At 46.4% G+C, this 57,671-nt stretch carries 40 protein-coding genes and 2 pseudogenes (1 of these 42 running past the window's edge); 36 read left to right on the forward strand and 6 right to left on the reverse strand.

The annotated features are described in order from the left end of the window. The 5 genes from DC345_RS31850 to DC345_RS25010 form a co-directional block, all read left to right on the forward strand. Window positions 1–172: beta-xylosidase family glycoside hydrolase (locus DC345_RS31850; RefSeq protein WP_472924296.1), on the forward strand; the 172-nt coding region annotated here is incomplete at its 5' end. A 340-nt stretch (window positions 173–512) separates the two neighbouring features. Continuing rightward, window positions 513–2,045: a glycoside hydrolase family 43 protein gene (locus DC345_RS24995; RefSeq protein ID WP_113055506.1), complete on the forward strand. Its 1,533-nt coding sequence runs from the start codon at window positions 513–515 to the stop codon at window positions 2,043–2,045. Window positions 2,046–2,192: 147 nt separating this feature from the next. Continuing rightward, window positions 2,193–3,887, forward strand: a complete 1,695-nt coding sequence (locus DC345_RS25000; protein ID WP_258530795.1) for an extracellular solute-binding protein — start codon at window positions 2,193–2,195, stop codon at window positions 3,885–3,887. A gap of 39 nt (window positions 3,888–3,926) precedes the next feature. Next, entirely contained in the window at window positions 3,927–5,690 is a 1,764-nt protein-coding gene (locus DC345_RS25005; protein WP_309304349.1) for a sensor histidine kinase, read from the forward strand. Further along, entirely contained in the window at window positions 5,683–7,305 is a 1,623-nt protein-coding gene (locus DC345_RS25010; RefSeq protein ID WP_113055508.1) for a response regulator, read from the forward strand. Before DC345_RS25005 ends, DC345_RS25010 begins: the two co-directional genes overlap by 8 nt. 181 nt (window positions 7,306–7,486) lie before the next feature. Here DC345_RS25010 and DC345_RS25015 read toward each other — a convergent pair whose 3' ends face one another. Next, window positions 7,487–8,242: a helix-turn-helix domain-containing protein gene (locus DC345_RS25015; RefSeq protein WP_146752159.1), complete on the reverse strand. Its 756-nt coding sequence runs from the start codon at window positions 8,240–8,242 to the stop codon at window positions 7,487–7,489. A 284-nt stretch (window positions 8,243–8,526) separates the two neighbouring features. Between DC345_RS25015 and DC345_RS25020 the strand changes: the two genes are divergently transcribed. From DC345_RS25020 to DC345_RS25065, 10 genes are all read left to right on the forward strand, one after another. Next, entirely contained in the window at window positions 8,527–9,885 is a 1,359-nt protein-coding gene (locus DC345_RS25020) for an extracellular solute-binding protein (protein WP_113055510.1), read from the forward strand. A 105-nt stretch (window positions 9,886–9,990) separates the two neighbouring features. Then, window positions 9,991–12,888 carry an extracellular solute-binding protein gene (locus DC345_RS25025; RefSeq protein WP_113055511.1) on the forward strand — a complete coding sequence of 966 codons (2,898 nt, stop codon included), beginning with the start codon at window positions 9,991–9,993 and terminating at the stop codon, window positions 12,886–12,888. A gap of 73 nt (window positions 12,889–12,961) precedes the next feature. Then, window positions 12,962–13,864: a carbohydrate ABC transporter permease gene (locus tag DC345_RS25030; protein ID WP_258530798.1), complete on the forward strand. Its 903-nt coding sequence runs from the start codon at window positions 12,962–12,964 to the stop codon at window positions 13,862–13,864. A 2-nt stretch (window positions 13,865–13,866) separates the two neighbouring features. Continuing rightward, a complete protein-coding gene (locus DC345_RS25035) occupies window positions 13,867–14,742 on the forward strand; it encodes a carbohydrate ABC transporter permease (RefSeq protein ID WP_076288847.1) in 876 nt (291 codons plus the stop codon). A 15-nt stretch (window positions 14,743–14,757) separates the two neighbouring features. Next, entirely contained in the window at window positions 14,758–16,221 is a 1,464-nt protein-coding gene (locus DC345_RS25040; RefSeq protein ID WP_258530796.1) for an NHL repeat-containing protein, read from the forward strand. Beyond that, window positions 16,205–16,840, forward strand: coding sequence for a Yip1 family protein (locus DC345_RS25045; protein WP_113055513.1), 636 nt, complete (start codon window positions 16,205–16,207; stop codon window positions 16,838–16,840). The genes DC345_RS25040 and DC345_RS25045 overlap by 17 nt, the downstream gene beginning before the upstream one ends. Before the next feature lie 16 nt (window positions 16,841–16,856). Then, the gene (locus DC345_RS25050; RefSeq protein ID WP_181586726.1) at window positions 16,857–19,436 is read left to right on the forward strand and encodes a DUF5696 domain-containing protein; all 2,580 of its coding nucleotides are present in this window, start codon (window positions 16,857–16,859) and stop codon (window positions 19,434–19,436) included. Between the two features lie 53 nt (window positions 19,437–19,489). Further along, entirely contained in the window at window positions 19,490–20,335 is an 846-nt protein-coding gene (locus DC345_RS25055; protein WP_113055514.1) for a carbohydrate ABC transporter permease, read from the forward strand. 17 nt (window positions 20,336–20,352) lie between these two features. After that, entirely contained in the window at window positions 20,353–21,297 is a 945-nt protein-coding gene (locus DC345_RS25060) for a carbohydrate ABC transporter permease (RefSeq protein ID WP_113055515.1), read from the forward strand. Window positions 21,298–21,504: 207 nt separating this feature from the next. Continuing rightward, entirely contained in the window at window positions 21,505–23,202 is a 1,698-nt protein-coding gene (locus tag DC345_RS25065; protein WP_258530799.1) for an RICIN domain-containing protein, read from the forward strand. A gap of 128 nt (window positions 23,203–23,330) precedes the next feature. Here the strand turns inward: DC345_RS25065 and DC345_RS25070 are convergent, their stop codons facing one another. Then, window positions 23,331–24,473 carry a family 8 glycosyl hydrolase gene (locus DC345_RS25070; RefSeq protein WP_113055517.1) on the reverse strand — a complete coding sequence of 381 codons (1,143 nt, stop codon included), beginning with the start codon at window positions 24,471–24,473 and terminating at the stop codon, window positions 23,331–23,333. Window positions 24,474–24,704: 231 nt separating this feature from the next. Here DC345_RS25070 and DC345_RS25075 point away from each other — a divergent pair, with 231 nt between their 5' ends. The 3 genes from DC345_RS25075 (at window position 24,705) to DC345_RS25085 (ending at window position 28,488) form a co-directional block, all read left to right on the forward strand. Beyond that, window positions 24,705–25,997 (forward strand): SGNH/GDSL hydrolase family protein, encoded by a 1,293-nt coding sequence (locus DC345_RS25075; protein WP_113055518.1) that lies wholly within the window; start codon window positions 24,705–24,707, stop codon window positions 25,995–25,997. Window positions 25,998–26,058: 61 nt separating this feature from the next. Beyond that, on the forward strand, window positions 26,059–26,826 hold the full coding sequence (locus tag DC345_RS25080; protein WP_113055519.1) for an alpha/beta hydrolase: 768 nt from the start codon (window positions 26,059–26,061) through the stop codon (window positions 26,824–26,826). 117 nt (window positions 26,827–26,943) lie between these two features. Continuing rightward, the gene (locus DC345_RS25085; RefSeq protein ID WP_113055520.1) at window positions 26,944–28,488 is read left to right on the forward strand and encodes a carboxylesterase/lipase family protein; all 1,545 of its coding nucleotides are present in this window, start codon (window positions 26,944–26,946) and stop codon (window positions 28,486–28,488) included. Between the two features lie 66 nt (window positions 28,489–28,554). Here the strand turns inward: DC345_RS25085 and DC345_RS25090 are convergent. After that, window positions 28,555–28,869 (reverse strand): annotated as a pseudogene (locus DC345_RS25090) (SDR family NAD(P)-dependent oxidoreductase). A 217-nt stretch (window positions 28,870–29,086) separates the two neighbouring features. On the opposite strand from DC345_RS25090, the gene DC345_RS25095 reads away from it, so the two are divergent. The 6 genes and pseudogenes from DC345_RS25095 to DC345_RS25120 all read left to right on the forward strand — a co-directional run bounded on the left by DC345_RS25095 (window position 29,087) and on the right by DC345_RS25120 (window position 39,401). Beyond that, the gene (locus tag DC345_RS25095) at window positions 29,087–31,408 is read left to right on the forward strand and encodes a helix-turn-helix domain-containing protein (protein WP_113055521.1); all 2,322 of its coding nucleotides are present in this window, start codon (window positions 29,087–29,089) and stop codon (window positions 31,406–31,408) included. A 255-nt stretch (window positions 31,409–31,663) separates the two neighbouring features. Beyond that, window positions 31,664–32,596, forward strand: coding sequence for an ABC transporter permease (locus DC345_RS25100; RefSeq protein ID WP_258530800.1), 933 nt, complete (start codon window positions 31,664–31,666; stop codon window positions 32,594–32,596). 26 nt (window positions 32,597–32,622) lie between these two features. Continuing rightward, window positions 32,623–33,549, forward strand: a complete 927-nt coding sequence (locus tag DC345_RS25105) for a carbohydrate ABC transporter permease (RefSeq protein WP_113055522.1) — start codon at window positions 32,623–32,625, stop codon at window positions 33,547–33,549. A gap of 82 nt (window positions 33,550–33,631) precedes the next feature. Continuing rightward, window positions 33,632–35,233: an ABC transporter substrate-binding protein gene (locus DC345_RS25110; protein ID WP_397333751.1), complete on the forward strand. Its 1,602-nt coding sequence runs from the start codon at window positions 33,632–33,634 to the stop codon at window positions 35,231–35,233. Window positions 35,234–35,478: 245 nt separating this feature from the next. After that, a complete protein-coding gene (locus tag DC345_RS25115) occupies window positions 35,479–37,725 on the forward strand; it encodes a glycoside hydrolase family 95 protein (RefSeq protein WP_113055524.1) in 2,247 nt (748 codons plus the stop codon). Window positions 37,726–37,979: 254 nt separating this feature from the next. Next, window positions 37,980–39,401 (forward strand): annotated as a pseudogene (locus DC345_RS25120) (family 43 glycosylhydrolase). A 77-nt stretch (window positions 39,402–39,478) separates the two neighbouring features. On the opposite strand, the gene DC345_RS25125 reads toward DC345_RS25120, so the two are convergent. After that, complete coding sequence (locus tag DC345_RS25125) at window positions 39,479–40,435, reverse strand: helix-turn-helix domain-containing protein (protein ID WP_113055525.1); 957 nt, start codon at window positions 40,433–40,435, stop codon at window positions 39,479–39,481. Window positions 40,436–40,604: 169 nt separating this feature from the next. Here DC345_RS25125 and DC345_RS25130 point away from each other — a divergent pair, with 169 nt between their 5' ends. The 7 genes from DC345_RS25130 (at window position 40,605) to DC345_RS25155 (ending at window position 50,659) form a co-directional block, all read left to right on the forward strand. Next, window positions 40,605–41,480, forward strand: coding sequence for a fumarylacetoacetate hydrolase family protein (locus DC345_RS25130; RefSeq protein ID WP_113055526.1), 876 nt, complete (start codon window positions 40,605–40,607; stop codon window positions 41,478–41,480). Window positions 41,481–41,501: 21 nt separating this feature from the next. Then, window positions 41,502–42,968, forward strand: a complete 1,467-nt coding sequence (gene gucD / locus DC345_RS25135; RefSeq protein ID WP_113055527.1) for an alpha-ketoglutaric semialdehyde dehydrogenase GucD — start codon at window positions 41,502–41,504, stop codon at window positions 42,966–42,968. 17 nt (window positions 42,969–42,985) lie between these two features. Beyond that, complete coding sequence (locus DC345_RS25140) at window positions 42,986–44,962, forward strand: YjhG/YagF family D-xylonate dehydratase (protein WP_113055528.1); 1,977 nt, start codon at window positions 42,986–42,988, stop codon at window positions 44,960–44,962. A 72-nt stretch (window positions 44,963–45,034) separates the two neighbouring features. Then, window positions 45,035–46,648, forward strand: coding sequence for a glycoside hydrolase family 43 protein (locus DC345_RS25145; protein ID WP_113055529.1), 1,614 nt, complete (start codon window positions 45,035–45,037; stop codon window positions 46,646–46,648). A gap of 670 nt (window positions 46,649–47,318) precedes the next feature. Continuing rightward, window positions 47,319–47,465, forward strand: coding sequence for a hypothetical protein (locus DC345_RS31855; protein WP_179132638.1), 147 nt, complete (start codon window positions 47,319–47,321; stop codon window positions 47,463–47,465). A gap of 133 nt (window positions 47,466–47,598) precedes the next feature. Next, window positions 47,599–48,162: a GNAT family N-acetyltransferase gene (locus tag DC345_RS25150; RefSeq protein WP_113055530.1), complete on the forward strand. Its 564-nt coding sequence runs from the start codon at window positions 47,599–47,601 to the stop codon at window positions 48,160–48,162. A gap of 565 nt (window positions 48,163–48,727) precedes the next feature. Continuing rightward, window positions 48,728–50,659: a fructose-1,6-bisphosphatase gene (locus DC345_RS25155; protein ID WP_113055531.1), complete on the forward strand. Its 1,932-nt coding sequence runs from the start codon at window positions 48,728–48,730 to the stop codon at window positions 50,657–50,659. Between the two features lie 186 nt (window positions 50,660–50,845). Here DC345_RS25155 and DC345_RS25160 read toward each other — a convergent pair whose 3' ends face one another. Further along, on the reverse strand, window positions 50,846–51,769 hold the full coding sequence (locus DC345_RS25160) for a helix-turn-helix transcriptional regulator (protein WP_113055532.1): 924 nt from the start codon (window positions 51,767–51,769) through the stop codon (window positions 50,846–50,848). A gap of 111 nt (window positions 51,770–51,880) precedes the next feature. On the opposite strand from DC345_RS25160, the gene DC345_RS25165 reads away from it, so the two are divergent. The 4 genes from DC345_RS25165 to DC345_RS32365 all read left to right on the forward strand — a co-directional run bounded on the left by DC345_RS25165 (window position 51,881) and on the right by DC345_RS32365 (window position 55,602). Then, window positions 51,881–52,462, forward strand: a complete 582-nt coding sequence (locus tag DC345_RS25165) for an LOG family protein (RefSeq protein WP_113055533.1) — start codon at window positions 51,881–51,883, stop codon at window positions 52,460–52,462. A 495-nt stretch (window positions 52,463–52,957) separates the two neighbouring features. Next, window positions 52,958–53,557, forward strand: coding sequence for a DUF2239 family protein (locus DC345_RS25170; RefSeq protein WP_113055534.1), 600 nt, complete (start codon window positions 52,958–52,960; stop codon window positions 53,555–53,557). A 64-nt stretch (window positions 53,558–53,621) separates the two neighbouring features. Beyond that, window positions 53,622–54,518, forward strand: coding sequence for an alpha/beta fold hydrolase (locus DC345_RS25175; RefSeq protein WP_113055535.1), 897 nt, complete (start codon window positions 53,622–53,624; stop codon window positions 54,516–54,518). A 244-nt stretch (window positions 54,519–54,762) separates the two neighbouring features. Next, window positions 54,763–55,602: a methyl-accepting chemotaxis protein gene (locus DC345_RS32365; protein WP_309304350.1), complete on the forward strand. Its 840-nt coding sequence runs from the start codon at window positions 54,763–54,765 to the stop codon at window positions 55,600–55,602. A 392-nt stretch (window positions 55,603–55,994) separates the two neighbouring features. On the opposite strand, the gene DC345_RS25185 is transcribed toward DC345_RS32365, so the two are convergent. Further along, window positions 55,995–57,017: an alpha/beta fold hydrolase gene (locus tag DC345_RS25185; protein WP_113055536.1), complete on the reverse strand. Its 1,023-nt coding sequence runs from the start codon at window positions 57,015–57,017 to the stop codon at window positions 55,995–55,997. 141 nt (window positions 57,018–57,158) lie between these two features. Between DC345_RS25185 and DC345_RS25190 the strand changes: the two genes are divergently transcribed. Continuing rightward, window positions 57,159–57,671, forward strand: partial view of a LysR family transcriptional regulator gene (locus DC345_RS25190; protein WP_113055537.1) — the 5' portion only. Its footprint extends 393 nt past the window's final position; 513 of the gene's 906 nt are visible here — the first part of the coding sequence; its start codon is at window positions 57,159–57,161; its stop codon lies off the right edge, out of view.

Consider the following 57,671-nt stretch of genomic DNA (forward strand, 5'->3'; position numbering starts at 1 on the left):
GGATGGAGAGAACTGGACAGTCTTGGGTTCAGGCTCGGCAAGAGCATTATCCCCAGAGGATTTTGTACACAAAATGTGCTTTACCGGAGCAGTGGTCGGACTCTATGCTACCGGCAATGGTAAGGTAAGTAGCACACCTGCCCATTTTGAGTGGTTCGAGTATGAGATCTAGCCAACGAGGCACCATTCAAGGGGTCATCTAAGGGCACTTTTCACATCGCTGCAGCGGTGAATCTGAGTACATTTGAAAGCTAGCGCTCGTGGCTGGCATCTCTCTTCAACAACATCTATGCATTTGTCATTTTATAATAACCTTCTTGCCACTATCACTTTGGCATGGAGGTTATTGTGTATTGCAAAATATACTTGAAGCTTTTATTAAGGAAGAAAGCGGTTTATTTATCCTGTCGCTTACCTATTAAAACATGTAAAATGGGGGTGACTGATCAGTCATCTTATACATTTGCTTTTGACTTTACAATAACCTAAACAAAGTGAGGTGTAATTACAGCATGTATCACAATCCAATTATATGGGCTGATTACCCGGATCTTGATGTCATTCGCGTAGAAGATACCTATTACATGGTCAGTACAACAATGCACATGATGCCGGGTTGCGTCATCCTGCGTTCGTACGATCTGATCCATTGGGAAGTGGCAACCTATGTATATGACAGACTGGATGATACCCCAGCCCAAAGACTGGAAGATGGCACGCACATCTATGGTAAAGGCATGTGGGCAGCTTCACTTCGGTATCATCAAGGGATGTTCTACGTGATCTTTGTAGCCAATGATACGCGAAAAACGTATTTATACACGTCTGCATCCATTTCGGGGCCATGGGACAAACGCATCGTTGAGGGCTTTTATCATGATTGCTCCCTATTCTTTGACGATGATGATCGGGCATATTTGGTACATGGTAATGCCGAGATTCATCTGGTAGAGTTAAAGGCTGATCTATCAGGACCCAAACCGGGAGGGGCACAGCGTTTAATCGTGAAGGAGCGAAATCCTTACCATCTTGGTTACGAAGGTGCCCATTTCTACAAGGTTAATGGGAAGTATTATGTGTTCTTGATTCACATTTCCAAAGAGGTGGGACGAAGAACCCAGGCTTACTACATGGCGGATACGCTAGATGGTGAATTTGTCGGTGGGGAAGTATTTAACGATGATATGGGATATTTCAATTCAGGTGTTGCTCAAGGCGGTATAGTCGATACCCTGGGTGGGAACTGGTATGCCGTGTTATTTCAGGATCATGGTGCAGTAGGGCGTATTCCTGTAATCGTTCCCATGAATTTTAAAGACGGAATTCCCGTTTTTGCAAGCAACGCACCAAGAACAATAGATATTCCTAGCACAAGACCAGAATATCGTTACAGCCCGCTGGTAGGCAGTGACGATTTTGAGTATCACATCGGCGTGGACAGCAGAGTTCGTCTTCGTGATTTATGGCAATGGAACCACACGCCCCATGATGAGCTGTGGTCTGTAACCGAGAAGCATGGAGTGTACCGGATTCGGACCGGCCAGCTTAGCCCGAACCTTATTTATGCGGTGAACACATTGACCCAGCGCGCGATGGGGCCCGCTTGTAAGGTAAACGTCACCCTGGACGGCAGCGGTTTAAACGATGGTGATTATGCAGGGCTATGTTTCCTAATAGGCACATATGGCCTGATCGCGCTAACGAGAGAGCAGGGAGAGTTCTACCTTGTCATGCAGGCACGGGAAAGTCAGGATTCCAGCATATTCGGCAATTTGATCGATGAGGAGCCTGCGAAGGAGCATGCGCGGATTCGCGTAGCCGGACCAGTCGTTACACTCCAGGCATCAGGCCATTTCGTGAACAATCAGGATGAGTGTTCTTTTGCCTATCTCGATGGCACGGAGTGGAAGCCACTCGGCATTTCCCACAAGATGTTCTACAAATTGGATCATTTCATGGGTTGCCGGATTGGCTTATTCTTGTATTCAACCCAGGTCATTGGAGGAACGGCTGATTTTTCGAATTTCAAATACGATATCATTTAGTCAGCTTACAACACGATGGTTATGGATAAAGTCGCCTGATGGCGGCTTTTTGTACTCATATCGCCCAAGTTTGTTATACAATAATAGGATTCGAGATGATCCAACAAAATGGAGAACTCATTCCAGAAGAACTGGGGGCATGTCGCAGTGAATGAGAGATGGATTTACAGAGCAAGATGGACCTTAATTCTCCTCCTTTTGGTGTCCGTAGCTGCAGGCCTTTCGCAAGGAATTACAGTGCAACCGCAGTCTGTACCTGTGGGGCAGCAGGGACAGAATCCTGGAGAAGATGGGAAATATGTACCACCGATAAAGGTCACTTTTGTCATGGAAACCGGGGAGGATCTGCTGCAAATGATTGATCAGTTACCGGGTGAAAGTTTAGAGGATAATCGCTGGACCCACTTGTATGAAGAAGAATTGGGCATTCAGATTCATTATGACTGGATCGCAACGGGTGATGTATATAATCAGAAGCTGGGCGTATCTCTCGCGGCAGGCCGTTTTCCGGATGTTGTCAAAGTAAATCCATATCAACTCAGGCAATTAAGCAATGCGGGATTGATTGAAGACCTGACAGAAGTGTACCAGACGCATGCCTCTCCGCTTACGAAAAAAATATTGGAGGCTGAGGGAAGAGGTGCATTCGATGCGGCCACAATTGACGGCAGACTGATGGCGATCCCGGAATCGTCTTCTGCCATCGAAACAGCACAATACCTGTGGATCAGAAGTGATTGGCTGGAAAAAATGGACCTGCTGCCACCTGAAACGATGGAAGATGTTCTGCAGATATCTAAAGCGTTTACAAAAGGAGACCCCGATGGAAACGGGAAGCAGGATACCTATGGACTTGCAATGACGAGTTATTTGTGGGACCCCGTTATGGGTGTATCTGGATTCATGGCCGGTTACGGAGCTTACCCGAACATATGGATTAAGGATAAGGAGGGCAATCTGGCTTACGGTGGCATACAACCGGAGGTAAGAAAAGCACTGAAGGTGTTACAGACATTATACCTTGAAGGCCAGCTTGATCCCGAATTTGCCTACAAAAACGGAAGCAAGGAGTATCGCCTGATTCAGGACGGTAAAATTGGCATGCTCTATGGTGAACAGTGGACCCCATTCATGCTTCAGACCACGCGCGACAGGGACCCGAATGCGGAATGGCAAGCTTATCCCCTTGTGGCTGAGTCGGGAAGAGGCATATTGGTGCCGCTCCGTTCCAATACAGGACAATACTTCGCAGTAAGGAAAGGATTTGCACATCCTGAGGTCGTCGTAAAGCTTATGAATCTGCATTTGGATAAAAACTGGGGTGAGCAAGCCGAGTATGAAACGTACTACAATGACGATTCACGCGCCGTGTGGATGCTTTCGCCGGTAACCCCTTTTCCAGGTATGAAAAACATGAATGCTTACAGAGACATTCGTGATGCCAGAAAGAGAGGGGATTTCTCGAGCCTGGAGAACGAAGCCCTTGCGATCCACAAACGAATTGTTGCTTTTGAGTCAGAGGGCTTAAAAAGTGGATGGGGTTGGAAACAGACTTATGGATCCTTGGGAGCCTTTAGTATTGCCGATGCCTATGACCGGAATGGACAACTTCTATATGACGAGTATACCGGCGGAATAACCGAAACTATGGTTGATCGACAGCTTATTCTTCGAGACCTTCAGCTTGAAGCATACATGAATATCATTCTTGGTTCACCCATCGAAGAATTCGATCAGTTCGTGAACGATTGGTACAAACTGGGGGGGGAAGAAATTACATCGGAGGTGAATGCGTGGTTCAGAGTCAATGTTGCAAGGAATCATCCAGCATCTGCCTCCTAGAATTAACCCGGAATCCTTTTTCAGCCAGGTGCACAGGAGGTGAACGGATTGTTTAGAATTCCTGCCCAGTCGTGGTTCAACAGCATATTTGCAAGATTAATCATGACCTATCTGGTTTTTGTGATTCCTCTGATCCTTCTGGGAGTTTATTTGTATCATTGGAGTTACGATACGGCAAGCGAGGAAATATCCCTGTCGACGGATCGGCGCCTGAACCAATTTGCCATGGAGCTTAACAGGGAGATTGAATGGTTGGAGCTTCAGCAGTTTGATATCGCTGAGGACCGCAAACTGAACCGGATTGCCATTCTCTGGAACATGATGGACCAAGTGGAAAGACGTGAAACGTTGAATTATTTATCTGAGCGACTGGCCTCTTTCAAGAACAGCAGTGCTTACATCAAGAACGTTTACGTACATATCCCTGCAGTCAACAAGAGCATATCGGCAGTGCAAGGCATTGATGACTTCGATCATGATTCCTTTAGTTACTTTAGCTCAAATCTTGAAGGGAAAGGCGTTCGCTTTACTGTAAAAAGTGACAACCTGAACCTTAGCGCTGTTCGGCTACCAGGCAAGCGAGGAGAGGCCCCCCTGTTTGTGGTCCAAGTGGAACTGGATACCGCCAAATTTCAAAATGAATTGTCACAACTCAATCTGTATCCCGAGAGTGCAACGTTGCTGATCGAGAATCAAACAGGGCATGCCATCTCAGACCAGCAGCAGCGTGACGTCATTCTGTCCAGTCACCGTAAATATAGTCTTACAAATCAGCATGACAATTTTCAGGTGAACGTGGAGGGAACCTTATATCATGTGAATCAGCTTCATATGAATACCTTGGGCTTGTCCGTAGCCACTTATTTGCCGGAGAAAATCGTAACCAAACCCCTTAGCAAATTTGTTCAGTGGGCCTGGATCTTTGCCATCACTTCATTCATCGCCATTGCGGCTTATCTGTACTCCAGTTACAAGCTGATCCACATTCCGCTGTTGCTGCTTGTCAAAAGATTCAAGAAAATGGAGGGGGGCGTGCTGGATATTCCGATCAACCATCATCGTAAAGACGAATTTGGTTTTCTGTACAGTCGTTTCAATCATATGATTGAAAATCTTCAGCAGTTGATTGACCGTGATTTCAAAAAGACAATGATGATGCAGCGGGCCGAATTGAGACAGCTTCAATCCCAGATTAATCCGCATTTTCTGTACAATAGCTTCTTTATTCTGAACTCGCTCGCCAGAACAGGAGACACGGAACGCATTGAACAATTTACAAATATGCTTGGCGTATATTTTCGCTTCATCACCCGAAACGAAACAGATCATGTGACTTTGAAGGAGGAAGTGGAACATTCACGAATCTATACCGAAATTCAGCAATTAAGATTCTCCAGACGAATCAAGGTGGATTTCGGGCAAGTCCCCCCAGGAATGGAACAAATTCAGGTGCCCAGGCTGATTATTCAGCCGATTATCGAGAATGCTTACGAGCATAGTCTTGAAAAGAACACGAGTATGGGTTTCTTGCGCGTACAATTCCGCATGGAAGCAAACTATGTCGAATTCATCGTGGAAGACAACGGTATGGAGCTGCAGATGGAAGACATTGAGCTTCTCAAAGAGCGATTGCACAATGAAACTGGCACGGATGAAATGACCGGATTAATGAATATTCACAGACGTCTCATATTGACCTACGGGGAAAGAAGCGGCCTTTTTCTCTCCCGGAGTGAGCTGCAGGGATTGAAAGTCGCAGTACGAATTCAACAGAAGGAAGGGGATCAGATAACGAATGTATAGACTTCTGATCGTGGATGACGAGGAGATTATAACGGATAGTCTGTATGAGACGTTCGCCAGACATATGCCTGACAAACTTGATGTCTGTAAAGCCTACTCTGCTGCGGAGGCACTGACCTGGATGCGACGCTCGAGGATTGACATTGTGCTGACAGACATACGCATGCCGGGAATAAGCGGACTGGAATTGACTGAGGAAATACAGTCCCGATGGCCACAATGTCGTGTTATTTTTCTGACAGGACACAGCGATTTTGATTATGCGTATAAGGCTTTTCAAATGACCAATGTGCGGTATTTACTCAAAACGGAGGGCTATGACAAAGTAATGACTGTCGTCGATCAGGTGATGGAAGAGATTCGGCAAAGTTACAGCATGAATGAAATGCTGGAACAGTCGCTTGAGATTACCTCAAGATTGGCCGCGTTGCAACAGGAGGAATATGTGCGTAAGCTTCTTCAGAAATGTACACCGACCGATTCCTTGCATGAGATACAAGCTGAACTCACCCGAAGAAACATCGGATTACAAGTAGAATCCCCGGTGTATCTGGTGCTTGGTCGATTCAACAAGCCGCCTGGAGACCATGCTGATCTGGAACACGTTCAAGCATCGGTACGAGTTATCGGATCTTCTTTTATTCGTGAACATGCGGTAAATACAAGTGTAACAGATCATTATGGTGATGCAGTCTGGTTGCTTCAACCCAAGAGGGAGAATGCTAGCCCAGACGATCACTTTGTCACATATGTCGAGGGCACATTGGAACTTGTGCAGGAAGCTTGCCAGTCTTCGTTAGGCGTATCTATTGCTTTTACTTTAAGTGGACAGGGCTATCAATGGTCCCAAATTCCAAGCCAATATGAACGTCTGCGGTTACTACAGTGGATGAAGATTGGAGACGGGGTATCCATGGTGTTAACGGATAAAACAGAAGAACCTGCTATGGGTACTTCCAAGGAGTCCGTGCGCATTTCAAACCGGATTGAGTTGATGTCGGGTTATTTGGAAACCGGAAGATTCCAGTCTTTTTATGATGTTTTTGAAGAGCTGGCAAATGAACTGCTGCAACAGGAAGTGATTATGGAACGTGCGATGGAAACGTACTATCATCTGGCACTGATGCTGTATTCAACATTCAATCGTTGGGGGCTCCGTCACCAAATTCCTGATCAGCGGAGCCTGCTTCATCTCGGAGATTATCGCAGTATGAAGGATGCCGTGTATCATCTGTACCGCGCAGCAGATGAGCTGGTGCACTTTAAGCAATCGAACGAAGAGGAACGAGCTAACCTGGTGACCCAGACGATATGCAGCTATATTAAGAATAACCTTGAAAAGGATCTATCCCTAGTTCGACTGGCTGAATTGAATCATTTCAACCCGTCCTATCTATCCCGTTTCTTTAAGCAGGAAACGGGAATCAACTTGTCCGAGTTTATTGACGATTGCCGAATTCGGAGAGCCAAGGAACTGCTAGGCAATACGGATCTTATGGTGCGCGAGGTAGCACTGCAAGTCGGTTATGAGGCAGCTCATTCATTTACCCGACTGTTTAAGAAGCTGACGGGCATGACACCTCAAGAATACCGTGAATCCACACTGGTGAGTTAGACAGTCAGACTTTCCTCCAGTTTGATTAGTCAGGTAAGTAACCGCTTGGTATGATAGCCTTCATTGCATTTCAAAGGAAGCGGACACGCAAAAAAACGCAGGCAACAGCTCCTGCGTTTTTTTACGCTTTTTAACGGGAGATTTGAATGGTTTAGTGCACAGAAGAGGAAATCCTCACGGACTAAGCGGTATGAGTTTTCTGTCTTCGATATGCATTGGGGCTCGATCCGGTATACGATTTGAACTTTTTGTAAAACCAATCAATATCTTTGTAACCAACCTCTACGGCTATTTCGTATATTCGCAGACTGGTAGATGACAGAAGCTGCTTGGCCTTTTCCATTCGCTGTTGCAGCATGTAATCAGTAAAAGACATTTTTTCTTCCAATCTAAACTTTTGTCCGAGGTATGCACAATTAAAATGGAGCATATCTGAGATTTTCTTGAGTGTAATTTCGTCGCCAAGATGATCACGTACATAAGCTTTGATAATACGGATCACATGGTTTGACTCCAGCACTTTGCCGTTGAGATGAATGGGCGGTTTGACGGGCGGACTTTTTACTACAGGTTCGGGTTCCAGACAAGTCCTGAGTCTGTGCAAACTGTGAAGCAAAGCCGAGGAACTGACCGGACATGGCAAATAATCATTCACCTGATACGTTAATGCCTTCCGCACAAGTCTGAAGTGATCTCTTCCGCCGAGCAGTAGGATCGGAACATTACTTTTTTTTCGTATGTAATGACATAGCCATAGCCCTGCCGTATCACACTGCTCCGTATGTACAACAACGACTGAAAAATGTTGTTCAGATAACGCGGTCAAGGCCGCAGAGGAAGAGAACACACAATCCCCAATGACATATTCCGATTTGTTATGGCTCAGCAGGTGTCGAAACTCTCTGCACAACCGGCGGCTATAATCCACAAGCAACATATTGTACACGAAACATGACCTCACCTTCTCATGAACTCTTCAATCCAAAGTCATTTTAAAATAAGGATTAATTCCATTATGGGAACAAAAGAAAGCGCATACAATGTGCATTTCTTGCAGAAAGTTCATTTCTTTACCAATTGAAAGGGAAAATTCCCATGTTCACTGAAAAGTACGGCAATCTATAATCAGTCAGGGTAAATATCTGTTTTTTAGCGGGTTGTTTGCGCTTTCATATGAGAGATACACTGTGGGAGCAAACGACACATTCAGGGGGGAAGACGATGAGAAAAAACAAGTTTATGCTACTGAACCTGGTATTTGCGGTCATGCTGGTCATTACTGCATGCAGTTCTACGCCAACCGCACAACCTGAACCGGAGAAACCGGCACCTCAGGAGGAACAAAAACCTGTAGAGACTGAGCCCGGGAATGAAAACTCCACGCCGGAGATGGATTTCGATATGGGTGGCCGAACCATTAAAGTGGTCGCATGGTGGGATATGGAGATTCAGGACAACAATCCGGACAATATTCAGCGCCTCGAAAATCTAGAAGCACTGAAGAAAAAACACAACTTTAATATCGAATATGTTTCCATCGATTTTGGTGAGTATCAGGAGAAAGTGGTGGCTTCACTGATGGCAGGAGAACCGCTTGGCGATTTTGTGAGACTGGGCAAAGACTACGCCATTCCAGCATTGACCAAACAGGATTTGTTATGGCCAGTGGATGATTATATCAAGAACGACAAGGTGTTCAATCAGAAAACGACCAAGGAATACATGCAGTATGAAGGCAAAGGTTACGGGTTTACGGAGGATCAGTCTTCTTTTATCAACGGGATTTTCTACAACCGGACGCTCATGCAGGAACTTGGTCTGAAGCCGCTGCAGGAATATGTGGATGCTGATGAATGGAACTGGGATATGTTCCTCAGCGTGGCGAAGCAAGCGAACAAGGATCGAAACAACGATGGCAAATTGGATACGTGGGGACTGGCTCAAACGGGGCTGCTCGAACCGGTTCTGTATTCCAACGAAGCTTCTCTGACCAAAGAGGATAAGCAGAACCTGGAAGATCCAAAGACCAAAGAAGCGCTGAATTTCTTGTCCAAACTGGCAACGGAGAAGGTCGGCAGAGCAACAGAAGGTGGTGATTGGACAGAACCATCTACCTTCTTCCGTCAAGGCAATACCTTGATGTATGCAGGTGCCATGTATGAAGTCGAAGGTATTATGACAGATATGAAGGATTATGATATTGGATTCGTACCGTTTCCCAAAGGGCCAAGTGCTTCAGCGTACCACTCCGGTGAATCTCGCTATCAAGCGATCACAATCCCTAAAGCGGTTGAGAATCCAGAACAGCTCATGTACATCTGGGAGAAAATCAATGAGATCGATTCGATCTACGAGTATCCCGGCCAATCCACGCTGGAGACACATCTGACAGATGAAGCGGACATCAATAATGCCAGAGAGGTTGCAGAGGGCATGCTGGTACTCGACCATAACACCTTTCCTTCCTTACCTTTCTGGGATTTTGATGCGGAGCTCAAAGAAGGTATATCCGTATCTACGCTGATTGAGAAATACAAGTCTCCTTTCCAGGCAGCGATTGATGAGGTCTACAAAAAATAAGTATCACAGTACGCGGGCAGAGCACACCAGTGACGGTGTGATCTGTCCGGGTTAGACAACCGGTTAATGGTCGCTACGCTTACAGGAAAGGGGATACATTCGAACATGCGGTCAAGTAAGAAAAAGGGACTGATCCTGGTACTTGTCCTGGCCTTGGTGTTCTCGATCTGGACGATCTTTCCGTCACGGGATAAAAGCCCAGGAACGGTACATGCACTTGAAGATTTTGAAGCGGTCGCCAATACAGACGACGAAAGCAGCTATGAACATTATCTGAAAGTTCATGCGAGCAGCGCCAAACCGGACAATATCGTACGGATTGAAGGTGAGTCTTATGTTCAGGCAGAGGGTGGAACGTTCGAGGTAGTACAGGGATATGCCGGATTGGACGGGAGTGCAGTCATTACACCGGAAACCGGAACCATTCGCTGGGATGTTCCCATTAAAGTGAGTGGTTTGTACCATGCACGGATTCACTATTATCCAGTTGAGGGCAAAAGTTCCGGCATCGAACGCAGGCTGGAGATAAACGGGCAGGTTCCGTTCAGGGGTGCTGACGTCTTGCTGTTTGACAGGGTATGGGGCAATCGCGAAGAAGACGTTCGCCGGGACGATCGAGGGAATGATCTTAGGCCGAGGCAATTTGAACAGCCGGAATGGCAGTACGCTTCCTTCAGGGACAGCGCAGGTTACTTTGAGGAACCGTTCCAGTTTTATTTTGAAAAGGGTACACAGCAGTTATCGCTCAGCTCGCTAAGGGAGAGCATGGCAATCGATTATATCGAGCTGTATCAGGAGGAGGATGTTCCGTCCTATGCAGATTTGAGGGCGAGTTATGAAACGCGTAGCTTGAAACCGGCCGGTCCTGTCATCTTGAAGGTGCAGGCAGAACATGCGGTAAGCAAATCTTCACCCACGCTGGCACCGATCTCGGATCGCTCCAGCCCTTCGCTGGAGCCGTATGACGTATCTAAAATTCGCATCAACGCCATCGGCGGCATCAACTGGAAGCTGCCCGGTGAATGGATTGAGTGGGAGATCGACGTGCCTGAAGATGGATTGTATCAAATTGCGTTGAAGGTGAAACAGGATCAACTTCGCGGCATCTATGCGACCCGCAGTCTGACCATTGACGGGAAAGTGCCGTTCAAGGAAATGAAACGCATTCGTTTTAACTATAGTCCCTCCTGGCAAACACAGGTATTGGGAGCTGGAGAAGATCAGCCTTACCAGTTCCATCTCGAAAAAGGGAAACACCGCATACGGATGACGGTCACGCTGGGTGACATCGCTCCGCTGCTTCGAACGGTGGAATCCAGCGTGCTGGAACTGAATGAGATGTATCGCAAAATATTGATGATCACCTCTAATCGGCCGGATCCGCTCCGGGACTACCAGCTGGAACGACGCATTCCAGAGATGACGGAAGTGTTTGAACGGCAGGCGGTAACGCTCAGCTCTGTAGCGGCGTACCTGGAGCAAGCCACAGGTGAGCAGAGCGATAAAGTCGCGATTCTAAATGCCATGGTGGTCCAGCTTAAGGATATGACTGCCAGACCGGAGACGGTACCGAAACGGCTGGACACGTTTAAGATTAATGTGGGTGGTCTCGGTACCTGGATTCTGACCGTGCGGGAGCAGCCTATTACGATGGATTATCTTGTTGTAAGCCCCCCAGGCGAGTCATTGCCTAAAGCGGAGGCAACAGCCATTCAGCAAGCAAAACATGAACTGGGTGCCTATGTGGCTTCCTATACGGAAGATTACGACAGTATCGGCAACGTGGAGCAAAAGAAAGACGCAATTACCGTATGGATTACGACTGGACGAGATCAGGCCCAGGTGCTCAAGGGTTTGATCGACGATTCGTTTACCCCGGATACCGATGTCTCGGTACAATTGCGCCTTGTTCCGCCCAACATTCTTCTGCCAGCAACACTCTCAGGGGAAGGACCGGATGTGGCTATGCAGATGGGCGAGGACATTCCCGTGAACTATGCGATGAGGAATGCGGCAGCCGATCTGAGCAAGTTCACGGACTTTGAAGAAATTTCCGGTCGATTCCGTGAAAGCGGGCTGACGCCTTACCGATACAACGACGGGGTCTACGCCCTGCCGGAGCAGCAGCACTTCCCGATGCTTTTTTACCGTAAAGATATCCTGAACGAGCTGGGCCTTGAACCGCCGAAGACATGGCAGGACGTCTATAATGCCATCGCAGTGCTGCAAAAACACAATATGGAGTTTTATCTGCCCATCGAGGATACGCTGAACAATGCAAACCTTGTACCGAACTCCACTTTTGCCATGCTGTTATATCAAAATGATGGCACCTTCTATACGGAAGATCAGAAGAAGAGTGCACTGGATTCGGAAATTTCAATGGATGCTTTTAAACGCTGGACCCAGTTCTATACCAATTACAAATTTCCACTCAAGGCCGACTTTCCAAACCGTTTCCGTACCGGGGAAATGCCGATCGGTATCGCCGATTATACCACCTACAACATGCTGACGGTCATGGCACCGGAAATTCGTAACCTCTGGGATTTTACCATTGTTCCGGGTACTGAGCTTCCAGACGGTTCCATAAGGCATGAGGTAGCCAGTGCGACTAGCGCCGTGATGATGCTCGAAAATGCAGCCAACAAGGAAGCCGCCTGGAGATTCATGAAATGGTGGACCGATGAGCAGACGCAGATTGAATACGGAAGAGAAATGGAAGGTCTCATGGGAGCAGCTGCCCGTTACCCAACGGCCAACATCAAGGCGCTGCAGCAGCTGCCTTGGCCTGTGAAAGATTATCAGAATTTGGAGAAACAATGGGAGTGGGTACAAGGTATCCCGCAGCTTCCGGGAGGTTACTTTACAGGCCGACATCTGGATAATGCGTTCCGCAAGGTCGTTAACGCGAGCGAAAACCCCCGTGAGGCCCTGGCGGATTATGTCCTGTATATCGATGATGAAATCGAGTTAAAGCGCAAGGAATTCAATCTGAAGTAGAGGGAAGGGAGGGTAACGGTTGCAAGTAAAAACAACCAAGACAGCAGCCGCTCCTGCCGTCCATACGCGTCCGGTGGGCTGGTGGTCCCTTTTGAAGCGGGATCTGTATCTCAGCAGACACTATTACGTATTGATGGCACCGTTTATGTTGATCTTTTTCATGTTCACTGTCATTCCGGTCGGCATTTCGCTGGGCCTCAGCTTTTTCCACTTCAATATGCTGGAGCTGCCGCGTTTTATCGGCTGGCAGAACTATTCACGCCTGTTTCTGGGTGACGACGTCTTTTTGATTGCCATGAAAAATACGTTGTTATTCGCTGTTATTACTGGGCCTGTCAGTTACATTGCCTGTTTTTTGTTTGCATGGATCATTAATGAGCTGTCTCCCAAAGTCCGGGCGGTCATGACGCTGGTTTTCTACGCTCCGTCCATATCAGGCAACGTGTTCTTCATCTGGCTGATCATCTTCTCTGGTGACAGCTACGGGTACATGAATGGCTTCCTGATGCGCCTGGGCGTCATTCTGGAACCGATCCAATGGCTTGCAGATGAGAAATACGTGCTGGCCATCGTCATCATAGTTCAACTATGGCTCAGTCTCGGAACCAGTTTCCTGGCCTTTATCGCAGGTTTGCAGACGATTGACCGCTCGCTGGTGGAAGCCGGTACAGTGGATGGGATCAAAAATCGTTGGCAGGAGCTCTGGTATATTACCTTGCCATCGATGAGGCCCCAGCTCATGTTTGGTGCGGTCATGCAGATTACGGCTTCATTTGCTGTAGCCGAAATTTCGATTGCCCTGGCCGGTTTCCCAAGTGTTAACTATGCAGCGCATACGGTCGTTACCCACTTGATGGACTTCGGCACCATTCGCTTCGAGATGGGATATACCTCTGCCATAGCAACGGTTCTGTTTGTTCTAATGCTTGGTACGAACGTCCTGACGCAAAAAATGCTGAGAAAGATAGGTGAATGACAATGACCAGCAAAGTACGCGCCGTGTTCGGCATGCCCAAAAGACTGAATCGGTCATTTACCGTCAGCCTCATGCTGTTTGCCCTGCTGGCCGTGTTTGGATCATTTATGGTGCTCCCGCTCATATATGCCGTTAACAACGCATTTAAACCACTGGATGAACTGTTTATTTTTCCGCCACGTTTCTGGGTGAACAACCCGACAACGGAAAATTTTGCGGATCTGATCAATCTGATGGGCAATTCGTGGGTCCCGTTATCCCGCTATATTGCCAATACGTTACTTATTACGATATTAGGAACAGCGGGGCATATTCTTTTGGCCTCGGCAGCCGCTTATCCGCTGGCCAAATATCGTTTTCCCGGCTCAAAAGTATTGTTCACGATTGTGATCCTGTCCTTGATGTTCTCGCCGCATGTCACAGCAATTCCAAACTACATGGTCATGTCCTGGCTCGGCTGGATTAACAGCCACGCGTCCATTATCGTTCCGTCCCTTGCATTCTCCCTGGGACTGTTCCTGATGAAGCAGTTCATGGAACAGATTCCGGATGCACTCCTGGAGGCTGCGAAGATCGATGGCGCGAATGAATACCGGATTTTCTGGAGTATTGTGATGCCTAACGTGAAGCCGGCCTGGCTTACACTGATGATTTTGCAGTTTCCGGCCCTCTGGGGAACAGACGGTGGAAGTTTTATTTATAGTGAAAATCTCAAAACGCTGCATTACGCGCTAAGTCAGATTGTTCAAGGGGGGATCGCGAGAGCAGGAGTTGGTGCAGCGGTTGCACTGCTGCTGATGATCGTGCCGATAACCTTGTTTATCATCTCCCAGAGCAGTGTCATGCAGACAATGGCTACTTCGGGCATGAAAGAGTAGAAAGGAGGCAGCGAGGTGCGGAAAAGCACATGGAACAAGCAGGGCTGGATCATCTTGGGCATGGTCTGCCTCCTGTGGTTCAGCCAAGAGGCAGCACCCGCAAGTGCAGATGGCAAGCAGGATGCTTACCAGTATTCCTACTGGGGCGATTCCGTTCCGGCTCCGGCGGCGTACGAGGCGACGTCCATTATCACGGGCAGGAAACTGAACACCACTGCGTTCAAAGAACCGAGTGACATGTATGTCACAGCCGATCAGCGGGTGTTCGTATTGGATTCCGGCAATGGTCGCATCGTGGAGTTGGACCGCAATTTCAAGCTGGTGCGGACGTTTGATTCCTTTGAACGCGAGGGAAAGAAGGACCATTTCAAAAATCCGCAAGGGCTCTATGTCAGTGAAAAGGGGGATATGCTCGTTGCAGATACCGACAATCACCGGGTCATTCATCTGGATGATCAAGGCCGCTTGGTCAAGGTAGTGGCTGAACCGAAATCAGATCTGTTACAAACAGACTTTCAATTCAAGCCCGTGCGGGTTGTCATGGATAAGGGAGAACGGATTTACGTCATGGCGGAGGGTGTGTTTGACGGATTCATGGAGTTCAGTGTCGACGGCACATTCTCCTCCTTTATCGGAGCGAACAGGGTTCAGGTTGATCCGGTGGAGTATTTGTGGAAACGATTTGCTACGCGTGAACAGCGCAGTCAGATGGTTATGTTTACGCCGACGGAATTCACCAACCTGGATATAGATGAAGAAGGGTTCATTTACGCCACGAGTAGTGATGGCGGCAAAGATCCAATCAAGAAATTGAATGCCCAGGGCTCCGATATTTTACGCAGACAAGGTTATCATTACCCCCAAGGCGATCTGATGTATACGAAGGAAGCTGGGCCTTCACGCCTGATTGATGTAGATGTAGGAGACAGCGACATGTATTCCGTGCTCGACTCCAACAGAGGGCGAATTTTCACTTATAACGGCGACGGATATCTTCTACATATCTTTGGCGGCATTGGCAATCGTTTGGGTCAGTTTAATACACCAGTCGCACTGGAACGTGTGGGAGACCGGATGCTTGTTTTGGATAAAGCGCTGGGTGAAATTACGATATTCCAGACAACCGAGTACGGTCGCACTGTGCACGAAGCAGTGCGTAGTTATTATAACGGCGACGAAGATCAATCCTCGATGCTGTTCGCCAAGGCCGCCGAGATGAACGCTAATCTGGAGTACGCTTATGCGGGTATTGGCAAATCGCTTCTTCGTCAGAAGGACTATGCCGAATCTGCGCAATATTTTAAACGGAGCATGGAGCGGCAGGGGTATTCGAAAGCTTTTCTTCTGTTCCGCAAAGAACTGATGCGCGAGCATTTCTCGTGGATAATGTCCGGTTTATTCCTGGCTGTAGCTGCGTTTGTATCCGTCACTATCGTTCGCAGGCAGAAAAGGAGGGCAACAAATGCAAGTGCCAAGTAAACAATTTTACCAGTATCCGCTACATCTCATCTTTCACCCATTCGACGGATATTGGGAACTGAAATATGAACGCAATCAACGAACAACAATGCTGATTGCATGCATGATTATGCTGATGCTGGTGATTTCTAAAATTTTGCATGTACAGTACAGCGGCTTTCTCATTAATTTTAACAATCCCAAGTATCTGAACAGCCTGCTTGAAGTGTTGTACGTCATTATCCCAGTACTATTCTGGTGTGTGGCCAACTGGTCGTTGACGACCCTGATGGACGGAGAAGGCAAATTTTCGGAGATTTTCATGTCGACGTGTTTTGCGCTGGTGCCGCTGCTCCTGATTCATTTCCCGTGGATCTGGCTGAGTCTCATCATTTCCGCGCAGGAAACAGCCTTCTATTATTTCTCCAATGCACTTGCTGTGGCTTGGACGGTATATCTGTTATTCGTGGGCAACATGACCGTTCATCAGTACACCCCGGCTAAGACGGTACTAACAATGCTGCTTACCTTGGTAGCCATGGCTTTTATGGCCTTTCTGTGCCTGCTTTTCTTTAGTCTTGTACAGCAGATCGTATCGTTTGTCGTAACCATCTATCAGGAAATAGTGCTTCGGGGCTAAGGAAGGAGGACATCCAGTGAAATATGTTGTAGCAAAAAAAATAACCGGAATGCTGCTCATTGGCAGTCTGCTTCTAAGTGGTTGCCAGTTCCCGCCATCACCGCAAGCTCGTGAGGCAGCAGCTGTAGATCAGGCCGATCTCCCCTCCCTGCCTCCCGGAGAACAACTGAAATCTTCCTTTAGCGATACTCGCCTTCAAGGCATGATTGGTATTGCCAGGAACGAAGCCTTGCAGCTGTTTATCGATGAAGAGACGGCAGAGATTGCTGTCCTGCATAGAGAGAGCGGACAAATCTGGCGTAGCAATCCGGCAGATAGAGAGCAGGACGGAACTGCGGCTGGCATTAACAAAGATCTTCTGTCATCCCAAGCCAGGCTTAGCTTTTTCAACAATCAGGGTCAGAGCAGTATGGTTAATTCTTATACAGATAGCATCGGACACAAGCAGGTTAGCTATGAGGCTATGCAAAGCGGGGTCCGGGTTAATTATCAGTTTGGGAGCACCGAGCGCTCAATTGAAGACTTGCCGGTCAAAATCAGCAAGGAACGATTTGAGCAGAAACTGTTAGCACAGCTCGACAAGGCAGGGGAACGCGCCTTGAAGATCGGGTATACCGAAGATAAAGAAGAGGGTGTCTATGTTCGAATCGACAAGGCCCTGCAGGGACTCCAGCTGTCTCGTGCCCTGAAAGCATTTGACACGGCCGGTTATACGGAAGAAGACCTGGCACAGGATCATGCCGAACATGGGATTGATCTGGAGCGCAGTGGACCGCGGCTCTTCATGATGACTTTGGAATACGAACTGGATCGTGAGAATCTGCTGGTGCGTGTTCCTGCATCCGGTATTCATTTTCCGGAAGAGTATCCGATCAACACTATATCCGTGCTTGAATATTTCGGAGCCGGAGGGACGGAGGAAGAGGGCTCGATTTTTGTACCGGACGGCTCCGGAGCACTGATCCATTTTAACAATGGCAAGCTTCAGTATCCCGGTTATCAACAGGATATTTATGGCCCGGACTTGACGATGAAGCTGGGGGAAGCCGCCTGGGCGGAAGCCAAAGCCCGATTGCCTGTTTTTGGACTGATTCGGAAAGAGGGTGCTTTCCTTGGCATTATCGAGGAAGGGGACGCTGTGGCAGTGGTGAATGCGGATATCAGCGGCAAGCTGAACAGCTACAACAACGTATATCCAAGCTTCTATGTCATGAATAAGAGCGATGTAACACTTCAAGCAAGTGACATGGTGCGAACACTACCCAAATTCCAGAAAAAACCGACAGCGTCAGACTTTGTTGTCAGATACGCTTTTGTCGGTGGGGAGAAGGCTTCCTACTCAGGGTTGGCCGAACTCTACCGGAATTATCTGTTACAGACCGGTGGACTTCCCGAACAGCGAGCAGGTAAAGAACAGGCAGGCATTCCATTTTATCTGAAATTGTTCAGCGGGATGACAACACGGCAACATATGCTGGGTATCCCTTATGATTCGACAGAGGCGCTTACGACCTTTGAGGAAGCCAAGCAGATTCTGTCTACATTGACGGAGAAAAATGTATCCAACATTCAGGTTCGCTACGCCGGATGGTTCAATGATGGACTGCATCACCGGCTGCCGGATTCCATATCGGTGGAGGGAGCGATTGGTGGCCAAAAGGGATTGCGCGATTTTAGCGATTATACAAAGGAGTTAGGCATTGGCTTTTATCCGGATGTAGCTTTGCTGAATGTGCAATCCAAGAAAGGATTCAAACCTTCCGGAGCGGCTTCACGAACTTTAACCCAAGAACCGGCTGTGGTATATCCGATGAATCAGGCTTTGCAGCGACGGGACCGTGAACGGTCTCCATCCTATGTGCTTTCGCCCAACAAGCTGAATCAGGTGACGAAAGAGATGCTGGTTGAGATGAAGTCTATTCAAAAAGAGGAACAGTCTCAGTCGCTGAGCCTGAAAGATCTGGCTGAACAGCTGAACAGCGACATGAATCCGAAGAAGCTCCTGGATCGAACGGAAGCGCTGGACGTCGTCATTAAAGCGCTGGAACAGATCAAACAACAGGCAGGTTCCGTTGTGGCCGAGGGTGGCAATGGCTACGCACTGCCTTATGTTACTGGGCTGACGGACGCGCCGATGAGCAGCAGCCAGTTCAAACTGGAGGATGAAGAGGTTCCGTTTTTCCAATTAGTCGTTCATGGGAATATCAGTTACACCGGCTCTCCATACAATCTCTCGACCTATACGAACCCGAGGCAGTATGTGCTAAAACTGATTGAATATGGAGCAAGCCCTTACTTCGCCTGGTTCAATGCACCCAACCACGTGGTCAAACAGACCGATTATGATGATCTGTACGCGGCCAACTACGAGCAGTGGGTGGATCTGGCTGCCGAGATGTACAACGAGGTGAACCAGACCAATTTTTCATTTGCCGGGCGTTCAATGAAATCGCATGAATCATTGGCGGAAGGTGTGTATCGAACAACCTATGACGGTGGTGGCTTCGTAATTGTGAATTATAATAATTTTCCTATAGAGGTTGAGGGCCAAACCGTGAATGCGCAAGGTTATGTGACTGGTGGTGAGCAGCTCTGAAGACACTCCTGAAATGGAAATGGGGAAGTCGTACGTATGCTCAGCAGAAAGCCATGTGGGGCGTCATCTACGTGCTTCCGTGGATGATCGGATTTGTATTGTTTTTCTTCATCCCGCTGCTGGCTTCGCTGCGTTACAGCATGAGCACGATTCAGGCCAATGCGGAAGGCATTGCCATTCAATTTACTGGTGTTGCTAACTATATTCAGGCGCTTACCGTTAATACGAGTTTTAACCGTGCGCTGATCGAGTCTGTTACCGATGTGCTCGTCAATGTGCCACTCATCGTCATATTCAGCCTGTTTCTCGCCGTCATCCTGAACCAGAAGTTCAGAGGCCGAGCCATTGCACGCTCCATCTTCTTTTTGCCTGTTATTTTGGCCTCCGGTGTAATCATGTCCCTGGAGAGCACCAGCTTGATTGATGCGGTTAATCAGAACGGTACCGGAGGAAGCGCACTCGGTACGTTTGAGTTGGAGTATCTGATGCTGGATGCGGGAGTGAGCGAATGGATCGTGACGTATCTGAGCAGTGCCGTTGATCGGATCTATCAGATTGTCAGTCAGTCGGGCGTGCAGATTTTAATCTTTTTGGCCGGCATTCAGACGATCTCGCCTCAGCTATATGAGGCATCCAAGATGGAAGGTGCGACTGGGTACGAAGCATTCTGGAAAATTACGTTCCCGATGGTCAGCCCACTTATTTTTGTCAATGCGATCTACACGATTATCGACTCGTTCGCGAATAATGCCATGACTGAATTGATTCGTGATACTGGATTCGTGAAGTTTGACTTTGGTTTAAGTTCGGCCATGGCATGGGTTTACTTTGTGGCCATTGCCATCATTCTAGTCATTGTATCCATGATTTTCTCGAAACGAGTGTTCTATCAAGATTAGAAAGGAGGGCGTTCAGTGTGACAACATCACGATTATTATCGCTGGAACACTGGAAAGGCTGGCTCTGGTCTGTCATCCGACTTGTGCTGATTACCGGACTTTCCTTTGTTATCCTCTTTCCGATATTCCAGAAAATTTCAACGTCCATCAAAGATAAGGGTGATCTGTATTCAGCAGTGGTGATATGGATCCCTCAGAATTTCTCGATCGATAACTTTCAGCAGGCTATTCGGGTTATGGATTACTGGGCGACTCTGTTCAATACCTTCGCGCTGTCAGCTGCAACAACACTGTTAACGACAGCATCCTGTGCCCTTGCAGGGTATGGTTTCGCCCGGTTGAAGTTCAAGGGGAGCAACTTGCTGTTCGCAGGTGTGATTCTCACGATTCTCGTTCCACCCACGACCATTTTGATTCCGGTGTATCTGAATTTGAAAAGCTTTGACTTGATGGGCTTAATGACGCTTATTGCCGGCAAACCGGTGAACCTGCTGAATACCTACTGGCCGTTCATTCTGACAGCCATTACGGCAAATTCGCTTAAAGCTGGATTGTATATTTTCATCTTTCGTCAGTTCTTCCGCGGCATCCCGAAGGAAGTGGAAGAGGCGGCTTACGTGGACGGGGCAGGCATCGGGCGAACTTTTGCACGAATCATGCTGCCGAATGCGATTCCATCCATGGTGACCGTGATGCTGTTCTCCTTTGTATGGCAGTGGAATGATAGCTTCTACACGACCACGTATCTGACTTCGAGCAAGGTCATGTCGACCCAACTGTCATCGCTTCCGTATAATCTGGCCCAGCAAGTCAGTGATGGCGCCTCCAAAGCTGATCCTTTCTATCTGAGCATGATTCAGGATACGGGGATACTGCTCGCCATTCTGCCTTTGATTGTTATCTATCTCTTCGTACAGCGTTATTTCGTGGAGAGTGTAGAACGTACAGGTATCGTTGGCTAAAACGTTAGCCGTTACAGTAAAGAAAGATCTGAGACAGATTTGATAATCTGTGAAAGGAGGGCGAGGAGTCATGCAACTGAACGTATGGAACGGGTTGCGGAAGCGTGCGCCAACCGGTGCCTAAGCCTAGTAAGGGCTGTGCTGCATTTCATCATTTTGCAATAAGGGAAGCAATCGATCATGACAGGAGGATATAAAGTGAAAAAGATGTGGATGTCTTGTAAACTTTTACTCGTTTTGGCTTTACTGATTACGATTGCTCCATGGGGAGGGAGCCGCGCTGAGGCGTGGGTTGGCATGCCTATGGGCAAGCTTCACGTAAGTGGCAAGAATCTGGTGAATAGCAACAATCAGCCTGTGCTTCTGAACGGTTGGCATCAACCTTCAGGTGCTTACTGGACCTATCAGGACAGCAACTATTATCTCAATCTGCACGGTAATAACCGTCACGCTGCAACACTGGCATATCTCAAAGACATTACCGATACTTTTGCGGACACAAGCCCGAAATACGGCAGCAATCATGGCTGGAATATGAATCAGGTACGTCTGTTCATAGATCGTCAGGACATGGGTGATGTGGCGGCTGGTACATATAATTTTGCTGGTGTGCAGACTGTTACGCAGAACGTCATTATCCCGTACATTCAATATGCCAAAACCAAGGGTGTTTATGTGGTGCTGGGACTCGACTTTACGTTGAAGGATGACCAGGCAACGACCGCTTCCAACCTGCAGAAATTCAATCAAATATGGGGATATCTTGCCTCTCTTCCGGAGATTAAAAGTGCAGACAACGTTCATTTCGAGCTGATTAATGAGCCAGTGAAATCGTATGCGAATGGACATTGGGGCGGATACAACGGAGAAAATGATTTCGTGGATCACTGGAATGACCTGCGTAATTTCCAGAACTCCATCATCTCCACTATTCGTAACCAGGGTGCCGACAATGTAATTTGGGCTGCTGGTCTGGGGTATAACCAGTTCTATAGTCTGACAGCAAGCCATCCATTGACTGATCCCCTGGACAATTATGGATATGCGGTGCACTGGTATCCTGGCTACGGCGCATACGATAACTTCTCCATTTTGCAAGATCAATGGAATACCAATGTCAAGGCAGCTGCAGACAAGTATCCGATCAACATCACCGAAGTAACCTGGTTTAAGAACAAACCTGGTGATTCGGCTTACTGGAACTTGTTTAATGGCAGCAACGAAGGTTTCGGCACCAATACCAAAACCATCTTCAACGCGGCAGGTAATGTTAGCATCGCGGCTCACATGAACGGCTTCATTCTTGAGCCGGGTCAACGCAGTTCTTTTGCCGATCCAACAGCCGGACTGAAATGGGATGGAGATGCATCCCGAAGTGCCATGGGACGATTCCTGTTCAACTGGTACCATGAACGTGCACAATCGTATCCAGGCGGTGGAAATGGTGGTGGACCGACAACCGGGCTTGTTTCAGGCGCGACTTACAAAATTGTGGCCAGACATTCAAATAAGGTCATTGACGTTCCTGGAGGGCAAAATCAGAACAATCTTCAGCTTCAGCAATGGAGCGATCTCGGCGGCAATCCTCAGAAGTGGGTTCTGACTTCCATCGGCGGCGGCAGCTATACACTAACCAGCGTGAACTCACCGGACAAAGTGATTGATGTTCGCAACGGTACCCTCACGAACGGTGAAGCAGTGCAGCTCATGAGCAATCTGAACACGACCGCTCAACATTTCAAAGTCAACGATCTGGGCAATGGATATTGGAGTATCATTAACGTGAACAGCAACAAAGCGATTGAAGTGGAAAGCGCTTCCACGTCCGATGGTGCCAAGTTGCAGCAGAACACCTACACGGGTGCAACGAATCAACAATGGAAATTTATTGCTGTTAGCAATTAACGTCAATACACAAGAGGACCTGCCCGGCTGTTATGCCCGGAAAGGTCCTCTCTTCGTTAAAATTTCAGTCTGCACGATGCGCTTTGATGCATATGAACTCGTTTTTACGATGAATCATTGCTCTATGATCAATACATCCGATATCTGCCGCTTAAAGCCAGCAAACTGAAAAAATACAGACAGTTGTCATAATAGCGGCGCTCACCCTGACGCAATGGGGTTTTCCAGAACAGGCGGACGAATTGATCGGCATTTGGACCATCAGCAGCCAGCGAAGCCATCGCATTGGTAGCGAGCAGGCCTACAGGATGTAAGGAAGGCTCATCGAAAGCTTCACCCTCAATGGTATATCGGCGATATTCGGATACATCAATGCTGCTGAAGAAGGACTGAATTCGATTGGATTGTTCAACCTGCCACGGATCTTTGCGAAACCATTCCCAATCCAGAGCAATATTCGCTGCAACCCGATAGGCATCACTGTAAAAGTGTCTAAAATCACCATGCCGCTGAATCGGTGCTGGTGAGCCGTCATAATTCGCATATTCAGGCGAAAGCCCGGTTACAGGATGACATGCTGTATGCAGATATGCACGACTTGCTGCCGCTGCTTCTCTCCAAAAGGTTTGATCGCTTTCATCCGCATATAATGCAAACAACTCATAGAAATGGGGGAGATGGTAGGATGGATCGCTGAATGGTGACTCCGGTACAAATTTGATCAGCCTTGTTTCCGGGTCCCACATAGGATCTCCCTCGCCATCTTCACCTTGATGAATGCATGCACGGAGGATCTTTCGGGCTTGTTCCTTATAGTTAAAAGGTGCAGTGCCATCACCCCAACGGTTGGAGGCAAACAACAAGGCCATAGCGAAAAACTCCTCACCATCAGGTGCAGGACCTTGTGATAGGCGGGTTCCATCGGGTTTGCAGTGCCAGGCAAAATAATCCTTGTATCGACCTTCAGCATGCTGCATGAACGTATGGGAATAATTCCAGAGCCGATCGAATTCTTCTTTCTTATCCATTTGTACAGCCATCATCATGCCATAAGACATGCCTTCGGAGCGAACATCGTTGTTACCGGTATCGAGTAAATAGCCTTTGTCCTCACCCATCGGGTAATATATTCGCGTATTCTCGTTTCCGTAGAATAGCTCATTCCATGTTTGCTCCAGCTTTGCGTTTATCTCATGCTCTTCATAACCCAACTTGTAAAAGAAATTGGTATATGTACCTGTATCATAAGCCCCTTGACCCGTAATATTCATCGTATTCCTCCTTCATTTGAATCGTCGATCAAATTATATCATGACAGAAGTATTCAAATTAAAGCGTTTACACCAGAAATCTTAGGTCTTTTTTGTCATGCATTAAAATACCCGACTTGAAATGATATATTTGAGAAAATCCTATACTTTATCCGGTTACTGTGAAATTAGGTAAGCGGTATACTCGGAAAGAAGGAGCATTCTGATAAAAAGGAATGGTGGTGATGTAGCATGCTTGGCGATGCAGGAGATGTGACAGAAGAAGATAAACACCAGGGGATGTCTGCACCGCGCGATCCCGTGGGAGTGGCTGAATCGACTTACGAGACTGAGTTTGATTACAACTCCCCAGGATATATCGAGATGATTGGCCGATCTCTTTTAAACAAGGGAAACAATGTCAGATTAAAACGAGCGATTGAGAAAGCTCAGCAAGGTGAACCTGTCGTTATGGCTTACATCGGGGGTTCAGTTACCCATGGGGCTGGTGCTATACCGATTCATCTTCGAAGTTACGCTTATCGCTCGTATGAGCGGTTCAAGGCGATGTTCGCCCCTTCAGACGGTAGTTCCATACATTTTGTCAAATCGGGTGTAGGAGGAACACCTTCTGAACTTGGTGTTGTACGTTATGAACGGGATGTACTCCGGGACGGTACGATTCAGCCGGATATCGTCATCATCGAATTTGCGGTAAACGACGCTGACGATGAGACCAGAGGAAACTGTTACGAGAGCTTAGTTTTGAAAGCGATTTCTGCGGATAACAAGCCAGCGGTCATCCTGCTATTCAGTGTTTTTGAGAACGACTGGAATCTACAGGACCGCCTGGCTCCGGTAGGTTGGCATTACGATTTGCCCATGGTGAGCATGAAGGATGCTCTGGTTAAGCAATTTCGCAAGACAAAGGACGAAGGTAATATCGTATCCAAAGAACAATATTTTCATGATATTTATCATCCGACCAACTTGGGACATCGAATTATGGCCGATGCACTGGGTCACCTGTTTGATGCAGTGAACCGTTCCGAACCGGACCAGGAAGACCATGATCTGAGTAGACCACCTCTGATCGGAGATGATTTCGTCAATGTTACATTACTGGATCGGAAGAACGCAGAGCTGCTCGCCCGAATTGACACAGGTTGCTTCCATCAAACGGATACTGATCTGCAGATGGCCGAGCTGGACGATCATGATTATACTACGCCGCTCTTCCCGAATAATTGGATGTACGCCCGCGGAGAAATGGAGGAAGCCAAGAGCTTCAGGCTGCATTTGCGGTGCAGACGTCTAATTTTGATCTTCAAAGACTCCGGGAGCGAGGAGTTCGGAACAGCCCATATTAAAGTAAATGGCATCCTCACCAAACAAGCCGATCCGCATGAAGTGAACTGGACACGCTGTCATGCCATGCTCCTGATTAATGAAAAACACGTTAGAGAACACATGGTCGAGATTGAAATGGCAGAAAGTCATAAGGATAAACGGTTCACGATTCTTGGATTTGGCTATGTCGGTTAACGAACGGTGGCTATAAATTCAGCTAAAAAGCTTAATACAATTAGTGAAGGGAGTACTGTACATGATATCTTCAGCACCGGCTGGATTTGACCAATACCGCGAAAATATACTACGCGGAGCAATTGAGATGATAGAATATGACTCCACAACCGTCGGAAATTCACGTAAAGCAATGGTGTATACGCCACCAGGATTTTCTTCCGAACAAACCTATCCTGTGCTTTATTTGCTACATGGAATCGGTGGGGATGAGATGGAATGGCATTATCACGGTGCTCCGCAGATTATTCTCGACAATCTATACAACGACAACCTTCTTGAACCGATGATTGTGGTTTTCCCCAATGGTCGTGCGATGCCTAATGATCGAGCCGAGGGAGACCTTTTTGATCCAGAGAAAATAAATGCTTTTGAACGGTTTGAAGCAGACCTGATTCATGACCTTATCCCTTATATGGAGTCCAATTATCCAACAGGCATCACTCGGGAAAACAGAGCCATAGCTGGCCTGTCCATGGGGGGAGGCCAGTCCTTGAACATCGGGCTAACTAATCTCGACCAATTTGCTTGGGTCGGTGCCTTTTCCCCTGCTCCGAATACCAAAGCTCCGGAAGTACTCGTACCTAACCCTGCGGAAGCATCTTCGCTTTTGTCGCTGTTGTGGATTTCCTGCGGTGATCAGGACAATCTTATCCAAATTAGTGTCAGCGTACAGCAATATTTGGAGCAGCAGGCTGTGCCACACATCTGGTATGAAGAGAGCGGGGGACATGACTGGCCTGTGTGGAAAAACGATCTGTATCTGTTTTCGAAACGTCTTTTCAAATAATCGAGTCCAGCCGATAACCAGACTCAGGGAAAAGAATATCTCATATGTTAAAAACCAAGTTTATAAATATATCAGGATGTTTTCCACGAGCTCATATATAGAAGGGGATGTTAAACAATGCTTCGAACTGTAAAAGTTGAAAATGGATTGGTTCAGGGACTGCCGGCAGCCGACCCACGAATCACAAGTTTCAAGGGGATACCGTTTGCCGCGCCACCAGTGGGCGAGAACAGGTGGCGTGCCCCACAGCCAGCCAAGGACTGGGCAGGTGTGCTTAAGGCGCACGAATTCGCGCCGATATCGATGCAGGTGAAGCAGGAGATCGATGATAACAATATCTATACCCGGGAATGGGCTGTGGAGCCGAATATCGCTATGGACGAGGACTGCCTTTACCTGAACGTATGGACCCCGGCTAAACACACCGATGAGAAACTACCTGTATATGTATGGTATTTTGGCGGGGGACTTCAGGTCGGCCATACGGCTGAAATGGAATTCGATGGCGAACGAATCGCTAGGAGAGGAATCGTGGTCGTCACGATCAATTACCGTCTCAATGTTTTCGGTTTTTTATGCCATCCCGAAATTACAGCGGAAGCACCAGAAGCACCCGCCAACTTCGGCAATCTCGATCAACAGGCAGCCACAAAATGGGTCAAACGCAATATATCAGCTTTCGGTGGAGACCCGGATAATATCACGATTGGCGGCCAGTCCGCAGGCGGCGGCAGCGTCATGACCCAGCTTACTTCTCCTCAGAATGAGGGGCTCTTTCAAAAGGCGATTGTTCAAAGTGGAATCTTTACAGCTCTCTACCCGGGAACTCGCATGCCTGCGGTTCGGAGTCATTTGACTGAAGCCGAACAGGATGGCGTGGAGTTTTTTAAGTATCTCGGGGTATCTTCGCTTGCGGAAGCAAGGCAAATAGGTGCGGTCGAACTACGCGACAAGGCAGTGAAGTACCAGGGATTTTGGGGGACCGTTGTAGATCAGGTATTCAGTGTAGGCAATCCGTTTGATTTATTCCTTCAAAACAAGTGGTGGAGGGTGCCGATTATGATGGGTCACACGTCCTCCGAATTTTTCAGCGTTCCAGATGCCGATACATCCGAAGATCTTAAGAAGCTGGCCACAGACATGTTCGGTGACGATGCCGATTTATTTCTGGAGCTGTGCTGTAATCAGTCGATCAACATAGAAGAGAGCAAGAAGAAGGCCTCGGTAAGTTCTATTGAATATGCCATTCGCATAGCCGCTGAAGCTAACGCCGGTCTCGGTGCCGATTCCCCGTTGTACTATTACAATTTTGATGCCGAGATCCCAGGATGGGACCATCCGGGTACCTTCCACTCGGTGGATCTCTGGTTTTTCTTTGAAACTCTAGCTAAATGTTGGCGGCCATTTGTCGGCAAACATTACGATTTGGCCCGCCAGATGTGCAATTATTGGGCCAACTTCATCCGGACAGGGGATCCAAATGGACAGGATTCAACTGGAGAGGAAATGGCCCAATGGGTACCCTATACCCAAGAGTCACCATATGGAATGCTTTTTGCAGATCATGCTGAATTCTCTCAAAAACAGCCAAATGAAATGATGAAGTTTCTGGTGAATCAATATTTCATAAAGGACAGGCCTGCATTGAAAACGGAGGTTTAACATAAGATCCATGAATGTGAAGAGTAAAGAAATTAAAAAAGACCCCCATGAGGGGTCTTTAAGCTATTAGTATTGGTTATATTGTCCGTACTCAATTGCTGCATTTTTTGTCATACCCGACACAGCGTGTTTACTTACAACATACACTGCCTGATTCAGAACCCCGCGAATCCCGCCAACAGATGCTACATTGACAATCGCTCCGGATTATTGCTCTTTCATCACTGGAAGAACGTATTTCATACCATAAAAGACACCTTTAAGGTTAATGTCAATAACTTTGTCAAACACTTTGCTCTTATATTCAGCTGTAGGAGCTTGTGTACCTTCGATATCAGCATTGTTGTAGAAGCCATTGATGCGTCCGAATTTTTGAACCAATCATCTACATATTTTTGCACAGCTTGCTCATCAGCTACGTCAGCAGTAAGAAGAAGTACTTCTGCTTCAGGTGCAACTTTTAGAATCAAGGATCTTTTAATTGGATTTTAAGTATTTGTACCAAAAAGTAGAAGTTGTACCTTCACCTTGTACAAATGAAAGGTGTATCATTAACAGATCACTTTATTGTAAACGCTTACCAAAGGGGGAGGTACATATGCAGCGCCTATGGTCCAAATTCTCACCGTTGTTTCGCAGGTTTATGATTTCTTATCTGATTATTCTCATGATTCCTCAAATCGCCGGATATGCCTCCTATCGAGCATCCATTGAAGCAGCGAGGACAAGCTCGATTGAGAACAGCTTCAAATCGCTCAACCTGAGCAAGGAAATCATTGAACGAAATCTTATGCTGGTTGAGGATTTTACGAGACAATTGGCAATTAACCAGGATTTATATCGCCTAATAGCCGATCCTAAGCCGCATGACGCTAATAATGTCTACGGTTTGAGCCGTATGCAGCGCAGTCTATCGATGTACAGCAGCACCAACGATTATTTGTCTCATTTTTTTATCTATATTCCGAACTATAACGTTATTATTACGCCTACGACAGTTTACTACCGACCTGAACATTATTATGCTGCCAATCCGGTAGAAGGCATGACATTCGAAGAGTGGAAAGAAAGCATACTGAAAAAGCCGCATGTAAACGAAATTATTCCCCTTCAAAATTATAAGCATGAGATTCGCAGCAATGTACTTGTGGACGCTCCTGCCATCACGTTTCTTCAGTCGATTCCTTTAAACAGCTTCAACAAACCACAGGCTACCATTGGCGTCATGATTGATGAGAATCAGATGGCAAGCCTGACTCAACATATTGTGGAGCAGTATGGTGGTTGGACGCTGGTGACAGACCCCAATGGAAATACCATCTTTTCGCGCGGTTTAAGTGAAGCCGAGGCGGTAAATTTAAAGGATATTCCTGCAGGAAAGCACGATGAAGTTCGGCCTATGGGCGATGGACGTCTGCTGATTTCCATTCATTCAAATCAAAACGGCTGGAATTACATGGCTGGCATCCCCGAACGCGCGCTTATGATAAAAGCGGATCAAATCAAGCACGTTACCTTAACCTTTACGCTCGCAACACTTTGTTTTGGATTGTTGATTGGGCTGCTGCTGGCTTACCGACACAGCGCGCCGATTCATCGGCTCCTGTCCGTGTTCCGGGAACAGGATTTTGTGTTGCCTGGAAAGTCAGGCAATGAATATGATTTTTTGGCAAGCAACATCACCAGCCTTATCACTAATAACCACTTACTCAAGAATGCATTAAATGAGCAGATTCCTATGCTGCGGGACGGGTTTATCAAGCGTCTGCTGACGGGTGAGTTTTACACTTACCGCGAGTTGGAGGCGATTTCTGCCCAGACAGGTATTTCCCTCCATACCAGCCGAGGTGTTGTGGGGATTTTGAAAGTGGATGGCTATGGGAGTCCGGATAGCGAAGAGATCATTCAAGAACTAAGCGTTGCGAGACTCATCGTGCGCGAAGCCATGACGACATGGCATTCCGATGTGTTGATAACAGACTGGGGAACAGATCAAATTGCTTTTGTGCAACCGTTTAGCGAAGAACCTTCAAATAAAGCTTTGCACACAAGTGTATCGGAACTGAGCAACCGGATGAATGCTGTATACCGGGATTACCGGGTATCGACCACTATTGGAATTGGTTCTTCTTATGAGGTATGGAATGATGTTGGCCGTTCGTTTAACGAGGCCAGGCAAGCGTTGGAATATGCCATTCATATGGGAACGGAGCATCTGGTGATGTTCGAGGACACTGTAAAGGAAACCGAATTGTACTACTATCCGATTGAGTCCGAACAGCGGCTACTAAATACGCTGAAGGCGGGAGAACAGGAAGAATCCGATCGTGTTCTGGATCAGTTGTTCAGTCGAAATTTTACAGAGCGAGAACTGTCTTATGACATGACACAGCAGTTCGTTGTGGAATTAAAGGGAACGTTCCTGAAGTTGGGACCCAAGATCATGTTGGATGAAACGCTTGTCGAGGAGTTTAAGAACCGGATTGCAGCTATTCAAGTAACGGACAGTGTTTCCGTACTCCGGGGCAAGTTTCATCAACTGGCGGAAGACGTCTGCCGGGACGTACAACGCAAAAAGTCAAACATGCATGCGGAAATTGTTTACGAAACGATTGCTTACATTCAGGAACGCTATGTCGATGCGACCTTGACGGTGTATCGGATTGCGGAACAAATGGGGAAACCGGAAAAATATATATCGCAATTATTCAAGGAGTATACCGGAGAGAACCTTTCCGACTATGTGGAAGTGGTGAGAATTAACAAAGCTGCTGAACTGCTGCGTGAGAGTCAACAGACGATTGATGAGATTGCCCTGACAACCGGATATAACAGTGCGCATTCATTCCGAAGAGCCTTCAAACGTGTCAGGGGGGTCTTGCCTAGTTCATTTCGCCACATGGAAGATCAAATGAAATGAAGCTGCCACAATTATCATCACTAAACAAAGAGGAACCCACAGAAAAATCTGAGCCGAATGCAAAGCAATAGCGGGCTTCCCGGTCTTTTTACCCTTGAATCGTACCTGATCGTGTAAAGTGTACCTTTACGCAATAAGGAGTGCCCTCTTATGATTACGGACAAGAAAGCGTTATCAAAAAGAGGGCTGTATTCATGCAGGCTACTTACTGGGGGGATGATTCTGAGAACGACAATTTCGAATGGTAAAAGAGACATGAAACAAGGCAGGCGCTCTACAGTGAAACTGGCCTTGTCCAGAAGTTGGAGGAGACATTGGCAGCTTTACCTGTTAATGATTCCTCCCGTCGCATACTTTGTTATTTTCAAGTATGTGCCCATGGTTAACGCAGTACTCGCTTTCAAAGATTACAACGTGATTAAGGGGATTTGGGGAAGTCCATGGGTAGGGACCAAATATTTCGAGCTACTTTTCCAAAACCCCGCGTTCGCTACACTGATCAAAAACACGCTTTATATTTCATTTTACAGTTTGATTGTAGGTTTTCCGGTCCCCATATTGCTGGCTCTGGCGTTAAACGAAGTCAAGAACGCCCGATTCAAAAAAACGGTACAGATGGTTACTTATGCACCTTATTTTATTTCAACCGTTGTCATGGTATCGATCATCATGCTGTTCCTATCCCCAAGGCTGGGCATTGTTAACACGATTGCAGGGGCGCTTGGTTTTGAAGCAGTCAATTTTCTTGGAGAGCCAGGGTTGTTCCGGTCCATCTATGTATTTTCTGATGTCTGGCAGAGCATGGGATATTCGGCGGTCATTTATTTGGCAGCACTTGCAGGTATAGATCCTTCATTGTACGAAGCGGCCAAGGTTGACGGAGCTAACCGGTTTCAGAAAATGGTGAACATTGATCTGCCCGGCCTGCTGCCTGCGGCAGTCATTATCCTGATCCTGAGCGTTGGCAATATCATGGCGGTCGGATTCGAAAAAATTTATTTGTTGCAAAATCCGTTAAACCTGTCTGCTTCCGAAATTATCTCCACATATGTGTACAAGATGGGTTTGCTGAATGCCAACTACAGCTTCGCTACCGCTGTTGGCCTCTTTAATTCGCTTATTAACCTGATTCTGTTGTTAACAGTCAATGCTGCAGCCAAGCGTCTGTCTAATACAAGCTTGTGGTAATACGGCAAAAGGGAGGGGGATAAAAGATGAGCCAGTTACATTCCGAAGCCGGTTCGGCGGTTAAAAGTAGGAGTACAATCAGAGAATCTCTAGGGGACCGGGTGTTTGTAGCCATCATCTACGTTGTTCTGACTGTAGTCTTGATTGCGGTACTCTATCCATTGATCTATATCGTAAGCTCTTCTCTGAGTAGCCCGTCAGCAGTTACTTCTGGAAAAGTTTGGCTGTGGCCCGTTGATTTGACACTGGACGGCTACAAGTCTGTATTGCGCAACGACCAGGTTATTATGGGTTACGCCAATTCGTTATTTTATACCACAATCGGAACTCTGGTTAGTGTAGCGCTGACCATTATGATTGCTTATCCACTTTCCAAAAAAACCTTTGTTGGACGTAGCCCTCTCATGATGTTCATTACGTTTACTATGTTATTCTCGGGCGGGTTGATCCCAACTTATCTAGTGGTCAAATCTATGGGACTGATCGATACTCGCTGGGCTTTGCTGATTCCAAATGCCATTTGGGTATGGCAAGTGATCATCGCACGCACCTTTTTTCAGAATTCGATCCCGGATGAGTTGTCCGAGGCAGCAGATATCGATGGGTGCAGTGACATCCGTTTTATTTTCAGCGTTATCCTTCCTCTGGCCAAACCCATTGTGGCCGTTCTGTCACTGATGTATGCCGTTGGGCAGTGGAATGCATATTTTGATGCCCTAATCTATTTAAAAACACAATCGCTCTATCCGCTTCAGTTGATTCTTCGCAGCATTCTGATATTGAGCAATGGCACCGGAAACATGGATGCGGGCGAGATGGTAAAGCAGCAGCAAATGGCCGAATTGATGAAGTTCTCACTAATTGTAATGGCCAGCTTGCCTGTGCTCGTCATTTATCCGTTTGTTCAGCGATATTTCGTTCAGGGCATGTTGATTGGCTCCGTCAAGGGCTAGTTCACTACTAACATTCATAAGGGAGAGGGTCTATTTGAGAAAAACAGGATCAATCGTACTTGCTTGTTTACTTCTTCTGTCTATGGCACTGGCGGGATGTTCATCCTCAAATCGGGGCAACGGGAAAGAGGGAGGAGGCGGTTTGTCCGGGGACACCGTGTCCATTAATGTGTTCGCTCATCAAAGCTCGGATACCAACCTTCTCACGAACAAGTTTACAAAAAAAATGGAAGAGAAGTTCAACCTTAAGATAAACTGGACGACTGTTCCTTTTGATGGTGCAGCAGAAAAAAGACAGATTTCACTAGCTTCGGGTGATTACCCGGACCTGTATTTGCTCATTCCATGGGTCGACCGTTTTTCTCAAACGGATTTGTTGAAATTCGGCCAGCAAGGTGTCATTGTGCCGCTCAACGATCTGATTGATCAATATGCGCCGAATATCAAGAAGGTACTGGACAGCAGTGAGTATTATAAAGCGATGAACACTGCGCCCGACGGCAATATTTACGGTCTGACAGGATTGAATGAATGTTTCCACTGCTCCTATCCGAACAAAATGTGGATGAATACCAAGTGGCTAAAACAGCTCGGCTTATCCGAGCCTACAACGACAGAGGAATTTAAGGAAGTGCTGAAAGCATTCAAAACCAAGGACCCCAACGGCAACGGCAAAGCTGATGAAGTTCCACTTAGCGGTTCTATTGAAAATTTCGGTGTGCACATCATTCCTTATTTGATGAACGGGTTTATCTACGACGATGACAGAACCTATCTCATTGCGAAGAATGGGCAGGTTGAGACGGTTGCCAGCAAACCGGAGTGGAAGGAAGGACTTGCCTATATTAAGTCGCTGTATGATGAAGGTGTGATTGACCCTGGTGCTTTCACGCAAAATGTCGGGGCATTTAAAAAAATCGGAGATAACGCTGACGCGCAGCTTCTTGGCGCAGGTGCTGCAATGCACCCGTCTCTTTTTGTAAATACTGCTGAGGATTCTCCGTATGGGAAGGATTACAATCCGATTCCCCCACTGAAAGGACCACATGCCAATTATGCGACCTATAACTATCCAATTGATCCTGGTGCATCGTTTGTATTAACAAACAAAGCAAGCGAAGAAACGCAGATTGCAGCCATAAAAATGCTCGATTATCTTTACACAGAGGAAGGAGCCATGAGCGCATATCTGGGTGAGGAGGGCACGAGTTGGCGAAAGCCGCAGGAAGGAGAAGTGGCCCTGAATGATCAGGTGCAGCCACTCTACAAAGCAATTCCACTCCCAACAGGAGAAGAGCCGCGTAATGATAGCTGGGGGGCGCTCAGTCAGTACAATCACCACAGAGCTTACCGAGATGCCGAAGTACAAGGCAAGGACATATATGCGGGTGACGGTTATGAGCGTCGACTTTATGAGGCGACACTGTTAATGGAGGGCAAAGAACCCGATGAGATATTCCCGCATTGGGCACTATGGGTTGATCCGGCAAATGCAGATGAAACAAGCATGATGCAGACAAATCTCAAGGATTATATTGACCAGAATGCCTTGCAATTCATTACAGGTGCGAAGAGCTTGGAAAAGGATTGGGACGATTATGTGAAAGGGCTGGAGGGTCTGAACATCAAGCGTTATCTGGAAATTATGCAGGCGGCCTATGATGTTTCATCCATCTCCAAGTAGATTTTTCTAAAACACGGGCCCGGTTCGCATCCCTGCGAATCAGGTCCGTATTTACTTTGATGGCAGGTAAATATCGGCTTTCAGTATTTGATGTTACACTAGACCGCACCTTTATCTTTGATCAAATTAAAGCATTTTCCTAAAAAACTTTAGTGTATCGGCCTGAACTATTGGCAAGGAGAAAAATATAAGTAATAATACCACTCATAAAAAACTCATCTAATATTCGTTATTGGAGGTTCAACATGAACGAATCAAATCGGAATAATCATCGAATGTGGTACAGCAAACCTGCGGAAATATGGAACGAGGCTTTGCCAATCGGGAATGGTCGTTTCGGTGCATTGATATTTGGTGGGGTAGCTGAGGAGCGTTTGCAGTTGAATGAGGACTCGATGTGGTATGGTGGTCCACGGGATCGTAATAACGAAGATGCACTGCCCAATCTGCCGCATATCCGCAAATTAATAATGGAAGGGAAACTTAGGGAGGCTGAAGAGATTGCGTCCATGGCGATGGCCGGGCTTCCGGAAGCCCAGCGACATTATTTGCCACTTGGCGAGCTGCAGTTATCTTTCGGCAATCATGATGGTTCTATTGAGGACTATGTTCGTGAGCTTGATTTGGAGCTGGGCATCTCCAGGGTTAGCTATCGAGTTAATGGTATCTGTTATACACGTGAGCTATTTGCCAGCCATCCAGATCAAGCCATCATCATCCGAATTTCGGCAGACAAGAAGAATGCCTTGTCCATAAAAGCCCGATTTAATCGACAGAACTGGAGGTATTTGGAGAAAACAAAGAAATGGGAGCAAAGCGGACTTGTCATGCATGGTCAATGTGGTGGTAAAGACGGGAGTTCCTTCGCAACTGTTATGAAAGCGATACCAAACGAAGGCGTTTGTCGGCTCCTTGGTGAGTACTTGCTGGTGGAGGGCGCAAGCTCGGTCACGCTTATACTTGCTGCGGATACGACTTTCCGCCAAGAAGATCCGGAATTATACAATAAATTTCGTATAGAACAGCTTAGCCAGACTCCGTATGATACGTTGCTTGTACGGCATACGACCGATTATGGTGAACTGTACAATAGGGTTGCGTTGAACCTGTCCAAAAGGTCTGATCGCATTGATCTTCCGACCGACGAGAGATTAAAACAGTTCCAACAGGGAGAAGAAGACCTCGAATTGATTGAAACCTACTTTCAGTTTGGTCGTTATCTGCTGATTTCCTCAAGCCGGCCAGGTTCTTTGCCTGCAAATCTTCAAGGCATATGGAATGACAGTTTTACGCCGCCATGGGACAGCAAATTTACCATTAACATTAACACACAAATGAACTATTGGCTCGCTGAAAGCTGCAATCTAGCAGAGTGCCATGAGCCGTTATTTGATCTGATTGAGAGAATGCGGGAGCCCGGCCGAATTACGGCTCGGACTATGTATGATTGCCGGGGATTTACAGCACATCATAACACCGATATTTGGGCCGACACGGCCCCTCAGGATACCTACCTTCCAGCATCCTTCTGGCCGCTGGGCGCAGCTTGGTTATGCCTGCATTTATGGGAGCATTATCGCTATAGTCAGAATCGCATTTTTTTGGAAAAGGCTTATGAAACCATGAAGGAATCTGCGCAGTTTATCCTTGACTATCTGATTGAGGATGCTGAGGGCCGCCTTATTACCTGTCCATCCGTCTCTCCGGAGAACAGTTACAAGCTGCCAAATGGCGAAATCGGGGTGCTTTGCGCAGGTGCTTCAATGGATTTTCAGATCATTGAAGCTTTGTTCACTGCATGCATTCATAGTGCCGAGTTGATCGGAAGAGACCATTCATTTAGCAAAGAGCTCGCTGCTGTCCTGAAGCGGATTCCGAAGCCGCAAATCGGAAAAAATGGGCAATTGCAGGAATGGATGGAGGATTATGAAGAGGTTGAACCGGGACACCGCCATATCTCGCATCTATTCGGACTGTACCCCGGAGAAAGTTTCACTCCAGAACACACGCCGGAATTGGCGAAGGCTGCACGCACCACTCTGGAGCGCAGACTCAAAAATGGTGGTGGACATACCGGCTGGAGCCGGGCCTGGATCATTCATTTCTGGGCACGTCTTCAGGATGGGCAGAAAGCTTTCGAAAATGTCAGGGCTCTCTTGGAGCACTCCACGTTGCCCAATCTTTTTGACAATCATCCGCCGTTTCAGATTGATGGTAACTTCGGCGGAGCATCCGGAATTGCCGAGATGTTAATGCAGAGTCACACTGATGTGATCCGGCTTCTGCCTGCATTACCCGACGAATGGATTGAAGGGAGTGTACAGGGTCTCAGGGCACGAGGCGGCTATGAAATCGGATTTTCCTGGGTAGCGGGCGAAATTACTGAAGTCACAGTAAAAAGTACAATTTCCGGACTTTGTCAGTTGGAAGGCCCTGGCCTTAAGCGTATTTCATTCGATGCAGAAGCTGGTCGCACGTATACTTTAACTTAAACAGACTCCGTTAAACCTAGCGCGTAGTACAGCGCTATATAGGGCAAGAACGGGAGTCTGTGTTACGAACAAAAGCCAATAATTATGCACTTCGGGAATATCAGAAACAAAATTGCTGTTAGGTGCCTCGTCTTGCTCAACGTAAAAAAATGTTAGTCATTATTTTTCACCTTACGATTTTATTTATTTTCTATTTACAGGATTTATTTTCAATTAATATTACCTAATTACTTCTACGAGGAGTGTAGCTTTTTATGAAGAAACAGGGGTTAAATCCATATCTTCCATCTTGGGAATACGTTCCCGATAGTGAGCCTTATGTATTTGACGGTAGAGTTTATGTGTACGGATCGCATGACCGATTTAACGGACATGTCTTTTGCTTAAACGATTATGTCTGTTGGTCGGCGCCAGTGGACGACCTCGGAAATTGGCGAAATGAAGGTCTCATCTATTAAAAAACAGATGATCCGCTAAATCCCGATGGCAGTATGTGTCTTTACGCCCCAGACGTTACGATAGGTCCTGATGGACGGTATTATCTTTATTATGTATTGGATAAAGTCCCGGTTGTTTCTGTGGCTGTATGCGATACACCTGCAGGCAAATATGAATTCTACGGTTACGTAAAATATGCTGACGGCACTCGACTTGGAGAAAGAGACGGGGACGAACCTCAATTCGATCCCGGCGTGTTGACCGAAGGACAGCTTACTTATCTTTATACCGGCTTCTGTGCGGCCGGGGACAAATCGAGACATGGTGCGATGGCGACGGTGCTTGGTCCAGACATGCTGACGATCGTAGATGAGCCTGTATTCGTAGCACCGAGTCAACCATACAGCGAAGGTAGCGGATTTGAAGGACATGAGTTTTTTGAGGCACCTTCAATCCGGAAGAAAGGGGATATCTACTACTTCGTATACTCCTCTATCGTCATGCATGAATTATGTTATGCTACCAGCAAATTCCCAAACAAAGGGTTTGAATATCAGGGCGTTATCATAAGCAACTGTGATCTACATATTGACTCTTATAAACCAGCTGACAAGCCGATGTATTATGGAGGAAACAACCACGGCAGCATTGTTGAGATAAATGGTGACTGGTACATTTTCTATCACCGTCATACAAATGGCGACGCATTCAACCGTCAGGGCTGTATTGAGCGTATCTCTTTTGACGAGGATGGTATCATTTCTCAGGTGGAAATGACTTCCTGCGGCCTGAATGGCAAGCCTCTTGAAGGAAAAGGAGAGCACCCCGCATACCTCGCATGCAATCTTTTTACGAGAGATGATCAAATGTATACAGGAGGTTTCGGAGATGGGGCGTGGCTGGATGGCCGCTTCCCGAAAATCACCCAGGATGGAAGAGACAACGATGAAGAGGCTGGATATATTGCCAATATGGTGGAATCAGCTACAGCAGGTTTTAAATATTTCAATTGTAACGGAATCCGCCAGGTCACAGTCAAGGTGCGCGGATATTGTAATGGACACATCGAGGTTAGAACCGCATGGGACGGCCCTGTGCTTGGTATGATCCCAGTGCATTTTACAAATGTTTGGAAAAAGTATACGGCCGAGATTACCGTTCCGGACGGCAGACAGGCTTTGTATTTTACTTACAAGGGAGCAGGAGGCGCCAGCTTGGCTTCATTTACATTAGAATAAACGCCTTAATAGATCTGAACTGCGTAAAAACAGAGCAGCTGCTGATATCCAGCAGTTGCTCTTTTCATTTGAATATCTCAAGTGTTATTATTCGATAATATTTTTGTTGAAAAGGATTCTATATGATCAGGATGATCGGCTGCCGGTGCCTGCTGGGAATGGCTGCGAAATTCACTTGGCGTGATGCCGGTCCATCGCTTGAACTGACGGCTGAAATGCGCATTGGTTTTATACGCCAGCATCATAGCAATATGGTCAATGTTGAGGTCGGTTTGTTTTAACAGCCGCTGAGCTTCGTTCAGAAGGGTATCTGATAAAAACTTTCGCGGTGATGTACCGTATACCTGCCGAAAGATCCGGTTGATCTGCGAGGGGCTAATGTTCAGTGATTTGGCGATGTCTTGGATCCAGGTTCGCTCACTCTCCCGAATTTCACCATGAAGATGGATATATCTTACGGAGTCCTCAATGTGCTCAGCGATTTGATGAGCAATGGCTTCTTTTCTGGATAAGGTGACGGATGCGTTCTGAGATAAATGGCCGACCAGGGAGCCTAACAGTTCGAATACGGCAGCATGAACCATCATCTGTTTGGATGAAGACAGTGGGGTGGATAAATGCTCTGTGGCCAGATCATACAATGTACACAGTGAAGAAGAAAGTCCCAAAGCTAATTTCGAATCTGCCGGATAATAAATATCTCTGCATCGGTTGAGTTCTCTGCAAAAGGAGATATCGTGTACACTGAAATGAACGGAAAAGTAAGAGAAGCCCTGCGGTCCAGCACCGGTGCAGGAATGGGTCATACCGGGGCGGATGAACAGAAGGTCTCCAGCAGACTGGCTGTATAACTGTCCATTCACCACCATGTTCATCTGACCATCCAACATCCAGTGGATTTCATACATGGAATGCTCATGGGATGGATACGTCCAGTTGGAATCTGCTTTTCTTGCATGCAGCCCCAATAACTGAAAAGACAAGCGAACATCAGGTAAACGGCCTAAATACATAGCTTCTGAGATTTTGGTCACAGCAACCTCCTCTTAATGCTCTGTATTCCAAATACGGATAAATTCATATTAACATAAAAATAATGCGTGAAAAGGGTAAGTCGTTGGAGTGATTAGAACATCGTCATGAACCTTAGCTGGTGCTATGGTAGTGTTATCACCCCGATGGGGAGAATGGGGGCAAGCTTGTATGAGAATTATTCGATTTCTGGATGGACAAGAGAAGTGGCTAGCAGCCGTTACGGATGATGGAAAAGCCTATCGTTTGCCACAAGCAGATTTTATGACTCTGATCTATCAAGCAAGAGAGCTTGGAATTTCTCCAGTTCAACTGGTTGAAAGCGCTTTTAAATCACTGAACAAGCTGAACGACGACTGGACTTCTCTACAGCTGATCACACCAGTGGAAGCTCCGGAAGTATGGGCGGCTGGTGTGACTTATCAACGAAGCCGGGAAGCGCGAAATTATGAAGCAACGGATGGTAAGCTGGATGCGAACACCTTTTACGACAAGGTATACGATGCAGAACGTCCTGAGATCTTCTTCAAATCCACAGCAGCTCGCACTGTTGGACCGAATGAAGCTGTCACTCTCCGCAGTGATTCAAATTGGCAGATCCCGGAGCCAGAACTTGGGCTGGTTCTTACCGCTGATGGCACAATTGCGGGATACATCGTGGGCAATGACATGAGCTGCCGGGATATTGAAGGGGAAAACCCGCTGTATCTGCCGCAGGCCAAAATATGGCGCAGTTCCTGCTCCATCGGTCCGGCCATTCGATTGGCGGAAACAGTACAGAATCCTTATGACCTTGGCATCGTCTGCGAAATATTCCGTGATGGAAAATTGGTTGTGAAGAGTGAAGCCAGTACAAGTGAATTAAATCGAAAGCTGGATGAACTGGTGTCCTTTTTAGCAAGAGATAATGATTTGTTTGACGGCACGGTGCTACTAACAGGTACAAATATTGTACCGCCCCATGATTTTACGCTTGAATCCGGAGATCGTATTGAAATATCCATAAATGGCATTGGGAAACTCGTTAATCCTGTCATTTCTAACTAGTGTATAAGGAGGATGAAGGTAATGAGCGCTTTTCAGTTAGAGCAGACATATAACAATTTTATTAACGGAGAATGGGTGAAGGCAGCGTCGGGAAAGACGGAACCCAGCATGAATCCGGCGAATCGAAAGGAAATCGTTGGGCACGTTCCAGCATCAGGTGTGGATGACTTGAATCATGCTGTGGCAGCGGCAAAAGCAGCTGCGAAGACCTGGCGGAGCTTAACCGGTGCAGAACGAGGTAATTATCTTTTTCAAGCTGCAAACGTACTGGAACGCAGGGCCGACCAGGTGGCGGAAGCCATGACGAGAGAAATGGGGAAAACATTCCCGGAAGCCAAAGGAGAGACGATGCGGGGCGTAGCCATCTTGAGGTATTACGCAGGGGAAGGCATGCGCAAAACGGGTGATGTGATTCCATCGACGGATAGCGAAGCGTTAATGTTCACGACCCGTGTACCGCTTGGCGTAGTAGGCATAATCGCGCCGTGGAACTTCCCGGTGGCTATTCCCATCTGGAAAACGGCACCTGCGCTGATCTATGGGAATACGGTTGTATTGAAGCCTGCCCAAGAAACTGCGGTTACTGCAGCCAAGGTAATGGAATGTTTTGAGGAAGCTGGCATCCCGGCTGGGGTTCTCAATCTCGTATGCGGCAAAGGCTCAGTGATCGGTTCGGCACTCGCAGAACATCCAGATGTGAACGGAATAACATTTACAGGCTCCAATGAGGTCGGAAAGCGTGTCGGAGCCTCAGCACTGGCACGAGGAGCGAAGTACCAGCTTGAAATGGGCGGCAAAAACCCGGTCATTATTGCAGCTGACGCTGACTTGGATCTGGCTGTAGAGGGAACGATCAGCGGGGGCCTGAAATCAACGGGGCAAAAATGCACGGCCACCAGCCGGGTTATTATTGAACGACAAGTTTATGATGCGTTTAAAGAAAAACTCCTGTCACAGATTCAGGAAATCCGTTTGGGCGACGGCATGTCCGCTGGAAGCTGGATGGGTCCTTGTGCAAGTGAAGGGCAGCTCAATACCGTGCTGGGTTACATTCAAAAAGGACAGGATGAGGGTGCCGTACTGCTGGCTGGAGGAAAAAGACCGGACAGTATTGGGCTTGCAGAAGGATTCTATGTAGAGCCGACCGTATTTGAAGGTGTAGAATCACATATGTCCATTGCAAGGGAAGAAATATTCGGTCCAGTGCTGGCCTTGATTTCGGTGGATTCTCTCGAAGAGGCTATAGCGCTGGCAAATGACAGTGATTATGGTTTGAGTGCTTCGATCTATACACAAAATGTTGGGGCGATGCTTTCATTCATCCGGGATATGGATGCCGGACTCGTAAGAATTAATGCGGAAACAGCCGGTGTCGAGCTGCAGGCTCCGTTTGGCGGCATGAAAATGTCCAGTTCACACTCCAGAGAGCAGGGACAAGCGGCTATTGAATTTTTCACCGCCATCAAAACAGTCTTCGTGAAGTCATAAACTGCGGGGAGGGTATCATGTACGAACAGATCATGTCGATTATGGGGGAGAAGGAGTCTGACAACTTCGGCATTATAGCTCATGCTCCAGGGGCAGCGGGACGTTTGCCTTTGACCGATGATTTGCTGCGAAATGCTCCAAGCGGCGACTTGTTCGGCATGTCCCAAAATGTTGGAATGGGCTGGAAGCCTGGAGAATTAAACGGAAAACAGTTTCTGATCTTAAGTACGCAGGGCGGTATCCGAAATGAGGATGGCAGTCCCGCAGCTCTCGGTTATCATACGGGTCACTGGGAAGTTGGACTGCTGATGAAGGCTGCGGCAGAAGAGCTCTCCAGCCGCGGCGGAATCCCGTTTGCCGGTTATGTGAGTGACCCTTGCGATGGCAGATCGCAAGGAACAACAGGCATGTTCGACTCGCTGCCGTACCGGAACGATGCTGCGATCGTATTCCGCAGATTGATTCGATCCCTGCCGACACGCAAAGGTGTAATCGGCGTTGCAACATGTGATAAGGGACTGCCTGCCATGATGCTTGCACTTGCGGGAATGCCGCAGCTGCCAGGAGTTATCGTCCCCGGCGGCGTCACCCTTCCGCCTACGGATGGAGAGGACGCGGGTAAAATTCAAACCATCGGTGCAAGGTACACGAATGGAGAGCTTTCGCTCGAAATGGCATCGGAGCTAGGATGCCGAGCTTGCGCTACACCGGGCGGGGGCTGTCAGTTTCTTGGGACAGCAGCAACAGCCCAGGTTGTAGCTGAAGCCATGGGCATGACGGTGCCTCATGCTGCTCTGGCACCTTCAGGACAGCCCATCTGGATGGAGATGGCACGGCAATCCTCGCGTGCACTCATCAATATGGAGACCCAAGGAATGAAGATGGCAGACATTATCACAGACGCATCGGTTCGCAATTCAATGGTTGTGCACGCCGCGTTCGGCGGTTCTACCAATCTGCTTCTTCATATCCCGGCGATTGCCCATGCGGCTGGTTTAACGCTCCCCAACGTACAGGACTGGATTCAGGTAAATAAAAACGTTCCGAGATTGGTGAGTGCTTTACCGAACGGCCCTATCTTTTACCCGACTATTCGAGTTTTTCAGGCGGGGGGTGTACCCGAGGTCATGCTTCATCTCAGACGCCTTGGTTTGTTGGATGAATCTGTACCCACAGTAACTGGGATGTCTTTGGGTCATGTGCTCGATTGGTGGGAATCGTCAGAACGGCGTCATGTCATGCGCAAGCAATTAAAGGAGAAGGACGGCATCGATCCGGACAGTGTCATCATGAGCGCAGAACACTCACAACGTCTCGGAATTTCCTCCACCGTGACATTTCCTACCGGCAATATCGCTCCCGAAGGATCAGTCATCAAATCCACATCCATCGACCCGGATGTACTGGATGAGCATGGGGTATATCGTCACCGAGGCATAGCAAAGGTGTTTACCACGGAACGTGAAGCGATCCTGGCCATTAAAACAGGCGAAATCCTGGCAGGTGATATCATCGTCTTGCTTGGACGCGGGCCTTCTGGAACCGGGATGGAGGAGACCTATCAGCTTACGTCTGCGCTCAAGCATTTGTCCTTTGGAAAATATGTATCGCTCATCACCGATGCTCGCTTCTCTGGTGTGTCCACCGGTGCATGTATTGGTCATGTTGGTCCGGAAGCGCTAGCAGGCGGTCCGATCGGCAAGCTGCGAAACGGTGATTTGATTGATATCGTAGTGGATCGAAATTCACTGCATGGAAGCATTAACTTTGTCGGAGAAGAAGGAATGGAGGTTTCCCCCGAAGAAGGAGCTCTCATCCTTGCGCAGAGGCCATTTCATCCGGATATGCGGCCAGATGAAGCGCTGCCGGATGATACTCGGCTTTGGGCTGCATTACAATCCGTCAGTGGAGGCACGTGGAGAGGCAATGTATACGATGCAGACCGGATTATAGCTGCTCTGGAGGCTGGCAAAAAAGCGCTGGGGTGGCACTGAAACAAAATAACTCAAGTACAATATCCTGGCCTTTTTTATACAGATATCACTTCTTTACCGGAGGTTTCTTCAATGGATACGTTCAAAAACATGATCACGAATCCCATTCTGCCCGGTTTTCATCCCGATCCTTCCTTTTGCCGGGCAGGGGAAGATTATTACATCGCTACGTCTACATTCGAATGGTTCCCGGGTGTACGCATTCACCACTCCAGGGATCTGGTTCATTGGCGTGCGATGCCTTCGCCGCTGACTCGAATCGCTCAGTTAAACATGAAGGGAAACATTAATTCGGGAGGCGTATGGGCTCCGTGCCTTAGCTATGATAACGGTGTGTTTTATCTGATTTATACCGATGTGAAGAGCCGGGTAGGGGCTTTTAAAGATACTCATAATTACCTTGTGACAGCAACGGATGTCGAAGGTCCTTGGTCCGATCCGGTCTATTTGAACAGCAGCGGCTTTGATCCTTCTTTGTTTCATGACGAAGATGGACGCAAGTGGCTGGTCAACATGATCTGGGATCATCGTAAAGGCAAAAACCGGTTTGCAGGCATCGTATTGCAGGAATATTCGGTAAAGGAACAAAAACTGGTCGGCCCCGCCGTTAACCTTTTTAAGGGAACAGACCTCGGACTGACCGAAGCGCCGCATCTATATAAACACAACGAATTCTACTATTTAATAACAGCTGAAGGTGGAACCGGATATGAACATGCCGTTACGGTTGCGCGCTCTCGTTCCATACATGGTCCCTATGAGGTTGATCCGACTAATCCAATTCTCACTTCACATGGCAGGGCGGATTTACCACTGCAAAAGGCCGGTCACGGCAGTCTTATCGAGACGCACTCGGGCGAATGGTATATGGCACATCTGGTGGGTCGACCTGTTCAGGAGAAACACTGCATCCTTGGACGTGAGACGGCTCTGCAGCGGTGTATCTGGAGCGAGGATGGATGGCTCAGGCTTGCAACTGGGAATCGGTACCCAGAGCTTTATGTGACAGCACCGAAGATTACGCTTCACCCGTTTGAACCGACTTCTGAGATAGATCATTTTGATGTGACCGAGCTTCGGAACGATTGGAATACGCTTCGTATACCGCCGGACCCAACTTGGCTTACTCTGACGACACGTCCCGGCTATTTACGCTTGCATGGGATGGAATCGATGAGTTCAACACACAGACAAAGCATGGTTGCCCGCAGACTTCAGGCTTTTGAGTGCGAAGCCGAAACGTGCCTGGAATTTGCGCCGGATCATCCACAGCAAATGGCAGGACTTATTCTGTATTACGATACTCAAGACTATCTCTACCTTCGAGTAACGCATCATGAGGAAAAGGGTTTGTGTCTTGGCATCATTCAGTCCAAATACGGGGTGTATGATGAAGTTTTGGAGGAGGACATTCCACTGCAATCGGGACATCGAATTCGCTTGAAAACTGTGATTAATCATGATCGTGCCTGCTTTTACTATGCGTTAGACGATGATCCATCATGGGTTCCGGCAGGCGACTGGACGGATATTACACATCTGTGTGATGAATCCCCGGAATACATCCGCTTCACGGGAACCTATATCGGTCTTTCCGTGCAGGATCTTGGCGGAACCCGAAAATACGCTGATTTTGATTACTTTGAATACAAAGAAACGAACAAGCAAACGGTTGAGCTCGCTTAGTAATCCGAAGATGACTCCTAGGTTCATTAGGGGGCATCTTTTTTTATTGAAATTGACATCCTACATAGTTGCGATCAACAAATAACCTATATTTTGTCAGGTTTCAGCTCAAAGAATAATATAGTAACATTTACAAATATAAGTAAAATTATTTTAAAATTCGAGAGGGAGTGGTAAGGGAAATTCTATTGGCTACTGAACAAGTTGACTCTTTTGAATACGCTCCGAAAATTTCAGCTGCCGTCCTCCCGGATGCTTAAAGGACAGGCAGCCCTTATCTTGTCTATCGCTACGGTACGGAAGCACAATTTGAATAGGCGAGGCAACGATACGTTGCCAATCTAAGGGAAGCGAAGAAAAAGCAATATGAGGATGCGGTCATCAAGTTACAAGCGGATGGAAGCAGTCCGATCAGGCTTGGAGAAGATTGAGCATAATTGACGGGGTTAGTCGACAACTTTATTTTCTGCGCCTAATACTATATTTTATTTGAACACAAGGAAAAAATCCTTTTACAATCATTGTCAGTACGTTATAATACAATCACCAGGTGGATTACCTAAGAAAAAAAGTGAAATATTGTAATCATATTACCACAGTCATGTAGTTCACCCTGGGCTCGTAATAGTCTTGAGTTGTTTATTACATAATACATATTGGAGGTTTGATTATGGTCAAGAAGAAAATTTCCACAGCTCTCAGCGCAGCTTTAATCGTTTCCATGCTGGCTACTGGCGTGATAGTCGCTATCCAAGGTAAAACAACGTTAGAGGTAGCGAAGACAGCTGGGGATAAAAAGGTTGAAGTTATTAAATAAACGTCGAGGGACGAGAACATATTCCCATTAAAGTCGCTATTATAGCGGCTTTTTATTTTATCGGAAACAACCGGTATTGAATATCATCTAGAAGTAGAGCTCGGAACGCTACTTTTATCTGGAGGCGAATGAGATGCAGGAATTAGAGTTTACTACTATAGAGGAGTGGGATGAAGCATTGTGGGCGCAGATGGAGCGGATCTATCATGAAGCTTTTCAAAGCGGCGCTAAGACAAAAGCGATTCTGCACAGTATGCTGGACCGGGGGATTGGTTATTTACACATGGGCGTGCATCATGGAGAAGTGGTTGCAATGGCTGTTACTGGACTGGAGGGGCAGGCTGGGGAGCGCATCCTGATCATCGATTACCTCGCGGTTGAACAGAAGCTGCGAGGGTTGGGCATAGGGACCTGGATGCTAGATCAGCTCAGAGACTGGGCGTTAAAGGAACACGGGATCAAAGGTATGATTATCGAGGCGGAGTCCGGGACAACGGAGGCTCATCAGGAACGCATTCAGTTCTGGCAACGTAACGGGTTCATCCTGACTTCCTATGTCCATCAATATAGAATGGTGCCAGAGCCGTATCAGGCAATGATGCTGCCACTGGATAAAAGCACGCATGTGCCTGATGATGGTGAAGCACTGTTTCGTTATATTAATGCTTTTCACAAAGTTGCTTACCGGAAGAGTTAGACCGTATTCAAGGGACCAGCAAGGAAATTTGAGTAGAGATTGGCTGACTGATTTTCCGACTTAATGAAAGAACTTCAATAATTGTCGAAGGACAAGAACATATTCCCATGGAAGTCGCTATTTTGGCGGCTTTTTTATTTTATCGGTATATATCGGAGCTGGGATTTAAGCAAACCAGATGTGATCAGTGTGAAACACTTATAGGTCTATCTAAATTTTTTATCACAAATCCATTTAATGTAATATTAATTATTATAAGTTTTACCGTTTTTCAAAATAACTGAAGAGCAGTTGTATCATTAAAATTCACTTTGGGCTTAATTAATGAAATTTGTTCATATATGCGAAACTGGAGTATGATGGGGAAGGCAATGCTGATAATCTCTATATAAATAATTTTATTTTTATTGTGAACCATACAGTAAGAGATACCAAAAACCTAATGTTTTTCTTTTTAACTATTGTTCTTGAAAATTTCCTATAAATTAATGCCACATATGGAGCGATATCTTCGAACATTATTGATCTGTGCATCACCATACTTCCTTGAAGGGGGACATCTGTTTTGGATGAGCAGTTTCTAGATTTATTAGCCGAGAAATATGATACGGAAGAAAAAATCATTACAGAGATTATCAACCTTGAAGCGATCTCCAATCTCCCGAAGGGAACCGAGCATTTTGTCAGTGATTTGCATGGGGAGTTCCATGCTTTTCAACATGTTCTACGAAACGGTTCAGGTACCGTCAAAGAGAAAATCAAGGAATTATTCCGGGAGGTATGGACGGATCAAGAAATCAATGATTTTGCAGCGTTGGTTTATTATCCGGAAGATAAAATACAGCTGGTTATAGGCGAACTGAGCAATAAACAGGCTTTGAACCAGTGGTATAGACAAACGATTGAACACATGCTTAAGCTTATTGCTTACGCTTCTTCCAAGTATACACGCTCAAAATTGCGTAAAGCTCTGCCGGAGCAGTATGTATATATTGTAGAGGAGCTTCTATACAAGACGGATTCGACCAACAATAAGGATCCTTATTATGAGGAAATATATCGGCAAATTATCTCCTTGGGCCAAGCAGACAAGCTCATTATTGGCCTTGCTTATACGACCCAGCACCTGGTGGTTGACCATCTTCATGTGGTTGGAGATATCTATGACAGGGGGCCGGACCCCGATAAAATCATGGATACACTAATCAACTACCATTCTGTAGACATTCAGTGGGGGAACCATGATGTCCTCTGGATCGGTGCCTATGCGGGTTCTCTGGTTTGCCTTGCGAACATTATCCGGATCTGTGCCAGATACGACAACCTGGACATCATTGAAGATGTATACGGAATTAATCTACGTCCACTGCTAAACTTGGCGGAAAAATACTATGAAGACAATCCGCCCTTTAGACCTAAGCTACAGGCTGGCCATAACGTATCTGAGCAGGAAATTCTTCAGATCACCAAAATTCACCAAGCCATTGCTATGATCCAGTTTAAACTTGAAATCCCGATTATCAAGAGACGCCCAAACTTTAATATGTCTGAAAGACTGTTGCTGGAACAGATTGATTACGACAAAAATGAAATTAAAATCTGCGAAAAAACGTACCTGCTGGAAAACACTTGTTTCTCAACCGTAAATCCAGAGAAGCCTGAACAATTGCTGGAGGAAGAACGTCAGGTGATGGAAAAGCTGCTGTTCTCCGTTCAGCATTCCGAAAAGCTGGCCAGACATATGAATTTTCTCATGAAAAAGGGTAGCCTTTATTTAAAATACAACGGGAATTTGTTAATCCACGGCTGTATTCCTTTGGATGAAGAAGGAAATATGGAAGAAATGCAGATTGAAGACAAGACATATGCGGGCCGTCAATTGCTAGATGTTTTTGAAGACTATTTACGTTATGCCTTTGCGCATCCGGAAGAGACAGAAGATCTAGCGACAGATATGGTATGGTACATCTGGACAGGGGAATGTTCCTCGCTCTTTGGAAAGAGAGAAATGACCACTTTTGAACGGTATTTTATCCAAGATAAAGAAGCACATAAAGAGAAAAAGAATCCTTACTACCATTTACGTGAAAATGAAGAGATCTGTCGAAAAATCTTGCTGGAGTTTGAATTGAATCCGGATCATGGACATGTCATTAACGGCCACACGCCAGTCAAAGAAAGTCGTGGAGAGAACCCTGTTAAAGCAAACGGAAAAATGATTGTGATTGACGGTGGTTTTTCCAAAGCCTATCAATCCACAACGGGTATTGCCGGATATACCTTGTTGTACAATTCCTTTGGCATGCAGCTCGTCGCCCATAAGAAATTTAATTCAAAAGAAGATGTGCTATGTAACGGAACGGACGTGTTATCTGTAAAAAGATTGGTGGACAAAGAACTGGAGCGGAAGCTGGTGAGGGAAACCAATGTCGGGGAGAAGCTGCTGCAGAAAATCTCAAAATTGAAGGATCTACTAGAATATCGCTACATGAAATGAAACGATTGCTAAAATAGACACCTGAATCAACCTTTTCAGTGCAATTTGATGTAGACGCTCGTATTGGGCAGGGAAGTAATAATCCCCTGCCTGTGCGATCCTTTTTTTTACAGAGCTATTTAACACGAGGCAGGAGACATTGAAGAGTGTAATAAAGGTGCCGATGGAATAAATCGATGCGTTTTTTTAATTGGAATAGACTTTGTAAATACCCTCAATTCGTTTGGTCAACTCGCTTCTTACATGTTCAGGCTCGATACACTCGCATTTGTCCCCAAAGCTAAGTAAATGAGTATATCCATGATCATTTGCAATGAAGGGGAACTTGGCTATCCACTTAGCTCCTTCATAGAGTCGAATGTTCTTCTCTCCACAGTACTCCCTCATATAAGGAATAAGTGATTGGTCAAAAAGCAGAGTTAAGTGTATGAGTTCTTTCTCCGTTATATCTAAAACCTCGTCTTCGATTTCTCTTTTCTTAAATGTATCATGGTGAGTAACAAGAGAAGAAATACGGGAAACCTTAAACATTCGGAACCCCCCTTTCTCTGTACAAAATCCTTGCATATACCACACAGAATTCTTCAATACTAGTCGGCAAGGCTCAATGGTGAGTTCCAACGGAGTCATACCTTCAAAAGGATCTAGATATTCAAATGTAATTAAGCGGTCTTCTTCAATTGCGGTTCTAATTTGCCCCAATCCAGGTGGTTTGACAAGAGTACTTCCGAACCAAGGTGAAGGATCAATTGCTATTAGTTTATCTACCAGTCGATTTTCGTTTTCCGAGATCAAAGATTTCACTTTAGCAATGGCATTCAAGACTTCATCGCTAGAAACAGTTGAATGGATACTGTTCAATCCAAGTATTAAAACTAATATCTCCGCTTGCGTAAAGATCTTCTTCTCAAATTTGTACCGTTCCATAATACTGAAGCCCCCATTCACACCAGGGGAAGAGGTGATTGGAATTCCAGCTTTAGTAATAGTTTCGATATCTCGAAAGATAGTACGAGGAGTGACCTCAAACATTTTCGCTAATTCAGAGGAACTCACTTTTTTACGTTCTAACAAAAGTAACACTATCGATAAAATTCTTTCAATTTTCACGGAGATCCCCCAAAATTTTTAATCTAATTATGACATAATGATGTCATAGTTTCACCTGTAATATATAGAAAGTATGAAGCATTTAACAAAAGAAATGGAGAAAATGTAACTATGAAATCAATCGCTGTATTCTGTGGTTCCAAAGAAGGAAAATCTGCAATTTACAAAGAAGCTGCAATAGAACTGGGTCATGAACTAGCCAGACGCGAAATCACCCTGATTTACGGAGGCGCTATTACTGGACTCATGGGAGAAGTTGCTAATGCGGTGTTGGAAAAAAGGGGCCGTGTAATTGGAGTGCTTCCTCATTTTTTACAGACTCGTGAGATTGCGCATAAAGGTTTGACTGAACTTATTATGGTCGATTCTATGCATGAACGTAAAGCCAAAATGGCTGAATTAGCAGATGGATTTATTTCACTCCCAGGTGGGCCAGGGACATTGGAAGAATATTTTGAGATATTTACTTGGGGCCAGCTTGGCCTGCATCAAAAGCCTTGTGGTTTATTGAACGTTAATCAATACTTCGATCCCATTGTATCCATGTTTAATGTTATGGACCGGGAACGTTTCATGCAACCGAACGTTCGTGATATGGTCTTAATAGATCAAACTCCGGAAGGGATACTTAATCAATTTTCAATGTATACTGCTCCTCCTGTCAGAACGTATCTCACGGAAAAATGTACTTGATTAAAGCATTGACTAAAGAAAAGACAGCAGTGTCCCGATGACGTGAGACTGATTTAAACAGTTTCAAAATAATTTACCTTAGTTAAGTCAAGGAAAGACCATCTTAACTTTGTACGAACAACTCTCTATTACGCTAAAGAAAAACGTTAGCTCGATAAACAAATTATAACTGTCGAGGATCAGAACATATTACCATTGAAGTCGCTATTTTAGCGGCTTTTCGTATATACAGCGGACATCAAGTCTTTTGCTGATTCAGTATCCATGTTTATAAAAAAATGATTCCTAAAAAACAGCCCCCAGCGGCTGTTTTTTGTTATGACCTGGGCGAGTACGTACGTCAATGCGAATATCGAGGATTTTACAACAAAGACTATTCAAATCAAAATCTGATGTTGATATCTGGATGTGAAATAAATTATACCCGGGTAATATTGATTTTGTTATTTTACCCGGGTATAATGATTGGGGAAGAAAGAAAAAGGAGGGATAACAATGCAGGCTTCACCTGCTCAAATAAGCTGTACTGCTTTTTTAGAGAAAGATTGTTTTGCCAAAGGCACATTACATTACGTTGTCGGAATTGTAAAAGATACCTTGGAGGACAGTAAGTTCGTACAATTGCTTATTTTTGACGATTTGACGGGTAAACCACTAGATATTGATTTTCGTGGAAACACAGCTGAGGTGCTTGAGCGATTAAACAGCCAGGCTGGACATATATCGGATACGAAAGAAAATGAACAACCCTCTCGCAGGGTTGGCCGTCCCAAGTTGGGCGTGGTGTCTGGTGAAGTTACTTTGCTTCCCAGGCATTGGGACTGGCTTAAAGCTCAACCCGGAGGGGCCTCTGTAACGCTGCGAAAACTGATTGATGAAGCTCGCCGTATGGGAGAGAACGAAAGTAAAGTTCGCGTCGCACAAGAAGCAAGTTATCATTTTATGACGGCAATGGCTGGCGATTTCCCTCAGTATGAGGAGGCTTTGAGAGCATTGTATGCCGGGAACGAGGATCTCTTTTATGGATTAATTGATGATTGGACACCTGATATCAGAGACTATATTAAAACTTTAGCCAAGGGTGCATTCATATAGGAATAGAGTTAGGAGCATTTTGGTGAAACCGCAGACTATACATCAATTTAAGGAGAATAGCACAATGAATATGTTAATAAAAGTAAACGGTATTGATCTCGCCTATGATAGCTATGGCAACGAAAAGGACGAAACCATTCTTCTGATTGCCGGGCTTGGAACCCAAATGATCCGGTGGACCGTTCCATTTTGTGAGATGTTGGCGGCGCGCGGATTTCGAGTCATTCGCTTTGATAATCGTGATACCGGCCTATCCACACACTTTAGCCATTACGCTACGTTAGATTTTGAAGCACTTGCAAAAACTCTGATGTCGGGACAGCGCCCGGATATTCCATACACGCTCAACGATATGTCTGATGATACGATTGGACTGATAGATGCTCTTGGAATACAAAAGGCACATGTCGTTGGACGCTCGATGGGCGGCATGATTGCTCAGCTTGTTGCCAACCGATATCCGGAGCGTATTTTATCTCTTACTTCCATCATGTCAACAACAGGAAATCCCGAACTCCCACCAACATCGCCTGATGTAATGGCGTTAATGACTCGTCCGGCACCAAACCCAATGGAGGATGAAGCAGGATACTTAGCTCATAGTGTTGCTTTTGCCAGACGTATTGCCGGTACAGGTTATCCATTTGACGAGAACGAATATCATTCAATTATTCGAGAAGAGGTTCAGCGAGCTTTTGATCCGGGGAGTGTAGGGCGGCAAATTGCAGCTATTGCTGTTTCTGGAGACCGGCGTCCTCAATTGGCAAAAGTAAATGTCCCATCATTAGTAATCCATGGGGTGGACGACCCTATGTTTGTCCCAGCATGCGGAAAAGACACGGCTCATGCCATCTCTGGTGCAGAATTCATGTTACTTGAAGGCATGGGACATGATCTTCCGGCACAGTTGTTTGAAACTGTTGTTGATGGAATCGTACGGACAGCCCGACGCAAACGATAGCATCATGAAAAGAAAGCTTGAGTTACGACAGGTACCCCCTTAACTGCGAACACATATATAGCCAGTTTGAAGCCGTCCCACTCTGTGGGATGGCTAAGTTGCTTTTGTCCATGTATTGACCTCATAGTTGACAATATGAACGTGAAGCATGCAAGTTCCGCTTAACAATGAAATAACATTTTAGAGGTACAATATTCTAGAGTACATAAAATGGATTTATTATGCGGACAGAGGAGAGGTTCGATTGGAATCTACAGTAAGTCGCTCTGAATTATTGGAGAGTATATTCAAAGCTGCACCGTTTTTTGCCCAGCTCTGCCAGGAAGAAGATATTGCTCTAGCTATCGCTGATAAAGAGAAAATGATATTTTATTCGCCGGATCGCAGCAATCCGTTGGATGTAAAACCAGGTTCAATGATCTCGAAAGGTCAAGGTATAGAAATGGCGATGACGACCAGACAGATGGTCATTAAGTCTATTCCGAAAGAAGTGTTTGGCATCCCATCGCGTACGATTGCTATTCCTATAATCGATGAAAGCGATGAGGTAGTGGGCGCGATTGCGTTCGGAGTTAGCTTGGCTAGGCAGTCCAAGCTGTCCGACTTGGCAGAACTGCTCGTCTCGGCTAATACACAAATTACGTCAAGTATGAGCAATTTGCTGGAAACGTCCAAAGAGCTTCGGGAAGCACAGGAATCGATGAGCAAGTCAGCGGATCAAACGAAGAAAGAAGTTCTTGAGACAATGAAGATAACTGATTTGGTAAAAAAGATCGCCTCGCAGACAAACATCATTGGACTTAATGCTGGTATTGAAGCGACACGTGCAGGCAGCGCAGGTAGAGCGTTCCAAGTGGTAGCTAACGAAGTGCGCAAGCTTGCCGGCGATAGTGTGAATGCGGTACAGCAAGCCGAAGAGCGTATCGGCCGCATGAGGGAGAAGGTTGAGACTATTCTCTCCAAGACCTCCACGGTCGATGCGACGGTGCTGCGTCAGTCTGTTGAATTCAAGGAAATTGAAGAGACGTTAGCCAGTCTAAATGATTTGTCGAAACGCTTACTGGAAGCTTCGAGATATTTTTAAGTAAACTAGGGAAGTTTTTGGTCTTGCGGCTTCTATGAAAAATATTGTTTTCTAGATAGCGTATCCATCAGACAATACCATATTCAAAAAGACCCCCAATCAAATGAGTTGATTGGAGGTCTTTTTGTTTCATTGAACAATCCGGCTCGGTTTTAGAACTTATAAAGTGTTCGGAGCCACCGGTACGGCTATCTTGGTTAGTGTGATGAGCAATGGGGCTAAGAAGTTCATGAAAAGTGCTGAGAACCCAAGTGACACATCGCTTGTACCATTTGCAATGACTGCCCGTGTGCATGATGCTCTCATTTTCGGGATGATTATTGCGCTTGTCTGACGGGTGTTTTCTTCTTCCTCATTTCATCCAACTTGTTAAAAATAAGGAAGAGAACTATTCATGAACGCTCAGTGCTAAGTGACAACAAGTGTTTTAGATTGTCATCAATAAATTGATTATCAGCACGGTTGATTCCACGACCGGCAAAATGGCCCCATATCGATTGGATTGGTTTCAAGGCAGCATTAGGTATACGCTTAGCTTCGTATTCATTATCGTCCGCTGTACAGAAGAGATCCGTGCTTCCCGGCATGATACAGGCAAGAGCTTTTATGCTCTGAAGTGCATTATCAAAATCTCCGTTATAGGAGGGGTTTGCACTGATATCTGCATGTTGGCCTGTCCATAACATTGCAAGAACATTATGAGGATCCATATTCATAAAGCTATCTTCCCAGACACCAGCTACAAAATCCTCCAAAGTGTCAAATCCCATCTCACGGTAAAGCTCTTCTCTATAAAATGCATGTGATAGTCCCCATCCCGCATACACCCGACCAACCGCACGCATGTCTGTAGAACTTAGTTGGTTTAATTTACTAGAATCGAAGCCGACTGCAGATAGCAGCGAAGCTTTCACGCCTTCCAGGACCACAAATGTGTGAGGCCAAGGTTTGGCGATGCCTCCGAAAGGTGCGATTCGTTCGACCATCTCCGGGTAACTTGCCCCCCATTGAAATGCCTGAATGCCGCCCATCGACCACCCGACGACGAGAGCAATCTTTTGAATGCCGAATTTTTCGGTCAGCAGTTGGTGCTGGAATCGAACGTTATCATAGATGGTTACCTGTGGAAAGTTAGCCCGATCGAATGGAGGAGGCGTGTTACTGGGAGAGGAGGATAGCCCATTGCCCAGCAAATTGGGAACGATAATAAAATATTTCTCTGGATCGATTGCCATCCCGCTGCCAATGAGCCATTCATTCTGAACATGCTGATCCCCAAAAGCCGTTGGATAGACAATAACATTATCCTTCTGTACATTTAATTTTCCGTATGTTTTATAAGCAAGAAAAGCATCTGGTAACGTCACTCCTGATTGTAAGAGTACATCACCCAAATTAAAAATTTCATAGTCCATCGTATAGTCGCTCCCTTCAAAATGAAATCACATGTTCACTGTGATCTCTTGTGCTCAGTATAGAGCTATGATACTCTCAATAAAAGTGAATATAATTCAAGATAGTATTCAATAAAATTGAAAGATGAAGGGGGACATTGGATGGAATTACGTCAACTGAATACGTTTTGTACGGTTGCAACAACATTGAATTTCACGCGGGCAGCAGAAGTGCTGAGCTACGTTCCTTCCAACGTCACGATGCAAATTAAAGCCTTGGAAGATGAGCTAGGAGTTCGCCTCTTTGATCGGTTAGGCAAGCAACTCGCGCTCACAACTGCGGGTAAACGCTTTTTAACACACGCCCAAGGCGTTCTTGAAAAAATGGACGAAGCTCGTAGTGCTGTCCATGATAATGAACTTCTAAGTGGTACCTTAACAATAAGTGCGAATGAGGTGATTTGTTCCTACCGGCTTCCACCTGTCTTTCAACGGTTTCGTTCGCAGCATCCGGGAGTTCGTCTAATCTTCCGCTCAGTTCCGAATCAAGAGCTCAAGCAAACACTCTTTGAGGGAACCACGGATATTGTTTATATGTTGGATGAACCCATTCGCTCGAGTGGACTTTCCGTGGAACCTTTGCTGGAAGAACATTTCCGATTGTTAGCTGCTCCA

The sequence above is a fragment of the Paenibacillus taichungensis genome (assembly GCF_003287275.1).
Lineage (GTDB): Bacteria > Bacillota > Bacilli > Paenibacillales > Paenibacillaceae > Paenibacillus > Paenibacillus taichungensis_A.

Bases quoted from the DNA above. Each gene is read 5' to 3' on its own strand.
- DC345_RS24995 (WP_113055506.1), top strand. From the start codon at position 513: ATGTATCACAATCCAATTATATGGGCTGATTACCCGGATCTTGATGTC.
- DC345_RS25010 (WP_113055508.1), top strand. From the start codon at position 5,683: ATGTATAGACTTCTGATCGTGGATGACGAGGAGATTATAACGGATAGT.
- DC345_RS25015 (WP_146752159.1), bottom strand. From the start codon at position 8,242: ATGTTGCTTGTGGATTATAGCCGCCGGTTGTGCAGAGAGTTTCGACAC.
- DC345_RS25020 (WP_113055510.1), top strand. From the start codon at position 8,527: ATGAGAAAAAACAAGTTTATGCTACTGAACCTGGTATTTGCGGTCATG.
- DC345_RS25025 (WP_113055511.1), top strand. From the start codon at position 9,991: ATGCGGTCAAGTAAGAAAAAGGGACTGATCCTGGTACTTGTCCTGGCC.
- DC345_RS25035 (WP_076288847.1), top strand. From the start codon at position 13,867: ATGACCAGCAAAGTACGCGCCGTGTTCGGCATGCCCAAAAGACTGAAT.
- DC345_RS25045 (WP_113055513.1), top strand. From the start codon at position 16,205: ATGCAAGTGCCAAGTAAACAATTTTACCAGTATCCGCTACATCTCATC.
- DC345_RS25055 (WP_113055514.1), top strand. From the start codon at position 19,490: ATGTGGGGCGTCATCTACGTGCTTCCGTGGATGATCGGATTTGTATTG.
- DC345_RS25065 (WP_258530799.1), top strand. From the start codon at position 21,505: ATGTGGATGTCTTGTAAACTTTTACTCGTTTTGGCTTTACTGATTACG.
- DC345_RS25070 (WP_113055517.1), bottom strand. From the start codon at position 24,473: ATGAATATTACGGGTCAAGGGGCTTATGATACAGGTACATATACCAAT.
- DC345_RS25075 (WP_113055518.1), top strand. From the start codon at position 24,705: ATGCTTGGCGATGCAGGAGATGTGACAGAAGAAGATAAACACCAGGGG.
- DC345_RS25080 (WP_113055519.1), top strand. From the start codon at position 26,059: ATGATATCTTCAGCACCGGCTGGATTTGACCAATACCGCGAAAATATA.
- DC345_RS25085 (WP_113055520.1), top strand. From the start codon at position 26,944: ATGCTTCGAACTGTAAAAGTTGAAAATGGATTGGTTCAGGGACTGCCG.
- DC345_RS25095 (WP_113055521.1), top strand. From the start codon at position 29,087: ATGCAGCGCCTATGGTCCAAATTCTCACCGTTGTTTCGCAGGTTTATG.
- DC345_RS25100 (WP_258530800.1), top strand. From the start codon at position 31,664: ATGAAACAAGGCAGGCGCTCTACAGTGAAACTGGCCTTGTCCAGAAGT.
- DC345_RS25105 (WP_113055522.1), top strand. From the start codon at position 32,623: ATGAGCCAGTTACATTCCGAAGCCGGTTCGGCGGTTAAAAGTAGGAGT.
- DC345_RS25110 (WP_397333751.1), top strand. From the start codon at position 33,632: ATGGCACTGGCGGGATGTTCATCCTCAAATCGGGGCAACGGGAAAGAG.
- DC345_RS25115 (WP_113055524.1), top strand. From the start codon at position 35,479: ATGAACGAATCAAATCGGAATAATCATCGAATGTGGTACAGCAAACCT.
- DC345_RS25130 (WP_113055526.1), top strand. From the start codon at position 40,605: ATGAGAATTATTCGATTTCTGGATGGACAAGAGAAGTGGCTAGCAGCC.
- gucD (WP_113055527.1), top strand. From the start codon at position 41,502: ATGAGCGCTTTTCAGTTAGAGCAGACATATAACAATTTTATTAACGGA.
- DC345_RS25140 (WP_113055528.1), top strand. From the start codon at position 42,986: ATGTACGAACAGATCATGTCGATTATGGGGGAGAAGGAGTCTGACAAC.
- DC345_RS25145 (WP_113055529.1), top strand. From the start codon at position 45,035: ATGGATACGTTCAAAAACATGATCACGAATCCCATTCTGCCCGGTTTT.
- DC345_RS31855 (WP_179132638.1), top strand. From the start codon at position 47,319: ATGGTCAAGAAGAAAATTTCCACAGCTCTCAGCGCAGCTTTAATCGTT.
- DC345_RS25150 (WP_113055530.1), top strand. From the start codon at position 47,599: ATGCAGGAATTAGAGTTTACTACTATAGAGGAGTGGGATGAAGCATTG.
- DC345_RS25165 (WP_113055533.1), top strand. From the start codon at position 51,881: ATGAAATCAATCGCTGTATTCTGTGGTTCCAAAGAAGGAAAATCTGCA.
- DC345_RS25170 (WP_113055534.1), top strand. From the start codon at position 52,958: ATGCAGGCTTCACCTGCTCAAATAAGCTGTACTGCTTTTTTAGAGAAA.
- DC345_RS25175 (WP_113055535.1), top strand. From the start codon at position 53,622: ATGAATATGTTAATAAAAGTAAACGGTATTGATCTCGCCTATGATAGC.
- DC345_RS25185 (WP_113055536.1), bottom strand. From the start codon at position 57,017: ATGGACTATGAAATTTTTAATTTGGGTGATGTACTCTTACAATCAGGA.